Annotated in this window: 52 protein-coding genes and 2 pseudogenes (1 of these 54 running past the window's edge); 42 read left to right on the forward strand and 12 right to left on the reverse strand. The window is 42.1% G+C overall.

Going from position 1 to position 57,671, the window contains the following annotated elements; all coding sequences use genetic code 11:
• A pseudogene (locus tag HADU_RS14200) lies at positions 1 to 1,952 on the forward strand (hypothetical protein); the annotation flags it as partial.
• 87 nt (positions 1,953 to 2,039) lie between these two features.
• Here the strand turns inward: HADU_RS14200 and HADU_RS14205 are convergent.
• Together HADU_RS14205 and HADU_RS14210 are read right to left on the reverse strand one after the other, a co-directional pair.
• Positions 2,040 to 3,323, reverse strand: coding sequence for a ribonucleotide-diphosphate reductase subunit beta (locus HADU_RS14205; RefSeq protein ID WP_008307445.1), 1,284 nt, complete (start codon positions 3,321 to 3,323; stop codon positions 2,040 to 2,042).
• A 480-nt stretch (positions 3,324 to 3,803) separates the two neighbouring features.
• Positions 3,804 to 6,638, reverse strand: a complete 2,835-nt coding sequence (locus HADU_RS14210; RefSeq protein WP_008307447.1) for a ribonucleoside-diphosphate reductase subunit alpha — start codon at positions 6,636 to 6,638, stop codon at positions 3,804 to 3,806.
• Positions 6,639 to 7,193: 555 nt separating this feature from the next.
• Here HADU_RS14210 and bfmR point away from each other — a divergent pair.
• Together bfmR and bfmS are read left to right on the forward strand one after the other, a co-directional pair.
• A complete protein-coding gene (gene bfmR, locus HADU_RS14215; protein WP_004785097.1) occupies positions 7,194 to 7,910 on the forward strand; it encodes a response regulator transcription factor BfmR in 717 nt (238 codons plus the stop codon).
• Between the two features lie 41 nt (positions 7,911 to 7,951).
• On the forward strand, positions 7,952 to 9,628 hold the full coding sequence (gene bfmS / locus HADU_RS14220) for a sensor histidine kinase BfmS (RefSeq protein WP_034593072.1): 1,677 nt from the start codon (positions 7,952 to 7,954) through the stop codon (positions 9,626 to 9,628).
• A 60-nt stretch (positions 9,629 to 9,688) separates the two neighbouring features.
• On the opposite strand, the gene HADU_RS14225 is transcribed toward bfmS, so the two are convergent.
• Positions 9,689 to 10,045 (reverse strand): hypothetical protein, encoded by a 357-nt coding sequence (locus HADU_RS14225; protein ID WP_004785094.1) that lies wholly within the window; start codon positions 10,043 to 10,045, stop codon positions 9,689 to 9,691.
• 573 nt (positions 10,046 to 10,618) lie between these two features.
• Between HADU_RS14225 and ndhC the strand changes: the two genes are divergently transcribed.
• The 16 genes from ndhC to HADU_RS14305 all read left to right on the forward strand — a co-directional run bounded on the left by ndhC (position 10,619) and on the right by HADU_RS14305 (position 27,424).
• Positions 10,619 to 11,164 (forward strand): NADH-quinone oxidoreductase subunit A, encoded by a 546-nt coding sequence (gene ndhC / locus HADU_RS14230; protein WP_004785092.1) that lies wholly within the window; start codon positions 10,619 to 10,621, stop codon positions 11,162 to 11,164.
• A 6-nt stretch (positions 11,165 to 11,170) separates the two neighbouring features.
• The gene (locus HADU_RS14235) at positions 11,171 to 11,851 is read left to right on the forward strand and encodes a NuoB/complex I 20 kDa subunit family protein (RefSeq protein WP_008307457.1); all 681 of its coding nucleotides are present in this window, start codon (positions 11,171 to 11,173) and stop codon (positions 11,849 to 11,851) included.
• A gap of 90 nt (positions 11,852 to 11,941) precedes the next feature.
• A complete protein-coding gene (gene nuoC / locus HADU_RS14240; protein ID WP_008307459.1) occupies positions 11,942 to 13,729 on the forward strand; it encodes an NADH-quinone oxidoreductase subunit C/D in 1,788 nt (595 codons plus the stop codon).
• A 14-nt stretch (positions 13,730 to 13,743) separates the two neighbouring features.
• Positions 13,744 to 14,253 (forward strand): NADH-quinone oxidoreductase subunit NuoE, encoded by a 510-nt coding sequence (gene nuoE, locus HADU_RS14245; RefSeq protein WP_004785086.1) that lies wholly within the window; start codon positions 13,744 to 13,746, stop codon positions 14,251 to 14,253.
• Positions 14,250 to 15,581 (forward strand): NADH-quinone oxidoreductase subunit NuoF, encoded by a 1,332-nt coding sequence (gene nuoF, locus HADU_RS14250; protein ID WP_004785084.1) that lies wholly within the window; start codon positions 14,250 to 14,252, stop codon positions 15,579 to 15,581. Before nuoE ends, nuoF begins: the two co-directional genes overlap by 4 nt.
• An 11-nt stretch (positions 15,582 to 15,592) precedes the next feature.
• Positions 15,593 to 18,271, forward strand: a complete 2,679-nt coding sequence (gene nuoG, locus HADU_RS14255) for an NADH-quinone oxidoreductase subunit NuoG (RefSeq protein ID WP_008307461.1) — start codon at positions 15,593 to 15,595, stop codon at positions 18,269 to 18,271.
• A gap of 3 nt (positions 18,272 to 18,274) precedes the next feature.
• Complete coding sequence (gene nuoH, locus HADU_RS14260) at positions 18,275 to 19,285, forward strand: NADH-quinone oxidoreductase subunit NuoH (RefSeq protein ID WP_004785081.1); 1,011 nt, start codon at positions 18,275 to 18,277, stop codon at positions 19,283 to 19,285.
• An 18-nt stretch (positions 19,286 to 19,303) separates the two neighbouring features.
• A complete protein-coding gene (nuoI, locus tag HADU_RS14265) occupies positions 19,304 to 19,846 on the forward strand; it encodes an NADH-quinone oxidoreductase subunit NuoI (protein WP_004785079.1) in 543 nt (180 codons plus the stop codon).
• Positions 19,846 to 20,364, forward strand: coding sequence for an NADH-quinone oxidoreductase subunit J (gene nuoJ / locus HADU_RS14270; RefSeq protein ID WP_171056685.1), 519 nt, complete (start codon positions 19,846 to 19,848; stop codon positions 20,362 to 20,364). Before nuoI ends, nuoJ begins: the two co-directional genes overlap by 1 nt.
• Entirely contained in the window at positions 20,364 to 20,672 is a 309-nt protein-coding gene (nuoK, locus tag HADU_RS14275; protein WP_004280769.1) for an NADH-quinone oxidoreductase subunit NuoK, read from the forward strand. Before nuoJ ends, nuoK begins: the two co-directional genes overlap by 1 nt.
• Positions 20,669 to 22,558, forward strand: a complete 1,890-nt coding sequence (gene nuoL / locus HADU_RS14280) for an NADH-quinone oxidoreductase subunit L (RefSeq protein ID WP_008307462.1) — start codon at positions 20,669 to 20,671, stop codon at positions 22,556 to 22,558. Before nuoK ends, nuoL begins: the two co-directional genes overlap by 4 nt.
• 1 nt (position 22,559) lies before the next feature.
• The gene (gene nuoM, locus HADU_RS14285) at positions 22,560 to 24,173 is read left to right on the forward strand and encodes an NADH-quinone oxidoreductase subunit M (protein WP_008307463.1); all 1,614 of its coding nucleotides are present in this window, start codon (positions 22,560 to 22,562) and stop codon (positions 24,171 to 24,173) included.
• A gap of 3 nt (positions 24,174 to 24,176) precedes the next feature.
• Positions 24,177 to 25,721 carry an NADH-quinone oxidoreductase subunit NuoN gene (gene nuoN, locus HADU_RS14290; protein ID WP_008307464.1) on the forward strand — a complete coding sequence of 515 codons (1,545 nt, stop codon included), beginning with the start codon at positions 24,177 to 24,179 and terminating at the stop codon, positions 25,719 to 25,721.
• 123 nt (positions 25,722 to 25,844) lie between these two features.
• On the forward strand, positions 25,845 to 26,480 hold the full coding sequence (gene upp, locus HADU_RS14295; RefSeq protein WP_004785068.1) for a uracil phosphoribosyltransferase: 636 nt from the start codon (positions 25,845 to 25,847) through the stop codon (positions 26,478 to 26,480).
• An 85-nt stretch (positions 26,481 to 26,565) separates the two neighbouring features.
• Complete coding sequence (locus HADU_RS14300) at positions 26,566 to 26,859, forward strand: cold shock domain-containing protein (RefSeq protein WP_008307465.1); 294 nt, start codon at positions 26,566 to 26,568, stop codon at positions 26,857 to 26,859.
• Between the two features lie 202 nt (positions 26,860 to 27,061).
• Positions 27,062 to 27,424: a hypothetical protein gene (locus tag HADU_RS14305; protein WP_008307466.1), complete on the forward strand. Its 363-nt coding sequence runs from the start codon at positions 27,062 to 27,064 to the stop codon at positions 27,422 to 27,424.
• An 81-nt stretch (positions 27,425 to 27,505) separates the two neighbouring features.
• Here HADU_RS14305 and gigC read toward each other — a convergent pair whose 3' ends face one another.
• The gene (gene gigC, locus HADU_RS14310; RefSeq protein ID WP_008307467.1) at positions 27,506 to 28,384 is read right to left on the reverse strand and encodes a LysR family transcriptional regulator GigC; all 879 of its coding nucleotides are present in this window, start codon (positions 28,382 to 28,384) and stop codon (positions 27,506 to 27,508) included.
• A gap of 85 nt (positions 28,385 to 28,469) precedes the next feature.
• Here gigC and HADU_RS14315 point away from each other — a divergent pair, with 85 nt between their 5' ends.
• Complete coding sequence (locus HADU_RS14315; RefSeq protein WP_008307468.1) at positions 28,470 to 29,231, forward strand: ferredoxin--NADP reductase; 762 nt, start codon at positions 28,470 to 28,472, stop codon at positions 29,229 to 29,231.
• A gap of 176 nt (positions 29,232 to 29,407) precedes the next feature.
• On the opposite strand, the gene HADU_RS14320 is transcribed toward HADU_RS14315, so the two are convergent.
• Entirely contained in the window at positions 29,408 to 29,830 is a 423-nt protein-coding gene (locus HADU_RS14320) for a hypothetical protein (RefSeq protein WP_004814711.1), read from the reverse strand.
• A 150-nt stretch (positions 29,831 to 29,980) separates the two neighbouring features.
• On the opposite strand from HADU_RS14320, the gene eat reads away from it, so the two are divergent.
• The 7 genes from eat (at position 29,981) to HADU_RS15705 (ending at position 36,719) form a co-directional block, all read left to right on the forward strand.
• Positions 29,981 to 31,423 (forward strand): ethanolamine permease, encoded by a 1,443-nt coding sequence (eat, locus tag HADU_RS14325; RefSeq protein WP_008307469.1) that lies wholly within the window; start codon positions 29,981 to 29,983, stop codon positions 31,421 to 31,423.
• Positions 31,424 to 31,448: 25 nt separating this feature from the next.
• Positions 31,449 to 32,834 (forward strand): ethanolamine ammonia-lyase subunit EutB, encoded by a 1,386-nt coding sequence (locus HADU_RS14330; protein ID WP_008307470.1) that lies wholly within the window; start codon positions 31,449 to 31,451, stop codon positions 32,832 to 32,834.
• Positions 32,835 to 32,843: 9 nt separating this feature from the next.
• Positions 32,844 to 33,662 (forward strand): ethanolamine ammonia-lyase subunit EutC, encoded by an 819-nt coding sequence (eutC, locus tag HADU_RS14335; protein WP_008307472.1) that lies wholly within the window; start codon positions 32,844 to 32,846, stop codon positions 33,660 to 33,662.
• A 134-nt stretch (positions 33,663 to 33,796) separates the two neighbouring features.
• Entirely contained in the window at positions 33,797 to 34,171 is a 375-nt protein-coding gene (locus tag HADU_RS14340) for a hypothetical protein (RefSeq protein ID WP_008307474.1), read from the forward strand.
• A gap of 205 nt (positions 34,172 to 34,376) precedes the next feature.
• Entirely contained in the window at positions 34,377 to 36,206 is a 1,830-nt protein-coding gene (locus tag HADU_RS14345; protein ID WP_004891720.1) for a mechanosensitive ion channel, read from the forward strand.
• Between the two features lie 68 nt (positions 36,207 to 36,274).
• Positions 36,275 to 36,442 (forward strand): hypothetical protein, encoded by a 168-nt coding sequence (locus tag HADU_RS15700; protein ID WP_004814722.1) that lies wholly within the window; start codon positions 36,275 to 36,277, stop codon positions 36,440 to 36,442.
• A 124-nt stretch (positions 36,443 to 36,566) separates the two neighbouring features.
• Positions 36,567 to 36,719: a hypothetical protein gene (locus HADU_RS15705; RefSeq protein WP_004814723.1), complete on the forward strand. Its 153-nt coding sequence runs from the start codon at positions 36,567 to 36,569 to the stop codon at positions 36,717 to 36,719.
• A 30-nt stretch (positions 36,720 to 36,749) separates the two neighbouring features.
• Here HADU_RS15705 and HADU_RS14350 read toward each other — a convergent pair whose 3' ends face one another.
• Entirely contained in the window at positions 36,750 to 37,949 is a 1,200-nt protein-coding gene (locus HADU_RS14350; RefSeq protein WP_008307479.1) for an NAD(P)/FAD-dependent oxidoreductase, read from the reverse strand.
• A gap of 184 nt (positions 37,950 to 38,133) precedes the next feature.
• On the opposite strand from HADU_RS14350, the gene HADU_RS14355 reads away from it, so the two are divergent.
• Positions 38,134 to 38,460 carry a DUF4870 family protein gene (locus HADU_RS14355; RefSeq protein ID WP_008307481.1) on the forward strand — a complete coding sequence of 109 codons (327 nt, stop codon included), beginning with the start codon at positions 38,134 to 38,136 and terminating at the stop codon, positions 38,458 to 38,460.
• On the opposite strand, the gene HADU_RS14360 is transcribed toward HADU_RS14355, so the two are convergent.
• Positions 38,457 to 39,332, reverse strand: coding sequence for a 1-aminocyclopropane-1-carboxylate deaminase/D-cysteine desulfhydrase (locus HADU_RS14360; RefSeq protein WP_008307482.1), 876 nt, complete (start codon positions 39,330 to 39,332; stop codon positions 38,457 to 38,459). The two genes, HADU_RS14355 and HADU_RS14360, sit on opposite strands and share 4 nt — an antisense overlap.
• Positions 39,333 to 39,508: 176 nt before the next feature.
• On the opposite strand from HADU_RS14360, the gene HADU_RS14365 reads away from it, so the two are divergent.
• Together HADU_RS14365 and HADU_RS14370 are read left to right on the forward strand one after the other, a co-directional pair.
• Positions 39,509 to 39,688, forward strand: a complete 180-nt coding sequence (locus HADU_RS14365; RefSeq protein WP_034593080.1) for an NF038215 family lipoprotein — start codon at positions 39,509 to 39,511, stop codon at positions 39,686 to 39,688.
• A 111-nt stretch (positions 39,689 to 39,799) separates the two neighbouring features.
• A complete protein-coding gene (locus HADU_RS14370; protein ID WP_008307483.1) occupies positions 39,800 to 40,423 on the forward strand; it encodes a LysE family translocator in 624 nt (207 codons plus the stop codon).
• Positions 40,424 to 40,489: 66 nt separating this feature from the next.
• Here HADU_RS14370 and HADU_RS14375 read toward each other — a convergent pair whose 3' ends face one another.
• Together HADU_RS14375 and HADU_RS14380 are read right to left on the reverse strand one after the other, a co-directional pair.
• Complete coding sequence (locus HADU_RS14375) at positions 40,490 to 41,677, reverse strand: ammonium transporter (protein WP_008307484.1); 1,188 nt, start codon at positions 41,675 to 41,677, stop codon at positions 40,490 to 40,492.
• Positions 41,678 to 42,126: 449 nt separating this feature from the next.
• Positions 42,127 to 43,095, reverse strand: a complete 969-nt coding sequence (locus HADU_RS14380; RefSeq protein WP_034593082.1) for an MBL fold metallo-hydrolase — start codon at positions 43,093 to 43,095, stop codon at positions 42,127 to 42,129.
• A gap of 114 nt (positions 43,096 to 43,209) precedes the next feature.
• Here HADU_RS14380 and HADU_RS15955 point away from each other — a divergent pair, with 114 nt between their 5' ends.
• The 3 genes from HADU_RS15955 (at position 43,210) to HADU_RS15965 (ending at position 45,088) form a co-directional block, all read left to right on the forward strand.
• Positions 43,210 to 43,782, forward strand: a complete 573-nt coding sequence (locus HADU_RS15955) for a P-loop NTPase fold protein (RefSeq protein WP_008307486.1) — start codon at positions 43,210 to 43,212, stop codon at positions 43,780 to 43,782.
• 35 nt (positions 43,783 to 43,817) lie between these two features.
• Positions 43,818 to 44,093: a hypothetical protein gene (locus HADU_RS15960; protein WP_008307488.1), complete on the forward strand. Its 276-nt coding sequence runs from the start codon at positions 43,818 to 43,820 to the stop codon at positions 44,091 to 44,093.
• 104 nt (positions 44,094 to 44,197) lie between these two features.
• Entirely contained in the window at positions 44,198 to 45,088 is an 891-nt protein-coding gene (locus tag HADU_RS15965; RefSeq protein ID WP_008307490.1) for a hypothetical protein, read from the forward strand.
• A 14-nt stretch (positions 45,089 to 45,102) separates the two neighbouring features.
• Here HADU_RS15965 and HADU_RS14390 read toward each other — a convergent pair.
• The 3 genes and pseudogenes from HADU_RS14390 to metG form a co-directional block, all read right to left on the reverse strand.
• Positions 45,103 to 45,249, reverse strand: a pseudogene (locus tag HADU_RS14390) (hypothetical protein); the annotation flags it as partial.
• 295 nt (positions 45,250 to 45,544) lie between these two features.
• Positions 45,545 to 45,901, reverse strand: coding sequence for a hypothetical protein (locus HADU_RS14395; protein ID WP_004814739.1), 357 nt, complete (start codon positions 45,899 to 45,901; stop codon positions 45,545 to 45,547).
• 138 nt (positions 45,902 to 46,039) lie between these two features.
• Positions 46,040 to 48,097 carry a methionine--tRNA ligase gene (gene metG / locus HADU_RS14400; protein ID WP_008307495.1) on the reverse strand — a complete coding sequence of 686 codons (2,058 nt, stop codon included), beginning with the start codon at positions 48,095 to 48,097 and terminating at the stop codon, positions 46,040 to 46,042.
• Positions 48,098 to 48,281: 184 nt separating this feature from the next.
• On the opposite strand from metG, the gene HADU_RS14405 reads away from it, so the two are divergent.
• The 9 genes from HADU_RS14405 to HADU_RS14445 all read left to right on the forward strand — a co-directional run.
• Positions 48,282 to 49,085, forward strand: a complete 804-nt coding sequence (locus HADU_RS14405) for a hypothetical protein (protein WP_004891755.1) — start codon at positions 48,282 to 48,284, stop codon at positions 49,083 to 49,085.
• Between the two features lie 384 nt (positions 49,086 to 49,469).
• Entirely contained in the window at positions 49,470 to 50,219 is a 750-nt protein-coding gene (locus HADU_RS14410; RefSeq protein WP_004891757.1) for a hypothetical protein, read from the forward strand.
• A 280-nt stretch (positions 50,220 to 50,499) separates the two neighbouring features.
• Positions 50,500 to 51,783: an iron-sulfur cluster carrier protein ApbC gene (gene apbC, locus HADU_RS14415; protein ID WP_004891760.1), complete on the forward strand. Its 1,284-nt coding sequence runs from the start codon at positions 50,500 to 50,502 to the stop codon at positions 51,781 to 51,783.
• Between the two features lie 258 nt (positions 51,784 to 52,041).
• Positions 52,042 to 52,788: an IS5 family transposase gene (locus HADU_RS14420; RefSeq protein ID WP_026056797.1), complete on the forward strand. Its 747-nt coding sequence runs from the start codon at positions 52,042 to 52,044 to the stop codon at positions 52,786 to 52,788.
• 292 nt (positions 52,789 to 53,080) lie between these two features.
• Positions 53,081 to 53,674 carry a LysE family translocator gene (locus tag HADU_RS14425; protein WP_004814751.1) on the forward strand — a complete coding sequence of 198 codons (594 nt, stop codon included), beginning with the start codon at positions 53,081 to 53,083 and terminating at the stop codon, positions 53,672 to 53,674.
• 125 nt (positions 53,675 to 53,799) lie between these two features.
• On the forward strand, positions 53,800 to 54,369 hold the full coding sequence (gene dcd, locus HADU_RS14430; protein ID WP_004814752.1) for a dCTP deaminase: 570 nt from the start codon (positions 53,800 to 53,802) through the stop codon (positions 54,367 to 54,369).
• A 235-nt stretch (positions 54,370 to 54,604) separates the two neighbouring features.
• Positions 54,605 to 56,767, forward strand: coding sequence for a hypothetical protein (locus HADU_RS14435; RefSeq protein ID WP_005223037.1), 2,163 nt, complete (start codon positions 54,605 to 54,607; stop codon positions 56,765 to 56,767).
• A 12-nt stretch (positions 56,768 to 56,779) separates the two neighbouring features.
• Positions 56,780 to 57,505 (forward strand): hypothetical protein, encoded by a 726-nt coding sequence (locus tag HADU_RS14440; protein ID WP_005223035.1) that lies wholly within the window; start codon positions 56,780 to 56,782, stop codon positions 57,503 to 57,505.
• A 29-nt stretch (positions 57,506 to 57,534) separates the two neighbouring features.
• Positions 57,535 to 57,671, forward strand: the start of a protein-coding gene (locus HADU_RS14445; protein WP_008307503.1) for a DUF6160 family protein. 2,104 nt of this gene lie beyond the right edge of the window; 137 of the gene's 2,241 nt are visible here — the first part of the coding sequence; its start codon is at positions 57,535 to 57,537; its stop codon lies beyond the right edge, outside the window.

A 57,671-nucleotide genomic window follows, 5' to 3' on the forward strand; every position in this document is an offset into this window, starting at 1 on the left:
AACCCTTTAAATTAATTAGGTGGTTTATGTCGCACTTCAAGTTTTACTCTGCCGATGAACTATTAGTCATAAATTTTAAAGACAATGTTTTAATTAAGAAAGCATTATTAAGATCAGTATGTGAGGAATTGAAAGAATATAGGGTTTGTTATCAAGCTTATTCTAATAGGAATTTTTTAAAGTTAATTGATGATGTGGATTTTAAAAAAAAATTAATTTCAAGCTACGAAAATGAAGGGGAATTGCATGATAAATACTGGGTAGTTACTGCTTTATTAGGAAGTTGGAAGAATGATGAAGAAGTTAAAAATAAAATAAATGAATGGGTATATAGTGATAATAAAGATTTAGCAGCTCCTCTTTCTGAATATATCTCAGATTATATTGAGGATAAGGATGAAAGAAAAAGATGGTTGATTAATATTTCAAATGAAATGATTGAAAATGATTATTTACGTCCTGTATTTAGTTTAATCGATAATTTTAAAGATGAAGAAACAAAAGATATAATTATTGATTTTTTACAAAATGTAAAAATTAGGCCTGATTCAAGATCCAATTTAATAGGTTATTTAATAATTAATTTCCATGAATATCAGGAGGTATTAAATTTTTTACCAGAAATTTTTGAGAGCGCTCATTCTAATTTTGAAATAATTACTAAATGTTTAGAAGCTAATGAAATAGTTTCCAGTCAATTGTTGAAATTAGTTAATTCTTCTTATTCAGATGTTAGAGCAATTATAAACTCTATAATTTACGAGAGAGTAAATGATTTTGATTTTATTAAGGAAATTATTCCTAATCCTCTATTAGAGTATGATGGGACAATACGTACAAGAAAAATAATGGCTTATTCAAAAAGCGCAAAATTTTCTTCAATAAATAGCCAGTATTGGAAGTCTATTTGCTTAAAAGAATTAGTTTCTACAGGGCTTAATTATGAGCAAAAAGTAAGGTCGGGGATAATAGGTCTAATTGAATTGGAAGAGTTTAATGAGATAGAAAATTATTTTAAGAGTGATAAAGCAAAAGGGATGTATGCTGATAATTTCTTCATGATTGATTATTTACAAAGAGATAAGTTAGCTTCATCTATTTTTTTCAAAAATTTTGATAATTTTGATCTCCTTTTTCGAAAGGAAAAGATCAATATTAGTGAATTTATTAATCAGGGATACGAAAGTTATTTGGAAAGAACAAAAAATGGAAAGGAAATTTTGGAAGATTTTTATTTAAACTCGAATGATTTAAATCCATTAGTTAAAATACGAAAAGCAATAAAAATATATGGATTTAATAATTCTGTATTAGAATTAATTATTCAGAGTTTAACATTATCACCAGTCCATAATTTATTATCTCTCAATGAGCAAAATGAATTAGCTAAGTTATTAATTTTAAATTATAGGTGGGATGAGGTTTCTGAAATTTTCGTTAAATATTTAGGAGAACCAAATGAAATAATGTTTTCTTTCGAATCTGGTGTATTAGGCTGGTTCGCGTATGGTTGGAATGACTCACCATTTGCAAATTGGGTAAGAGCTCAATCTATAGAAAACTTAAATAAACACTCACTCACAAATAGAGCTTTTTTTGCTGACGTTCTAAATGAACCAAAATATCTCGAGGAAGTCATTTTGTATTTTGTGGATTTTACCTTTGAAGACTATAAATATTATGATTTTTTAAGAGAAATTTTTATAGAGTTAGCCAAAGGGGATCTGATGAAATCTGTTCTTAAAAAATGGATGATTTCTAAAAATTATCATTTAATTTCTTTAGCTATTGAATTATTAAAAGAAAAAGATAGATTGGATGTGGACTTAATTTATATGTTTAATGAATTCTATTCTAAACATAACTTAGAAAATTTGGATGGTATTAATTTTATGCAACCAAAACATAAGAATATGATTATGCAAATTTTTTCAAAAATTATTCCTTTTTAGAGTTTAAAAAAACCGCCAGATTTGGCGGTTTTTTTATGACAAACTATGAGTCGTAAATGACAAACAATGAGTCGCTTGACGTAAACCTTACCAGCTTAATGCACCGCCAGTTTGGTAATCTGTTACGCGCGTCTCGAAGAAATTCTTCTCTTTACGCAAGTCCATCATTTCTGACATCCACTGGAACGGGTTATTTACGCCAGCAAACTGTTCAGGCAGACCTAACTGCGCCAGACGACGGTTCGCAATGAACTTTAGGTATTCTTCCATCATGCCAGCATTCATACCTAATACACCGCGTGGCATCGTGTCACGTGCGTATTCGATTTCCAGCATGGTACCTTCAAGAATCATCTGGATGATTTCTTCCTGGAACTCAGTGGTCCATAAACCCGGGTTTTCGATCTTGATCTGGTTGATCATATCGATACCGAAGTTCAGGTGCATTGATTCATCACGCAGGATGTACTGGAATTGCTCGGCAACACCATTCATCTTGTTACGACGACCCATCGAAAGAATCTGGCTGAAACCGCAGTAGAAGAAGATCCCTTCAAGTACACAGTAGAACGCGATTAGGTTGCGAAGTAAAATCTGGTCGTTTTCAGGTGTTCCAGTTTTAAATGTTGGATCGCTTAACTGTTGCGTATATTTCAGGCCCCACGCCGCTTTACGTGCAACTGACGGTACTTCGCGGTACATGTTGAAGACTTCGCCTTCATCCATACCTAAAGATTCGATACAGTATTGGTACGCATGCGTGTGAATCGCTTCTTCAAATGCCTGACGCAGGATATATTGACGGCATTCAGGGTTGGTAATGTGACGGTAAATCGCCAGTACCAGGTTGTTTGCAACCAGTGAATCCGCAGTCGAGAAGAAACCAAGTGAACGCATCACGATGGTACGTTCATCTTCAGTCAAGCCATTTTCAGACTTCCATAGCGCGATGTCGTGGTTCATATTCACTTCTTGCGGCATCCAGTGGTTTGCACAACCGTCCAGATACTTCTGCCAAGCCCATTCGTATTTGAATGGAACAAGCTGGTTCAAGTCCGCACGACAGTTAATCATTGCCTTGTCGTCAACCTGTACACGTTGCGCACCCATTTCAAGCTCTTCCAAGCCTGGAGCAACATCAAGCTGATCTAGGGAAGCAGATGCTCTTGCCAACGAATCGGTTGGATTTGATCCTCGGTTTTGAGTGGCTCTAAGGGGTTGTGCAGCTGCCACATCCGACGATGTGTTGCTTGCATCAGGTACCACCTGTGAATTAGACGCTTTTTGCGGCTCGACGGGCGCAGGCTGCTGTGTTTGTGCAGCTGGTTTTTGCGAATCATCTTCGAAATCGTCCCAACTTAAGATAGACATATCAGTTCTCTCTTCGATGCTTATATCTTTTATTAGACATTCAGCCTCGCTGAAATGTCCTACTATACGCTCAATTTATGTAAGCAAAATTAAGTTTTGTCGATGACTGCTCTGCTTTTGTACGGAAGAGCAAAAATCCCCACTACTTATTTTGCTTGCGCGATTTATGAGTCTTTAACCAGAAATAGGCAATTGGCAAATAAAAGGTAAGTACAAAGGAAACGACCAATGCGACAAGTCCTAACAGATAATTGTGAGTCATTGGAGGCATGGTGGTTTCCTTTTATTTTACTTTAAATAAATATTTCAGTTTCTGTGTTAAAGCCATGCATAGTTTAACTAAGCATGGCTTTCTGAAAATAAATTCAGATTAGTCACTGTCAGCTTTGATAGCGGTAATTAGAGCTGTAAGCACAGCTATAAATAGTATTGCTAAAATAAGGAAGACGAAACCAATAACTAAGAAAACTGAGACATTCATTACTGACAAGCCTCACAATCAGGGTTGTCAATTGAACATGCCATTGGTACTGGTGCTGCATTTGCAAAACCTTCTTCCTCAGCAGGAACTTCAGGTTTTGCTTCAACTGCTGGAGCAGCAGCTGCAACAGGGGCTGCAGTTGCAGTCGCTTTAACAGCATTTAGTGCACCAGTATTAATCGTTGATTTCTCGGCAGACGTTGCACCCAATGCACGTAGGTAATAAGTGGTTTTAAGACCACGTAACCAGGCCATCTTGTAAGTGATGTCCAGTTTCTTACCGTTTGCACCAGCGATATAAAGGTTCAGAGACTGAGCCTGGTCAATCCATTTTTGACGACGTGAAGCAGCATCTACGATCCAGCGAGTTTCAACTTCAAACGCAGTCGCGAAGATCGCTTTTAGCTCTTCAGGAATACGGGAAATCTTCTGCACAGAACCTTCGAAATGTTTCAGGTCGTTGACCATGACTGCATCCCAAAGACCACGTTCTTTCAACGCACGTACCAGGTACGGGTTAATCACTGTGAATTCGCCAGACAGGTTCGATTTCACATACAAGTTCTGGAATGTAGGCTCGATAGACTGGGACACGCCACAGATATTTGAAATCGTTGCAGTTGGCGCAATTGCCATTACGTTCGAGTTACGCATACCGTCTTTTTGAACTTTGGCACGTAAAGTATCCCAGTCCAGACGTTGAGTGCGGTCGACTTCAAACATACGTTCTGGGCGAGTTTTCGCAACCAGGTCAAGCGAGTCAATTGGTAAAATACCTTGATCCCACAATGAACCTTTAAATGTTTCATAAGTACCACGTTCAACAGCCAAATCGCTTGAAGTTGAAATTGCGTAGTAAGAAATCACTTCCATCGATTCATCAGCAAACTCAACCGCAGCTTCAGAACCATAAGCAAGGTTCATTTCGTATAGTGCATCCTGGAAGCCCATGATACCCATACCGACTGGACGGTGTTTCAGGTTTGAATTACGTGCTTGAGGAACAGCGTAGTAGTTGATGTCAATCACGTTATCAAGCATACGAACTGCAGTTTTAACTGTACGTGCCAGTTTTTCGCGGTCTAGTACACCACCTTGAACGTGTTGAACCAGGTTGATTGAACCTAGGTTACATACTGCGATTTCTTCTTTGCTGGTGTTCAGCGTAATTTCTGTACACAAGTTAGAAGAATGGACTACACCCACGTGTTGCTGTGGTGAACGCAAGTTACATACGTCTTTGAATGTGATCCACGGGTGACCAGTTTCAAACAGCATCGAAAGCATTTTGCGCCACAAATCTTTTGCACGGATTTTCTTGTGCAACATGTTTGTTTCTTTGGCAATGCTTTCGTAGTAAGCATAACGCTCAGCGAATTCTGCACCTGTTAAGTCATGTAGATCAGGCGTTTCAGAAGGTGTGAACAGTGTCCATTCCGCATCTTCGAATACACGTTGCATGAACAGGTCAGGAACCCAGTTCGCAGTGTTCATGTCGTGGGTACGACGACGGTCATCACCAGTGTTCTTACGCAGTTCCAGGAATTCTTCGATGTCCAGGTGCCAAGTTTCAAGATATGCACATACTGCACCTTTACGCTTACCACCTTGGTTTACTGCAACAGCTGTATCGTTCGCTACTTTCAGGAACGGAACCACACCTTGTGATTTACCATTTGTACCTTTGATGTATGAGTTCAGCGCACGAACTGGTGTCCAGTCATTCCCTAAACCGCCCGCCCATTTAGACAGCATTGCGTTATCACGCATCGCGCCATAGATATCAAACAGGTCATCATCAATCGTAGTTAAGTAGCAGCTAGACAACTGTGGACGTAACGTACCTGAGTTAAACAGGGTCGGCGTCGATGCCATGTAGTCGAAACTAGATAACAGGTTATAGAACTCGATTGCACGCTCTTCACGGTTTTCTTCGTTCAGGGCCAAACCCATTGAAACACGCATAAAGAATAATTGTGGTAATTCGAAACGTACGCCATCCGAGTGGATGAAATAACGGTCAAATAATGTTTGCAGACCTAGATAAGTAAACTGGTTAGAGCGTTCTGGTTGAATCGCTGCAGCCAATTTAGTCAGGTCAAAGTTAAGAAGTTCAGGTGAAAGAAGTTCTAGCTCAATCCCTTTTTTCAGATAAGTTTCCAGCGCATCGACTTCAACGGTATCTGCAGGTAGACCCAGGAATTCCAAACCAGTTGCTACCAGGTCATTACGTAATAGACGTGCAGTCACATAGGTATAGTTTGGTTCTTGTTCGATACGGGTACGGGTCGCCATCATCATGGTTGTAGAGATGTCTGACTCTTTTACGCCGTTATACAGGTTTTTTACGGTCTCATCGACAATTGCCTGAACGTCGATTCCTTCAAGGCCTTCAGCAGCTTTAGCAACAGTTTCCGTCAGTTGGCTCAGGTCAAGCGGTTTGAGCTTGCCCGCTGCATCAGTAATTTGCAGGGTAGGGTGATGGTTAGCACCCAGCTGCTTACGAGCGTCAGAACGTTGTTCGCGATAGATGACATAGGCACGCGCAACTTTCTGTTCGCCAGTACGCATAAGCGCAAGTTCAACCTGATCCTGGATTTCTTCAATGTGAATCGTCCCACCAGAAGGCAAGCGACGTTTGAAAGTGTTCATGACCATTTCCGTCAGCTGCTCAATACGATCGTGAATACGGCTTGAGTCAGCACTTTGTTGGCCTTCAACAGCCAAAAAAGCCTTACCAATTGCGACAGAAATTTTTTCTGCATCAAAAGTGGCAACATCGCCGGTGCGTTTAATCACCTGAAGTTGACCAGGAGTTGAAGTAATTACGCTCATTTTAGCATAGCTCCATTGTCATCTATTTTTATGTTTATGGACCGTTTGAACTGGGCAATTTTTATGCCACAGTGTTTGAGGAATAAACACAATACCTAGTGGTTTAAAAATTAATTGAACACAAGATACGGGAAAATTTAGGGTAGATCAATATTGACATTTTAATAAATATTTTAGTGAAACAACCTGAGAAACTTTATTAAAAAAATCCTTTTTTTTATCATCTTGGTGCAAGCCTTATTCGGCAAGGCATAGCATAACAAAGCTGGCAAGAAGTACTTATAGATAACATTGTGGATAACTCTTTTTGAGCAAATTGAGGGGCATTTTTTATTCAGATAGACGGTTACCTAGCCTAGATTTGTTCGATGTTTTGTATAAAAAATGTCGCTAACAGAAATATCTGCAAAAAAATATTACAAAATGCTACTTTGATGTATCAGTTTGGTGAACGCTATCTTGTTTACAATGTAAACGTGTGTATATTGCTTGCTATATCCACCGTATCTATCAGATTTCAAAAGGATACGTCCATCGAATAAAGGTGCACAATATATGAGCCAAGAAGAAAAGTTACCCAAAATTCTAATCGTTGAAGATGATGAGCGTCTTGCTCGTTTAACTCAAGAATATCTTATTCGTAACGGACTTGAGGTAGGGGTAGAGCCCGACGGTAATCGTGCGATTCGCCGCATTATCGCCGAGCAGCCAGACATGGTAGTTTTAGATGTTATGTTGCCAGGTGCGGATGGATTGACCATCTGTCGTGAAGTTCGTCCACATTATCATCAACCGATTTTGATGCTGACTGCACGTACTGAAGATATGGATCAGGTCTTAGGTCTGGAAATGGGTGCAGACGACTATGTCGCTAAACCGGTTCAGCCGCGTGTCCTGCTGGCTCGTATTCGTGCTTTATTACGCCGTACCGACAAAGTGCCTGAGGATGAAGTGGCTCAGCGCATCGAATTTGATGACCTGGTCATCGACAATGGTGGTCGTTCAGTGACCTTGAATGGTGAGCTGGTTGACTTTACCAGTGCAGAATATGACCTGTTGTGGCTGCTGGCTTCAAATGCGGGTCGCATCTTGTCACGTGAAGATATCTTTGAGCGTTTACGCGGCATCGAATATGACGGCCAAGACCGTTCAATTGATGTGCGTATCTCACGCATTCGTCCAAAGATTGGTGACGATCCTGAAAATCCAAAACGTATTAAAACAGTACGTAGTAAAGGTTATCTATTCGTCAAAGAAACTAACGGTATCTAATCGGTGCCTTTAGCCGCCTGAATAAACAGGATAATTAATAGGTGTTTAAACACAGTATATTTTTGCGGATATACGCAGGCCTGGTAATGCTTGTGGTCCTGGTGGCAGTATTCAGCTATCTGCTGGTACAGATCATCAACTACCAGCGTGCGCAGGAGTATCGTGAATCCCTGACTGATGGTATGGCGTATATCATCAGTGAGGGGGTTGCGAGACAGCCTAATCTGCAGCAAAAGATGGATTGGGTTTCAGATGCGTCTGATCTGCTGGAATTACCGATCTACTATGTCGAATCCAGTAAAGTGGATATTACCCGGGCGGAAGGTCGACGTCTGGCTAACCGTAAGGCAGTCGTGCGTTGGGATGCCAAAACCGGGGTAGCTTATATTGTCATCGGGCTACGTGATGATCCAAGTCATTATCTTTATATTAAGGCGGATAATATTACTGAACGTCAGATGAAGGCTTTACCGGTCTTTATTCTGGATTATCTGGTGTACTACCCAGGTCAGGAAAAAGAATACCTGAAGCGAATTCAGGACTATTTCTCTTATCCAATCTCGATCGAAAATGTCCAGAGCCTGCCACTAGATTCCGAGCAGATTGGACGTTTGCGTCTAGATCACAGCATTATTCTATATCGTGATAGTGCCTCAATTCGCGGTACTACAATTTCGATCATTTCTCCTATTCCTAGCTCGACGTCTGAAGTGCTGGTAATGGGGCCAGTGCCATTATTTAACTGGATGCCATTCCAGTTAGCTGCCGGGATTACCTTGCTCAGTCTGTTTGTCTTGAGTCTGGGGATTTATGGTCTGCTGGTGCCAATGCAGCGTAAACTGCGTGAAGTGAGCTATGCCCTGAACAAGATGAAAACTGGCAATATGTCATTACGTCTTCCGGTAGAGGGTAGTGATGAGATGGCGACGCTGGCTTCCAGCTATAACAATATGTCGGATCATATTCAGCGTCTGATTGAAGCGCAGCGTGAATTGATGCGTGCCGTATCGCATGAGCTGCGTACACCTGTTGCTCGTATTCGTTTTGCTGTGGAAATGATGGCAGATGAAGACGACTATGATTATCGCTTGCAGCAGGTTGAGCAGATCGATAAAGATATTGAAGCCTTAAATACCTTGATCGATGAAATCATGACCTATGCCAAACTGGAACAGGGCATGCCTTCAATTGAATTTGAAGATATTGATCTGTTTGAAGTGTTGGATCAGGTGGCAGTCGAAACAGATGCTTTAAAAACTGGCAAAGAAGTCGAAGTACTGCCGATGCCAGTACCTGTGACTGTAGAAGCTGAACGACGTTACCTGCATCGTGTGGTACAAAATCTGGTGGGGAACGCAGTACGCTACTGTGAGCAAAAAATCCTGATCAGCGGCGGACTAGACGCTAAGGGCATGGCGTATATCTGTGTAGAAGATGATGGTCCGGGGATTCCGGAAGCTGACCGTGCTCGTATCTTTGAAGCTTTTGCTCGACTGGATGATAGTCGTACCCGTGCTTCAGGGGGGTATGGTTTGGGCTTGTCTATTGTCAGCCGGATTGCCTACTGGTTTGGTGGAGAGATTCAGGTCGATCAAAGTCCGACACTGGGTGGTGCACGCTTTATCATGATTTGGCCAGCCAGCCGTTACGGTAAAAAAATCGAGCAAAAACCGATCGAAAAACCGGAAAAAGCTGAAGTGTCAGATCAATCAGAATAAGAGTTTAGGTGAGAAAAAACGATACATAGGTATCGTTTTTTTATGGCTATTTAAAGGGGATTATTCATGGATGGTAGCATCCGGTTCAATCAGTGGTTTGCCTTCTTTTAGGCTGTTTAAGGCATCAGAATTGAAGTTGATCAGTAGCTTGTTGTTTTTAACATCTACCTGATAGCTTTGGATTAGCTTTTGGTCACCAGATAAGGTTTCAAGCTTGTACTCATCGGCAATATTCATAATACCGTCTAGGTTAATGCTGGAAGAGGCATAGTCTGTCTGGAAAAGTTTATGAATATCCCCTAAGTCAAAGATTGCATTGCTGGCATCCTGATGTTTTTGGATATAGCTTTCTACATGTCGCATCAATAATTGAGCAAAGAAAAAATAATCAGGTTTATGGGTGAATCGTAGAGACATGCATGGACTCCTTATTGTTACTTTATAAATGTCATAGTGTATTTAAAAATAGAAATATCATAATCTGAATCAAACTGTTGGACGTGTTGCAAAAATACACAATTGCTCTTTTAAGGCTTACCGAGAGCGGGTAGAAAAGGGGGCTTCTAATTGAATGACAACATTCATGTTAAACATCTTTTAAAAACACACTGATTTTTTCGAGGCATTATGCAAAGGTGAAATGTTTTTGATTGATTCTTTATAAGTTTCGTTTCATTGGGTGGGTAGCCAGCCACTGTAAAAGGAGTGAGGCTTAACTAAGCAGAGCTTTAAAAGCCTATCTGGTTTTAGAAAAAATAATGAAAATTTAAACTTTAATTTAAAAAAACGATCGGTTGAGATTCTCTGAGCTTAAAGCCAGAATAAAATTAGGAAAGTCTAAAAAATCATCCAAAAGACTAAGGCTTATAAACTAGCAAGTGAAATCCAAAATCAGGTACAATTGGCGGGATTAATTTTGTGTTTGGTGTATTTGAAGGCCAATACATACATTCTTTGTTAATAAATCGGCCTGCCAGGAGTTATCCCCGCATGAGTGCCATTACTCCATACGAATGGGCAATTATTGCCTTCGTGATCGGCGTTACATTTTTATGCGTCTTTATGCTCACTGTCCCATTACTCCTCGGGGGTAAATCATGGGGCCGTGCCAAGCAGGAGCAGTTTGAGTCAGGCGTAGTCAGCGCAGGTGGAGCTCGTATCCGCTTGTCTGCGAAATTCTATTTAGTTGCAATTTTCTTTGTAGTCTTCGACCTCGAAGCACTTTACCTGTATGCATGGGCATCTTCTGTTCGTGAAGTAGGTTGGATTGGTTTTGCAACTGCAGCTATCTTTATTTTGGTTTTACTTGTTGGTTTGGTTTACGAATTATCGACAGGCGCACTGAACTGGGCACCTTCAGACAGACGTAAAGCAGCAGGATACAAAGCTAAAATTGGTTCGCCAAATATGGATCTTGCAGAAATTACGCGCTTCAACTCTGTTGAAGAATTGGTTATGGATCCAACTGGTCAAATCCCAGCTCAATCATCTGGTCTTGTGAAAAAATCACAAGTTCAACCCTCTGATAAGGAGTAACTCGGGATGAAATATACATTAACCCGTGCGAATCCGAATGCTGATGAATATCCACTTCAAGAGCGTATCGTTGTAGAAGATCCGCTTCTAGAAGAAGAAGTGAATAAAAATGTGTTCATGACTCGCCTAGAGGATGTAATGCACACAGCAGTGAACTGGGGTCGTAAGAACTCAGTTTGGCCATTTAACTTTGGTACATCTTGCTGCTACGTTGAATATGCAACGACTTTGACCGGTGTGCATGACTTGTCACGTTTCGGTGCAGAAGTTATCCGTGCTTCACCGCGTCAGGCAGACTTGATGATCGTAGCAGGTACATGCTTCGTGAAAATGGCTCCGGTAATTCAACGTCTGTATGAACAGATGCTTGAACCGAAATGGGTTATTTCAATGGGTGCGTGTGCGAACTCAGGTGGTATGTACGATATTTATTCAGTCGTACAAGGTGTGGACAAGATTATTCCGGTAGATGTATACGTTCCGGGCTGCCCACCACGTCCTGAAGCATTGATCCAGGCATTAATGCTGTTACAAGACCAAATTCAATTAGAGCGTCGTCCGCTGTCTGCGGTAATCGGTGATGATCTTAAGCCAGTGTATAAGCCAAAGATGATACCGGAACGTGACCGTAAGAAAGACCAGCGTGTGGCTGTGAAGAACTTACGCTCTATGGATGAAATTAAATAATTTAAACGACCGGTTTTTTGTTGTGCACCCGCTATGGGTGTAGTTGTCGTTTAGGTTGACTGAATTTGTATTAAATAGGAAGCCAAGCCAATGGCTGAAACTGACATTGCTATGCCAGAATCAACAGCAGTTGATTCACGCCCAGCATTTGCCATCATTGAAGAGCTCAAAACCAAGTTTGGTGAGAACTTCTTTGTGCAAACGACTTTCGAGGATTTCCCGACAGTTTGGGTTGAGCGCGCACGTGTACAAGAAGTACTAATGTTCTTGCGTACCGTGCCACGTCCATACGTGATGCTATTCGACTTGTCTGCAGTAGATGAGCGTTTACGTACGCACCGTGACGGTTTGCCTGCGTCAGAATTCACAGTGTTCTATCATTTATTATCTTTAGAGCGTAACTGTGACATTCGTATTAAAGTTGCATTAAGCGACAGCGATCTGAATATTCCGACCGCAACGAATATCTGGCCAAATGCGAACTGGTATGAGCGTGAAGCTTATGACATGTTCGGCATCAATTTCGAAGGGCATCCAATGCTCCGTCGTATCTTGTTGCCAACCTACTGGGAAGGTCACCCGCTACGTAAAGAATATTCTGCACGTGCAACGGAATATACACCGTATATGCAGAACCAAGCCAAACAAGACTTCGAGCAAGAACACCTTCGCTTTGTTCCTGAAGATTGGGGCTTAAAGCGTGGTAATAAAGACGAAGACTTCATGTTCCTGAACTTGGGTCCTAACCACCCATCTGCGCATGGAGCATTCCGTGTAATTTTGCAGTTGGATGGTGAAGAAGTGAAAGACTGTGTGCCAGATATTGGCTATCACCACCGTGGTGTGGAAAAGATGGCTGAACGTCAAACTTGGCATTCATTCATTCCTTATACTGACCGTGTGGACTACTTAGGTGGTTGTGCTCAAAACATGCCGTATGTGATGGGTGTGGAACAACTGGCAGGTATTACTGTGCCAGACCGCGCACAATGTATTCGTGTCATGATGTCGGAACTGTTCCGTATCAATAACCACTTGCTGTACATCGGTACTGCGATTCAGGATGCCGGCGGTATGACCCCAGTATTCTATATGTTCGCTGACCGTCAGAAAGTGTATGACATCGTGGAAGCGATTACTGGTTACCGTATGCATCCAGCATGGTTCCGTATCGGTGGTACTGCACATGATTTGCCAAATGGTTGGGAAAAACTGGTTCGAGACTTGCTCGACTGGATGCCTAAACGTTTGAACGAATACTATACTGCAGCACTGAAAAACTCTGTATTCATGGGTCGTACCCGTAATGTGGCTCAGTACGATGCGAAATCTGCATTGGCATGGGGTGTAACAGGTACTGGTCTGCGTGCGACAGGTATCGACTTTGATGTTCGTAAATACCGTCCATACAGTGGTTATGAAAACTATGACTTCGAAGTGCCAGTTGAGTACGAAGGCGATGCATATGCTCGTGTGATTGTTCACTTCCGTGAAATCGAACAGTCACTGAAAATCATTAAGCAGTGTCTAGAGAATATGCCTTCTGGCGCGTACAAAGCGGACCATCCGCTGGCTGTTCCACCACCAAAAGACAAAACATTACAAGATATTGAAACCTTGATTACGCACTTCTTAAGCGTTTCTTGGGGCCCTGTAATGCCTGCAGGTGAATCATCTGTGATGGCAGAGGTGGTGAAAGGTGCGTCGACTTATTATCTGACTTCAGACAAGTCAACCATGAGTTACCGTACCCGTATTCGTACACCAACTTTCACGCATTTACAGCAAATGCCTTCTGTGATTAACGGCAGTCTTGTATCTGACTTAATCATTTATTTAGCGACAATCGACGTCGTAATGGCTGACGTGGATCGCTAAGGGGTAAACGCATTATGATGATTTTGACTGATAAAAAGCCACGTGTGAATGTTGAAGGGATTTTAACTTCGGAAGAAATCCACGAAATTGAACATCACATTGGGCATTACCCGTACCCACGTGCAGCGTGTCTTGATGCGCTCAAATGTGTACAACGCCGTAATGGCTGGGTAGACGATGCTCAAATGAATGCCATCGCGCAAATGCTCAGCATGAGCCTTGCCGATTTGGAAGGGGTTGCAACGTTCTATAACCGTATTTACCGTCAGCCAGTGGGTCGTCACGTAATTTTACTGTGTGACTCAATTGCGTGTTTCTTGATGGGTGCGGAGACTTTAGCAGAAGCATTCCAGCGTGAATTGGGTATCCAGTTCGGCCAAACCACAGCGGATGGCCGTTTTACCTTGCTTCCAATTTGCTGCCTAGGTAACTGTGACAAAGGTCCAACCCTCATGATTGATGAAGACACTCACGGTCTCGTGGAAGTGACATCAATTAAACAGTTATTGGAGAAGTATGTATGAATACCGAACCAAAACCAATTTATGGCGACGGTAACCCGGAAACGCATCCACTGACTTGGCGTCTGAGCAAACAAGCAAATGTCCGTCACGTTGATGATTACGAAGCGCTTGAAGGCTATGCAGGCTTTAAAAAAGCCCTGTCTATGACACCGAAAGAAGTGCTGGAAGTTGTAAAAGCAGCAACCGTAAAAGGTCGTGGTGGTGCAGGCTTCCCGGCAGGGATCAAATGGTCGCTGATGGCGCCAAATGACAATTCAGGTCCACGTTACCTGATTTGTAATGCCGATGAGATGGAACCAGGTACCTTCAAAGACCGTCTGTTGATGGAAGATCTTCCTCACCAGCTGATCGAAGGTATGCTGATTGCAGCTTATACCCTTGAAGCAACTCAAGGTTATATCTTCATCCGTGGTGAATACATCGAAGCGGCGAAATACCTGAACGAAGCGCTTGAACAGGTTCGTGCCAAAGGTTATCTGGGTGACAACATCCTGGATTCTGGCTGGAGCTTCGAGTTACACGTGCATACCGGTGCGGGTCGTTATATCTGTGGTGAAGAAACTGCATTGATTAACTCGCTTGAAGGTCGCCGTGCAAACCCGCGTACCAAACCACCATTCCCGCAGGTTGCAGGTGCTTGGGGTCGTCCTACAATTGTGAACAACGTAGAGACCTACAACAACTTGCCAGCCATCATGTTGCGTGGCCCAGAATGGTACATCGGTCTGTCTGCAGGCAAATCGAAAGATCCTGGCACAAAAATTTATGGTGCTTCAGGTAAGGTGAAATTCCCAGGTCTATGGGAACTACCATTCGGTACCACTGCACGTGAAGTGATTGAAGAACATGCCGGTGGTATGCGTGACGGCCTGAAGCTGAAAGCATGGTTACCCGGTGGTGCATCAACTGACTTCCTGGCTGCCGAGCATATCGATCTTCCGATGGATGCGGAAAGCATCATGAAAGCAGGTTCACGTTTAGGTACCTGTCTATTGATGGTGGTTGATGAAACTCAATGTATGGTTTCAGCGACTCGTAACCTCGAAGAATTCTTTGCGCGTGAATCATGTGGCTGGTGTACACCTTGCCGTGATGGCTTACCTTGGGCGGTGAAAGCGCTTAAAGCACTTGAAGATGGTACTGGCAAGAAAGAAGATATCGATCACTTACAAGAACTGACTCGTAAGCTTTGGATTGGTAAAACTTTCTGTGCTCACGCACCAGGTGCTATGGAACCGTTAATGGGCGCACTCAAACATTTCCGTGGCGAATTTGAAGCGAAAGTCGTAAATGCTGCCGCTCAAACCCGCAACGTAGAACAAGCTTAAGGAATTCGACTATGGCTACAATTCATGTCGATGGAAAATCGTATGAAGTCAACGGCTCGGAAAACTTGCTGCAAGCATGTTTGAGTCTTGGCATCGACATCCCATACTTTTGTTGGCATCCATCCTTAGGTTCTGTCGGTTCTTGCCGTCAATGTGCTGTGACTCAATACGCGAATCCAGAAGATACGCGTGGTCGTTTGGTCATGTCATGTATGACACCGGCTGCTGACAATACCTACATCTCGATTGAAGACAAAGAAGCAAAAGATTTCCGTGCTTCCGTTGTTGAATTCTTGATGACCAATCACCCGCACGACTGTCCAGTCTGTGAAGAGGGTGGCCACTGTCACCTGCAAGATATGACCGTGATGACACAACATGACCGTCGTCGTTACCGGTTCACCAAGCGTACGCATTACAACCAAGAACTTGGTTCGTTCATTGCGCACGAGATGAACCGTTGTATCGCATGTTACCGTTGTGTTCGTTATTACAAAGACTATGCGGGCGGTACGGATTTCGGCGTATATGCAAACGCTTCTCGCGTTTATTTCGGTCGTCCGGAATCAGGTACTTTGGAATCTGAATTCTCAGGTAACCTGACTGAAGTTTGTCCGACTGGTGTATTCACCGATAAGACTCACTCAGAACGCTATAACCGTAAATGGGACATGCAGTACGCACCAAGCGTATGTCATGGCTGTTCTTCAGGTTGTAACATCTCTCCGGGTGAGCGTTATGGCGAGCTTCGCCGTGTTGAAAACCGTTTCAATGGTGAAGTTAACCAATACTTCCTGTGCGATAAAGGTCGTTTCGGTACCGGTTATGTAAACCGTAAAGACCGTCCTCGTCAGCCACAGTTCCGTACTGGTACGAATGTAGAAACAGTTTCTGTTGATACCGCACTGGATACCGTAATTGCGAAAATCCAGGGCAAAAAAGTTCTGGGGATCGGTTCACCACGTGCATCACTTGAAGCTAACTTCGCACTACGTGAGTTAGTTGGTCAAGACAACTACTCAACTGGTATGGCTCAAAAAGAGCAAAATCTGGTTGAGCTGGCTGCATCGATCATGCAAACCGAGGGTGTTTATAACCCGAACATGCGTGAAATCGAAAGCTATGATGCGGTACTGATTCTAGGTGAAGACCTGACTCAAACTGCGCCACGTATGGCTTTATCTGTTCGCCAAGCTGCGAAAAATAAAGGCAAGGAAATGGCTGCAGAGCGCCGTACCCAAGAATGGCTGGCTGAACCTGTACAACGTATTGCCCAAGATGCGAAATCTCCGATTTACATTCTGGCTGCAACACAAACACGTTTGTCTGACGTTGCAGAAGGTGAAGTAGTTGCTTCTCCAAATGACATCGCACGTTTAGGCTTCGCGATTGCTGCGGGCGTGAAAGGTGAAATCATCACTGGTCTTGATGACGATGCGAAAGCATTTGCACAAACCATTGCAGATACGTTGAAAGCTGCGAAGAAACCACTGATTATCTCTGGTACAAGTCTACAAGACGCAACCATCATGGAAGCTGCTGCACAAGTCGCACAAAACCTGGGTAATGCGGGCTTGACCTTGACTGTTCCTGAAGTGAACTCAATGGGGCTGGCAATCTTCGGTGGTCAAAGCCTTGAACAAGCATTTGCACAAGACTATGACACTGTCCTAATTGTAGAAAACGATCTATACCGTCGTTTACCAGCAGCTCAGGTTGATGCTGCGCTTGCAGGTAAACAAGTGATCGTATTGGATCACTCTGAAACTGCGACTGTGAAGAAAGCCAACATCGTATTGTCTGCTGCTTCATTTGCTGAAGGTGATGGTACTGTCGTTTCTCAAGAAGGCCGTGCACAACGTTTCTATCAAGTGTATGACCCTAACTACTACAATCCGGAACTTGCGATCAAAGAATCTTGGCGCTGGTTACACGCACTGGAAACAGGCGTACAAGGCAAAGCGATTTCCTGGACTGTACTGGATGATGTGATCGAGTCAGTAGCAAGTAACGTTCCTGCACTTGAAGGTATTCTGGATGTAGCACCAGATGCAGGCTTCCGTGTCCATGGTCTGAAAGTGGCACGTGAACCACGTCGTTATTCAGGTCGTACTTCGATGCGTGCGCCATTGTCTGTACATGAGCCGAAACAGCCTACTGATAAAGACACTGCATTAACATTCTCTATGGAAGGTTATGTCGGTGATGAGACTCCATCTTCACTGGTACCATTTGCTTGGGCTGCAGGCTGGAACTCACCACAAGCCTGGAACAAATACCAGGATGAAGTGGGCGGTCATTTAAAAGGAGGTGATTCAGGCGTTCGTTTATTCGACCGTTTACCAAAACGTCCAGCGCGTAGCTTCGTTGCACCAGCACCTGTGCTTGTAAATGCTGAAAGCTTCCGTCTGGTACCAATGCATCACATCTTTGCATCTGGCGAGTTCACCATTAAAACTCCGGCAATGGAATCACGTATTCCTGACGCAGTATTTGCAGTGGGCGAACAGGATGCTACACGCTTGAACCTGCAAGACGGTCAGAAGATCACTGTGAAAGCAGGCGAGACTTCAATTGTTCTTCCTGTACAAGTGATTGAATACTTACCAACAGGTTATATTGGCTACCCAATTGGTCTTGCACCAACGGTATCTCTTGCAGAGCCTGTTTCAGTCGCGGTAGGAGCGTAATTCATGGAACAAGAATTAATCCGTCAAACGCCGTTGTGGGCTGAAAACTGGCCAATCGCCTATTCAGTACTTCAAGCGATCGTGATCTTACTGGTTGTAGTACTGATCGCTGCGTTGATGTCTTTTATTGAACGTCGTTTACTCGGCTTGTGGCAAGACCGTTACGGTCCGAACCGTGTAGGTCCGGGCGGTATGTTCCAGATTGTTGCCGACATGCTGAAAATCATGTTCAAGGAAGACTGGACACCAAAATTTGCTGATAAATTGACTTTCCGTATGGCTCCAGCAGTTGCGATGGCAACTGCGGTGCTGTCGTTCATGGTTATTCCTGTATCACCTTACTTAGGTGTTGCAGACATGAGTATCGGTCTGTTGTTCTTCATGGCAATGGCAGGTATTGCGGTATATGCAGTACTGTTTGGTGGTTGGTCTTCTAACAACAAATACGCATTGCTTGGTGGTCTACGTTCAGCAGCACAAACCATTTCTTATGAAGTGTTCTTGGGTATTTCCCTGATGGGTGTAGTGGCAATTGCCGGTTCATTCAACATGCGTGAGATCGTAGAAGCACAGAAAGATGTATGGTTTATTATTCCTCAGTTCTTAGGCTTCCTGATCTTCGTGGTTGCAGGTGTTGCGGTAACTCACCGTCACCCATTTGACCAACCAGAAGCGGAACAGGAACTGGCGGAAGGTTACCACGTAGAATATGGCGGTATGAAATGGGGGATGTTCTTCGTTGCGGAATACGTAAACGTAGTACTGATCTCTGCATTGATCGTAACCCTGTTCTTCGGTGGCTGGTTAGCACCATTTGGTCTTGATTTCCTTCCACCAGCATTCTGGTTCATTATTAAAACAGCATTCTTCGTAATGATGTTTGTATTGGCGCGTGGTTCTTTAATGCGTCCACGTTATGACCAGGTGATGAACTTTGGTTGGAAAATTTGCTTGCCATTGGCGTTGGTTAACCTTTTGGTGACTGGTGCTGTGATTCTGTTGAATCAGGCCTAAGACAGCAGGGAGAACAAAATGTTTAAATTTCTAGCTGGATTCGGGTCAATCGTTCGTACGTTGTTCATGGTATTTACCCATGCAACGCGCAAACGTGACACCATTTTATATCCGGAAGTGCCAGCCGAAGAAATCGTGCCACCACGTTTCCGTGGTCGTATCGTATTAACGCGTGACCCAGATGGCGAAGAGCGTTGTGTGGCATGTAACCTGTGTGCGGTTGCATGTCCGGTAGGCTGTATTTCACTACAAAAAGCAGAACGTGAAGATGGTCGTTGGTATCCGGAATTTTTCCGTATCAACTTCTCTCGCTGTATTTTCTGCGGTATGTGTGAAGAAGCATGTCCTACGACTGCGATTCAGATGACACCAGATTTCGAATTGGGCGAATATGTTCGTCAAGACTTAGTCTACGAAAAAGAACACTTACTGATTTCTGGTCCTGGTAAATATCCTGACTATAACTTCTACCGTGTAACCGGTATGGCAGTTGCTGGTAAGGACAAAGGTCAGGCACAGCGTGAAAGTGCGCCTGTTGATGTACGGAGTCTATTACCATGATGTGGCCATTTTATTTAATGGCCCTTGTGGCCATCGTCTCTACGGTTCGTGTGGTAACTAACACGAACCCGGTACATGCTTTATTAAGCCTGATCGTTTCACTCCTTGCTGTAGCAGGGCTGTTCCTGATCGTGGGTGCACCATTTGCGGGTGCGCTTGAAGTCATCGTTTATGCTGGCGCGATCATGGTGTTATTCGTGTTCGTGGTAATGATGCTGAACCTGGGCGAACAGACTGTTGCTCAGGAACGCAAATGGTTGACTTCATCAGCGTGGGCTTATCCGGCATTGATGAGCTTCCTGATTGGTCTGATCTTGGTTTGGGTACTTAAATCAGATTACGTGCAGCCTTCAATGGTGATGGGCACAGAAATGGTCGGTCCTAAAGCGGTAGGTCAATCACTCTTTACGCAATACTTATTGTTGGTAGAAGTTGCCGCGATGTTATTGCTTGCATCACTTGTTGCAGCATTCCATTTGGGTAAACGTGAACCAGGTGCAGAAGAGGAACAACAATAATGGGCAACATCCCTTTAGAGCATGGTTTGATCGTTGCATCCATTCTTTTTGCACTGGGTTTTTACGGTGTAATGGTGCGACGCAACCTGCTATTCATTTTAATGAGCCTTGAAATCATGATGAATGCTGCTGCTTTGGCATTCGTCCTGGCGGGCAGTGCATGGGCACAGCCTGATGGTCAAATCATGTTTATCCTGATTCTGACCCTTGCTGCGGCAGAGGCGTGTATCGGTCTTGCGATCGTCCTTCAGTTCTATCATCGCTTCCATCATCTGGATGTGGATGCTGCTAGTGAGATGCGCGGATGAGTTATTTATATCTAACAATTTTATTCCCGCTCATTGGCTTCGTCCTTTTAGCGGCAGGGCGTCATAAGCTTCCTGAAACAGTTGCAGCCATTATTGGTGTAGGGGCTGTGGGGTTATCGGCATTGTTCGCACTCATTGCGGGTATGGACTTTGTCAACAATGGTTCTACCGCAGTAGTACAACCTCTTTGGACCTGGTTCAATGTCGGTGGTTTTGCACCGGGCATCAGCCTGCACCTGGACGGTTTGTCTCTGTTGATGCTGGGCATGGTGACAGGCGTTGGTTTCCTGATCCATATCTTTGCATCATGGTACATGCGTGGTGAACAAGACTTCGCACGTTTCTTCTCTTACTTCAACCTGTTCGTTGCAAGCATGTTATTGCTGGTACTGGGTGACAACTTGGCGTTGTTATTCCTGGGTTGGGAAGGTGTAGGTCTGTGTTCTTATCTGCTGATTGGTTATTACTACCAAAACCCTGCAAACGGTGTGGCAGCGATCAAGGCATTTACCGTTACCCGTATTGGTGACGTATTCCTGCTGATTGCCATGTTCTTGCTGTTCCAGCAATTCGGTACGCTAAATACTCAGTACATCGTAGAAAATGCTGCGGCTGTGATGACTCAAAGCTCATCATTGACCATCTGGACTGCGTTAATGCTGTTCTTGGGTGCTGCTGGTAAATCTGCACAGATTCCACTGCAAACCTGGTTGGCAGATGCGATGGCAGGTCCGACTCCTGTTTCTGCATTGATCCACGCTGCAACAATGGTAACAGCAGGTGTTTACCTGTGCTGCCGTCTGTTCACAGTATTTGAACTTGCACCTGAAGTGATGATGTTCATCTCAATTACTGGTGCGGTGACATTGCTGGTGGCTGGTTTTGCTGCATTGGTACAAACAGACATCAAACGTATCCTTGCTTACTCAACCATGAGTCAGTTGGGCTATATGTTTATGGCTGTAGGTGCTGAAGCATACCAGGCGGGTCTGTTCCATATGCTGACTCACGCATTCTTCAAGGCATTATTATTCTTGTCTTCTGGTGCAGTGATTCTGGCTTACCACCACGAACAAAATATCTTCAAGATGGGCGGTCTGTTCTACAAGAACAAATTCCTGTTTGCATGTTTCGCCATTGGTGGCGGTGCATTGGCTGCAATTCCATTCATCACTGTGGGCTTCTTCTCAAAAGATGCAATCCTGGGTGCGGTTTGGGTACAAGGCCAATCAATCGCAGTTTACAGCACACTTTACTGGGTGGGTGTAATCGGTGCGTTCCTGACTTCGATCTATACATTCCGTCTGATCTGGGTGGTATTCTTCGGTAAAGAAAACACACCTTACCATGCAATCAAGGGTGTAACTTACTGGGGTCCATTGGCAATTCTTACAGTACTTTCAACTTTCGTGGGTGCAGCATTAAAAGCGCCTGTGGAAAGTATTTTGAATGCGGCTAAACTTCCTGCATTTGAAATTCCGGAAGCACTTGAACATGGCATGCATACTGCAGAATACACAGCAGTAGGTATTGCACTGGTAGGTCTTGCAATTGGCGTGGTGCTGTTTGCTTTTGCTTACAACGCTGTGAAATCTTTTGCGAAAACTTCTCTGGGTGCGGGCCTTGCCAACATCTGCCGTAATGCACTTGGTTTTGACAAGCTGTATGACATCGTTTTTGTGAAGCCTTATTTGTTCTTCGCGAAACTGTTCGGCCGTGATCCGATTGATGGCTTCTGGCTAGTGCTGCCTGCACTGGTTAAAGGTGGTCATAGCTTTACCAGTTCACGTCAAACAGGTTCACTGCGTGAATATGCATCTAGTATGGGGCTCGGTGTCGTTGTCCTACTGATGATCTTGCTCGTGATTCAGGTAGTGGGGAAATAAAATGGAAGCTCCAAACAATATTATTTTGCCGGCTCTGATCCTCATTCCGTTCATTGCAGGTTTTATTTGCTGGTTGGTCGATAAACTCGACCAACACCTTCCGCGTTATATCGCGCTGATTGGTATGTTAGTGACGCTGGTTTTAACCATCGTCCTTTGGCAGTCGGGTACTTATAACTATGAACTTGGCGGTGCGGCTCCTACGTGGGCAGCCGAGTTCAAATTGCCTTGGATTCAAACCCTGGGCATTAACATTCACCTTGCGGTGGATGGTTTATCTTTACTGATGGTTGGCTTGACTGCACTCCTTGGTGTGCTGGCAGTAGGCTGTTCATGGGGTGAGATTCAGAAAAACGTGGGTTTCTTCCACTTGAACCTTTTATGGTCTCTGGGTGGTGTAATCGGTGTATTCCTGGCGATTGACCTGTTCCTGTTCTTCTTCTTCTGGGAGATGATGCTGGTGCCGATCTACTTCCTGATCGCACTTTGGGGTCATAAAGGGGCAGAAGGCAAGTCACGTGTATATGCTGCAACCAAGTTCTTCATTTACACACAGGTAGCTGGTTTAATCATGCTGATTGGTATCCTTGGTCTGGTGACTGTAGGCTACACCATGACTGGTCAAATCCGTTTCGACTACAACTACCTGATGGGTGTAGCGAACATGCTGGATACACAAGCACCAGCAGTTGCTTATGCATTCATGATCTGTCTATTTATCGGTTTTGCAGTAAAACTTCCAGTTTTCCCATTACACGGCTGGTTACCAGATGCGCATGCACAAGCACCAACAGCGGGTTCTGTTGACCTTGCAGGTATCTTGATTAAGACAGCTGCTTATGGTCTGATCCGTTTCGTGATTCCATTCTTCCCGGCGGCTTCTGCACAGTTTGCAGACATCGCGATCATTTTCGGTTTAATCGGTATCTTCTACGGTGCTTGGTGTGCTTTCCAGCAAACCGATATGAAACGTTTATTGGCGTATACGTCTATTTCACACATGGGCTTCGTTTTACTTGCAATTTATGCAGGTAACATCCTGACCTTCCAAGGTCTGATGATCATGATGCTGGCTCACGGTCTGTCATCTGCGGCGCTGTTCATTATGTGTGGTCAGGTGTACGAACGTGTTCATACACGTGATATGCGTTTGATGGGTGGTATTCGTGGTCAGTTCCCATACCTTGCATTCTTCCTGATGTTCTTCATCGCGGCGCTTGTCGGTATTCCAGGTCTAGGTAACTTCATTGGTGAGTTCCTGATCCTGATGGGTTCATTCGGTAAATTCCCTGCATTCACAATCCTCGCTGCAATCAGCCTGGTATTTGCGGGTCTGTACGGTTTGATTCTGATCCATAAAGCGTTGTTTGGTGTTCCAAACGAAGAGCAAAAACAGCACTACACAAATCCGTTAAAAGATTTAAATGCACGTGAAGTGGTAATTTTGCTGATCTGTGCATTTGGTCTAGCATGGCTTGGTCTATACCCACAAAGCTTCCTTGACGTTTCTAACTCAAGCATGGCGTGGTTAGCGAATAGCTACATTCCTGTGTCTGAAGCAGCTGATGCTGTGCAGCAAGCTGCCGTTTCAGCTGAAAATGTGGAGATCCAATAAGCCATGAACTTCACAATGTCTTTTTCTGAGCTTATGCCTCTAGCACCTGTGATGATCGTGTCATTGACTGCGATCGTCGTGATGTTGCTTACTGCAATTAAGCGTAACCATAACTTAGTTGCGACTACGACAGTCATCGGTCTAAACCTGGCGGCGTTGTACATTCTGTTCGTTCTGTTAGCGGGTCAATTTGCACCTGCCAATGTAATGAATCTGTTCCTCGTAGATCCGTTTACGATGCTGTATCAGTTTGTGATTATTGTGGCTGCACTGGCGTGCAGTACCTTGTCACATGCTTATATTGAAACCTATAAAGATAACCGTGAAGAACTATACATCCTGATGCTGACCTCCGTTGCCGGTGCGATGCTGATGGTGGCAAGTTCTCACTATGCATCTTTCTTCATTAGCCTTGAGCTCATGTCGATCCCTGTATATGGCTTATTGGCGTATACACATCAGCGTTCTCAATCGCTTGAAGCAGGTGTGAAATATCTGGTGCTTTCAGCAACTGCATCTGCAATGTTGTTGATGGGTATGGCATATGTTTATGCATATACAGGTTCTCTAAGCTTTGTCGCTGAACCAGGCAAACTGTTAACTGCATTCAGTCAACCTGCTGTAGTAATTGGTCTGGCACTGATCGTATTCGCTGTGGGCTTTAAACTGTCACTGGCTCCATTCCACAAATGGACACCAGACGTATACGCAGGTGCTCCAGCACCAGTTGCAACTTTCCTTGCAACTGTGTCTAAAGTGGCAATGCTGGGTCTGTTTGTGCGTTATGTATTGTCTTCAGGTTTAATCTTGGCAGACAGCTTCGTCACCATCATTACGATCCTTGCAGTGCTTTCGATTCTTGCTGGTAACTTGCTGGCAGTGAAACAGGTGAACCTGAAACGTATCCTTGCATATTCTTCAATTGCTCACTTCGGTTATGTACTGGTTGCCATCGTTTCTGCACGTAACTCTGACTTCCTGCAAATCCAGGGCTTCGCGACTTTTGAAAGTGTAAACGTCTATATCATCACGTATGTATTGACTACGATTGGTGCTTTCGGTGTGGTAACGCTGATGTCTAGTCCGTATAACAATACAGATGAAGCAGGTAGCCTGGCGGAGTACCGCGGTCTGTTCTGGCGCCGTCCAGTATTAACTGCTGTATTAACTGTGATGATGCTGTCTCTAGCAGGTATTCCATTAACAGCGGGCTTCATCGGTAAGTTCCTAGTTGTGAAAACTGCAGTTGCAGGCGAGTCTTGGTTCCTTGCTGCGATGGTTATCCTAGGTTCAGGTATTGGTCTGTACTACTACCTGCGTGTGATGGTTGTCATGTATATGACTCCACCAGAAACACCACGTCTTGACGCTGTAAATCACTGGGGTCAGAAAGTCGGCGGTATCATGGTATTGCTTGTCGCATTACTGGTACTGGTGATCGGTGTTTATCCAGATCCAATCATTGCGCTGTCTCGCTATGCGTTCTTCGCAATGTCGCCTGAATTACAACAGTTTATTTTCACTTTGGTTCAAAGTGGTTTTAACTAATTCAGCGCAAGTTTGAAGTTATTACAAAAAAGCCTCCACGATTGGGGGCTTTTTTAGTTAAACAAATCCGGAAAAGTCTTTATAATAGCGGAAATTTATCTTTAACCTTCTAGGTGTTCTCCCGTGGCAATCCATGAAATCCGTCATCCTTTAATTCGACATAAACTCGGTTTACTGCGTCGTGCAGACATCAGTACAAAGAACTTCCGTGAGCTGGCTCAGGAAGTGACTATGCTTTTGACTTATGAAGCGACCAAGGATCTTCCTGTCGTTGAACATGAGATTGACGGCTGGAACGGACCAGTGACTGTAGACCGCATTGCAGGCAAGAAAATTACTGTGGTGCCGATTCTGCGCGCGGGTATTGGTATGCTGGATGGTTTCCTGAATCTGATTCCAAGTGCCAAAGTCTCTGTACTGGGTCTGGAACGTGATGAAGAAACCCTACAGGCACGTACTTACTATAAAAAACTGGTTCCAGACGTACAAAACCGTCTTGCGATGATCATTGATCCAATGCTGGCGACTGGTTCTTCTCTGGTTGCTGCGATTGACGTATTGAAAGCCAGCGGCTGTAAAGATATTCGTGTGATGGTATTGGTCGCAGCACCTGAAGGCATTAAACGTGTTGAAGAAGCTCATCCAGATGTGGTGATTTTCACTGCGGCGATTGATCATGGCTTGAATGAAAATGGTTACATCGTTCCAGGTTTGGGCGATGCGGGTGACAAGATTTTTGGTTCAGTTCAAAAAGACTAATATTTTTGAAAATGAACAGAAAAGGGGCTTTTACAGCCTCTTTTTTATATACTGAATACTGACAGATACAGAGTAGGGGACGTTTATGACTTCCGAGCAATACCAAGGAAAAGTAAAACAGTACAATCCAGAAAAAGGATTTGGTTTTATTTCTTCACCTGAAGGTGAGGTATTTTTTCATATCTCGGATTTCCCCGCCGATTCAGGTGAACCGAAGCGCAATGACCGGGTAAAATTCAATGTGGTTCAAAATGGTGATAAGTACAAAGCTATTAAAATTGAACGCGTAGCTGATAAGTCCAAGAAAGCGAAAAAAGCCCAGGCTGTCGCGGTAAATACTTCAATTACCACTGAATTATTGTCTAGCTTAAAACGTTAAATTTTTACTTTCCATTTAAACTGAAAAGGGGCTTTAGAGCCTCTTTTTATTTGATTTTTATTTAATGTAATTTTATAACGGTTTTTTTAACTTAAATGCTATGCGATGTTGCTAAAACAATAAAATACCTACTAAAGCTCACAATATATCTTATGGCCTTCCACTTAAAATACGCATCTATGATGATTCAGGGACATATATCATGTTTACAGATGGAAGAGTTAAAACCTATGACTCCCTAAGCGGGACCGGAAGCATTGAACTGGCAAACACGGCACAGGAGTTAGGTTTCCAGTTACAGCAATTACCTTCACCTGAAATAATGCCTCAAGTTGGGGAACGGCTTAAATTCAGAATCATTGAAGAACAAAATAAGATTCAACTGGACAATATGGTGCGTCTAGATATTAAACCCCAACAGGAATTTGTTCCTGAAGTAGTCGTACTACCATCTCTAGCACCTGCCGTGGTGGCTGTTCCAGTACGTAACAGTATTTTCTTTAGTCCTACACTCTGGCTGGCTTTTGTATCAGCGCTTGGCTTCATGATATTTGGAGAAATTTAGCTCAGTCTTCAGTTTTTAATAAGATATTTGTCCCATTCTTAAAAAAGCGCCTTGTGGCGCTTTTTTAATTTGAACAGAAATTTAGGCTTCACAGAATTTCATAAAAGCTTTTAAACCTGGACCTTGATACTTCTGACGGTGTACCAGCATAAATAATGGACGGGTCAGAGACCAGAAAGGTGTATCAAGAATCACCAACTGACTTTTTTCACGTAAAGGTTCAATTGCCAGTTTAGAAATACAGGACATACCTATGCCACCTGCCACTATCTTCAGAATTGCCTCGTTATGACCGAGTGTCAAACGGATATTAGCATCTGGAACATCTTGCAGAATGGCATTGTCAAAGACTTCGCGCGTACCTGAACCTTCTTCACGAAGAATCCATTCTACAGATTTAAAGTCTTCAGCAGTCAGTGGACGGTTTAACTGAGCAAGTGGATGATCCGGAGCACAGCACACAGCGAGTTCATCATCACGCCAATGGATGCATTGCAGCTGTGGCAAGTGGCAGGAACCTTCAATCAGCGCAAGATCCAGCTGGAACTGGTTGACGGCTTCAATCATCTGGCGAGTATTACCCACCTGAAGTTGCAAGTGTGCCTGTGGCTGGATTTTTAAAAAATCCGCCATCAGGTCTGGCATCAGATAGTCGGAAATGGTCAGGGTCGCACCGAGACGCAGGTCAATGCTTTGCAGTTCACCTTTAGCAGCTTGTTCAAAAGCTTCACAGCGACCAAGAATTTCAAGTGCTTGCGGGAGAAGAAAACGACCTAAATCATTCAGCTGTAAACGCTTGCCTAGACGGTCGAATAAAGGTGCGCCAAGACCATCTTCTAAATCTGCTAAAGCCATACTCGCCGCACTTTGGGTGAGTTTGACTGCATCACTGGCTTTGGTGACGGTACCTTCTTGAGCAACTGCTACAAAAACAGCCAACTGGCGTAGAGTCATGCGCATGAATAGAGCCTTAACATTTAAAAAATATTAATAAATTATGCTGTCATGCTACCATGAGCATAGTCTTTGATGCCACGTTTGAATCATGTCTATTGAAAAATTTAGCTTAGAAAAGGTTTTATCTGTACACCGTTGGACCGATACGCTGTTTAGTTTCACCATGGCCAGACCTGCACACTTCAAGTTTACTGCAGGGCAGTTTGCGCGTATTGGCTTGAAGATAGGAGATGAACTCGTTGTCCGGGCATATTCAGTGGTGTCTTCACCTTTCGATGAAACCCTGGAATTTTTCTCAATCGTGGTGCCTGAAGGTAAATTTACTTCAAATTTACAACATCTTAAAGTGGGTGATGAACTTTACCTGGAAAAGATTCCTTATGGCTATCTGACCTTGGCACGTTACCAGCTGCCATTACCACAAGATTTATGGTTACTGGGAACAGGTACAGGTTTGGCGCCATTTTTATCCATGCTGCAAGACTTTGAAACCTGGAATAACTATAAGCAAATTAATCTGGTCTATAGCGTGCGTACGCAAGCTGAACTGGCTTATGTAGAGCGTATTCAGGAAATTGCAGAAAGCTTTGGTGAAGGACATAGCGGTTTTAAATTTATTCCAATTATTACCCGTGATCCTGAAGCAGCATTGCATGACCGTTTACCGGTTCTGATTGCAAATGGTGAACTGGAAAAAGCCGCAGCTATGCAGCTTAATCCTGAAACCAGCCATGTCATGCTCTGCGGTAACCCGGATATGGTTGAAGATACCAAAGAAGCATTAAAAGCACGTGGCTTGACCATGAACCGTCGTGGTGAAGGAAATATTGCAGTCGAGAATTATTGGTAAGCATTATTCTCCCTCGTTCTTCGGGGTGAACAGCATCGCTGCGCAAGGGAAGGGATTAAGTTAAAAAATATTTCCTGAAATCAGAATCCCCTAAATCCCCCTTTAGTAAAGGGAGACTTTTATTTTCTTTAAACACAAAAAAACCTCCATGTCGGAGGTTTTTTACTTTGTATCTCTTAATGGACAAACATATCCATAAAGTCCCGGATTTCCTGGATCGCTGTCTCTACATCAGAGGTCAGCCACGTCGGTTCAAAGAAACCGGCATAATGTTCGATGCGTTCCGCAGGCACGACCAGACGTACCGGACATTCTTCTTCCAGTAAGCGCCATGGAATGATGGGTACGTCATTGTCGAGCCAGGCTGCGACATTACGCACATCAATGATCATTGCATTCACGCAGTCCGGGAATGGCATCACCGACATTTCTTCGGTACGACGACGGAAATATTCCAAATCCTGCCAGCGCAGCAAAAAGCTTGGCTTGCTGAATTCAATAATTCCAATCAGATGCTGATCGCGGGTGTGGTGTAACGCACATTGATGTGTGACGTCAGTGTCAAGATCAAGCGATACACTTTGTTGACGATACGCCATAAAAATCGAGTGTATAAATAGGAGGTGGATGATTATAGCGCATTTCGTACTGATAGGGCAGCGATTCAGTTTGCTTTCCCTAGACAATGGATGAACTGGTACGGCTTATGCATATCCTCAGGGAACAAAGATAAAAACAAAGAGGTTGCTATGTCAGAGTCAAAAAGTGTCATCGATACCGGCGTCACCGAAACAACAGTACAAGAAGATTATTTTGCCCTGCGACAGCTGAAAAAAGGTGCTGTAGGCTGGCTGCTCCTCGTGGGTTTAGGGGTGGCTTATGTGATTTCCGGTGACTTTGCTGGTTGGAATTTTGGTCTGGCTCAGGCGGGTTGGGGTGGGATGTTTATTGCTACTATTGTGGTGGCATTGATGTATCTGTGCATGTGTCTGGCCATGTCGGAAATGTCGACCATGCTGCCGACTGCTGGTGGGGGTTATAGTTTTGCCCGGACTGCTTTTGGTCCCTTTGGTGGCTATCTGACAGGTAGCGCGATCCTGATTGAATATGCGATTGCACCGGCAGCCATTGCCTGTTTCATTGGTGCCTATTGCGAAGCTTTATTTGGCATTGGTGGCTGGATTATTTATCTGGTCAGCTATCTGATCTTTATGGGCTTGCATCTGAAAGGTGCTGGTGAAGCACTTAAAATCATGTTCGTGATTACCGCAATTGCTGCGGTAGCTTTGATGGTATTCATCTTCGGCATGTTGCCGCATTTTAATAGTGCAAACCTGTTTGATATTGCGGTCAGTACTGAAGCGGCGGGTGCCAGCACTTTCCTGCCATTGGGTTATCTCGGTATCTGGGCGGCCGTGCCTTATGCAATCTGGTTCTTCCTTGCTGTTGAAGGCGTACCATTAGCGGCAGAAGAAGCCAAAGATCCGGCAAAATCCTTACCGCGAGGTCTGATTGGTTCCATGCTGATTCTGGCATTCTTTGCGTTAAGTATTCTGTTACTCGGTCCTGGTGCAGCCGGTGCAGATGCCCTTAAAGATTCTGGTGCGCCACTAGTCGATGCCTTGGTTGCAGTCTATGGGTCTAATACCTGGATGGCCAGTTTTGTGAATTTTGTCGGGCTGGCGGGTCTGATCGCGAGTTTTTTCTCGATTATTTATGCCTATTCCCGTCAGATTTTTGCACTGTCACGTGCCGGTTATTTACCGAAAAAATTGTCTTTGACCAACAGCAATCATGCGCCTTATCTGGCGATCATTATTCCGGGGATTATTGGCTTTCTGCTGTCACTTTCAGGTGAAGGTGATCTGCTGATCCTTATGGCCGTTTTTGGCGCGACGATTTCCTATCTCTTGATGATGATGTCTTATATCAAACTCAAAGTATCTCGACCAAATCTGGCACGTCCTTATCAAGCGCCGGGCGGTATTGTCACGGCATCGATTGCTTTAGTGCTTGCAGCCATTGCAGTGGTCGCTGGCTTCCTGGTCGATCCAAAAGTCTGGTTAATGGCAGCTGCGATTTATGTCGTACTGATTCTCTACTTCCTGTTGTATAGCCGTCATCATCTGGTGGCAGGCACACCGGAAGAAGAATTTGCCCGTATTGAGGCAGCAGAAAAGGAATTGAAATAAATCATCTTGAAGGGAGAACATGCTTATGCTGTATCAGATCAATGTGGCCAGTCAGCACTATATTTTTGAAGACTTAAAAACGCTGATGGCCAAGGCTAGCCCTGAACGGTCTGGCGATCAGCTGGCAGGGATTGCTGCCCATGATGCAACTGAGCGGGTTGCTGCACAAATGTGTCTGGCAGAAGTACCATTACAGCAGTTTTTGAATGAAGTTTTAATACCTTATGAACAGGATGAAGTGACCCGACTGATTCTGGATGAACATGATGCCGCTGCCTTCTATCCGATCTCGCATTTTACTCTGGGGGATTTTCGTAACTGGCTGTTGAGTACAGATGCCACCACTGAAAAAATTACGGCCTTAAAAATGGGGCTGATCCCAGAAATGGTGGCAGCGGTCAGTAAAATCATGCGCAACCAGGATCTGATTCTGGTGGCAAAAAAATGCCGGGTGGTGACCCGATTTAGAAACACCATCGGACTGGAAGGACATCTTTCCACCCGCTTGCAGCCGAATCATCCCACCGATGATCTGATGGGAATTTCAGCATCGATCCTGGATGGGCTGATGTATGGCAGTGGTGATGCGGTGATCGGAATCAACCCGGCGACAGATAATCTGCAAAATCTCTCCGAGTTATTAAAATTATTGGATCACATTATTCATGAATATCAGATTCCGACCCAGTCCTGTGTGCTGACCCATATCACTTCAGGGATTCAGTTGGCGAATAAAAATATCCCGATTGACCTGATGTTCCAGTCCATCGCGGGAACTGAAAAAGCCAATACCGGCTTCGGCATTAATCTGGAACTTTTACAGGAAGGTTATGAAGCGACTTTAAGCCTGAAACGTGGCACAGTGGGTCAGAACGTGATGTATTTTGAAACCGGACAGGGCAGTGCTTTGTCCAGTAATGGTCATCATGGGGTCGATCAGCAAACTCTGGAAGCACGTGCCTACGCCGTGGCACGTAAATTTAACCCTTTATTGGTCAATACCGTGGTCGGCTTTATCGGCCCGGAATATCTGTATAACGGTAAGCAGATTATCCGGGCAGGACTGGAGGATCATTTCTGTGGCAAGCTGCTCGGCGTGCCGATGGGTTGTGATATTTGCTATACCAACCATGCCGATGCAGATCAGGATGACATGGATATCTTGCTGACTCTACTCGCCAATGCCGGACTGAATTTTATCATGGGGATTCCGGGTTCAGATGATGTGATGCTGAACTATCAAACTACCTCTTTCCATGATGCTTTATATATTCGTCAGTTATTAGGCTTAAAACCGGCGCCTGAATTTGACCACTGGCTGCAACAGCAGGGTATTCTTTCTCAGCAAGCCCATCAGTTGCAGTGGCCGACTGAATTACCCAAACAGTTTTCCCGTTTGATGCTGTCTTAAGGAGTGATGATGAAACTGGTTCCTGATGTGCAATTTCAGTCACAGCTGCAAGACAATCCCTGGCAACAGCTCAAAGCCTATACCGATGCGCGTATAGCCTTAGGCCGGGCAGGTGGCAGTTTACCAACCCGACCAAGTCTGGAGTTTCAGCTGGCACATGCTCAAGCCAAAGATGCTGTGCTTAAATCACTTGCTGCTGATCAACTTAAAGAAAGTCTAAGCAGGACTGGTCTAACGATTTTAGACATTGAAAGCCAGGCAGTGGAAAAGGACCTTTATTTAAAACGCCCGGATTTGGGTCGTATCCTGTCTGATGAGTCTAAAACGATGTTACAGCAATACCGGAATGAACATCAGGACACTTGGGATGTGGTGATTGTCGCGGGAGATGGGCTATCTGCACGTGCTATTGAAGAAAATACACCACACTTTATTCCTGCTTTGGTAGAAGCTTGCAAAGTGCAAGGCTGGAGGGTCGCACCTCTAATTATTGCCCGTGGTAGCCGTGTCGCACTGGGAGATGAGGTTGCAGAAATTTTAAAAGCCAAAATGCTGGTGATGCTCATTGGTGAACGCCCAGGGTTGAGTTCTCCGGATAGTATGGGAATTTATTATACTTATAATGCTTTTAAAGGCTGCCATGATGCACTCAGAAACTGTATCTCCAATGTTCGTCCGGCAGGTCTGTCCTATCCGCTGGCGATCCAACGCTTAATCGCACTCATGCAAAAATCCTGTGCATTGCAGCTTTCGGGCGTACAGCTAAAAGATGAACATGAAACATTGGTTGAAGTTCGGCATGAGCCAGGCAAAGGATTATTTAAATAACCAATAGTGTAGAAACTTCTACGCTGTTACAGACTTACACGCCGTCACCATCTCACTTATTTTTGTCACACAAGTTAAAAAATCAACTTGTTATGATGAAATCCACACATGAATAAAAAACAGTGAGGATGGTTATGGCTAATGATTTCAACAAAACACCACCTTCAGGCTATGATGAAGATACACGGCAGAAGAAAAGAATTCCTGTCTATATTTTAATTTTAGTAGGTGTCTTCCTGCTGGCATTGCTACTTTATATGTTTGCCGATATTAAGCCTTCACCAGAAGAAGCACCTCCGGGTCATCCAAATCCGCAAGCTCAACCAGCAACCATGAACAATACGACCCCAGCTCAGTCAGAGGAAGGGCGTAGTCAGGATCTGAATCAGCCTGCGAACTTAAGTGGTGTTACTGGTACGACTGAAGCCACCGCAGAAGATACAGCGGGAGGTATGAATGTTGGTATAGCAACCGACTCAGAAGGATCTAGTCGAGGTGCTGGTCAGTAAGCACCCTCTTAAAAAGCCCTGGTTAAGAATCAGGGCTTTTTTGCAATCTAATGTGCGGATTTGTTGTAGTTGTGCATTTCTCAATTGAATAAAAAAAAGCTCCAATTCTAATGTGAATAATGCATGACAGACGGCTTTACAACTTTCCAAAAAAGAAGTCTGTAAATACTTATAAATAAAGTAAAACCATAGAGGGCATGACAACATGAATGAATATATGAGAGGCCCAGGCGGTTATGATGCCATGTACTATTGGGAACAGTTTCATCCCATATTAAGTGCAGTGGCGATCCTGCTGATAGGCTGGGTTATTGCATTACTGGTCTCTGCAGGCGTAAAAAAAATCCTGCAAAAGCTTGGAACCAATGAGCGGCTAAACCATGCGACTGGCCATCGTTCTAATATTGAAAATATCATCACAAGAATTGTCTTCTGGTTAATCCTGATTATGGCAGTTATTGGTGCACTGAATGTACTGAATCTGACCAATGTCAGTGGACCGTTCAGTAACATGATTCAGCGCTTCCTGCTGTTTATCCCTCAATTGCTTGCTGCGATTGCTGTCGGATTCATTGGCTGGATTGTTGCCAATCTGGTCAAGGTGGGACTACAGAAGCTGCTTGACCGCACTCAACTGGATGAAAAACTCAGTTCAGAAGTTGGTGTAAAGCCACTGAGTGAGAATATCAGTGAAATTATTTACTGGCTGATTCTGTTGTTATTCCTGCCTATCGTACTCTCGATTCTGGGTTTAAGCGGTCTGCTGTATCCAGTTCAGAACATGGTCAATGATGTGGTTGGTTATCTGCCTAATATCTTTATTGCCGGTGTGATTGTTTTTGTCGGCTATATTCTGGCGAAAATCATCCGTGGCATTGTAGAAGGTTTATTGCGTAGTCTGAATGTACAGCAACAGGCAGAAAAAGTTGGCATCTTCAAGAACTCTAATGTTCCTCAAGTAATTGGTTCCTTCATCTTTGCTGTGATTATTATTACAGCGCTGATCATCGCTTTTGAAGCTCTCGGTATTGAGGCGATTTCACAACCTGCAACCGCGATGTTGTATGAGGTAATGAATGCCATTCCAAATATTATTGCCGCAGCCCTGATTCTGATTCTGGCTTATGTCGTATCGAAACTGGTCGCGAAGCTGGTTACTGAAGTTCTGGCAGGTACGGGTGTAGATGAAGTTCCGGCCAAGCTAGACTTACAACGTTTCCTAGGTACCACTAAAATTTCGCATGTCGTGGGCGTCCTGATCATTCTGTTCACTATGCTGTTTGCTGTGTCTGAAGCGGCGAACCGTCTTGGCTTTGAACAGGTAAGTAGCCTGATTGCGATGTTCATTTACTTCGGTGCGAACATCCTGCTCGGCGCAGTGATTCTGGTGGTTGGCTTCTGGCTGGCAAATGTGGTTGCGAATGTAGTGCAGCGCGGTGAATATAACAGTTCACGCTGGTTAGCCAATCTGGTTCGTGTCCTGATTATGGGTCTGGTAGTTGCAATGGGCTTACGCGCAATGGGCATTGCCGATTCGATTGTAAACCTTGCATTCGGTCTGACTCTGGGCGCAGTAGCAGTGGCTTTTGCTCTGGCATTCGGTCTTGGTGGTCGTCAGCCGGCAGAACGTGTTCTGACGGATTTGATTGATAAAGCCAAACGTGAAGGCAAAGAACCAAATCCCTTGAAAAAAGATACTGATATCATGACTTCAGCTTTTGGTTCAGGTAGTGCGACTTCTGCGACTGAACCAGCTACTACAACAGGAGCGAGTATCGTGCCTACTCCAGGTCAGAATGATGACAATGCGCCAATGCGTACGGACTTATCGAATAGTACCCCTGCATCACTTACTACTGCACCGCAGGATGATGAAGCATCGGGTATTGATCAGGTTACTCCAGATATAGATCAGGCTGTACCGGACTCACTCGACGTCGATCCAACTCATCCACCAGCTAATAATCCATTTGGCTCTACAGGTGAAGACGAACCGAATGTCGATAGTCGTCCAAAGAAAGATGACCTGAATTAACCTGTTCCAATCAAATAAAATCGGCCACGCTTAAGTGGTCGATTTTGTTCAGTCATGAGGAAAAATGAATGAATGCAAAAAAACCGAATAAAGTTCTAGCACCTTTAGTGATTGCAGGAATTACGATTGGCTTTTTTACTGCTGCCTATAGATTTATCTTTGTTAAGAGCAAAGCAGATAAGCGCTCTGAACAAGCGCTGGAAAAGAATATACCGGATACAGACGAATTTAACTGAAAAATCCTGTTAATTCGTTGAAATAGAATTGTCATGTTGAAAATATAGAATATTCAAATGAATACTAAATTAATTTTGGTATTCTTATTGCATTAATAATATAAAGACAAAGGAGATCAACAATATGTGGAAATTAAAACAGTCTAAATTTATTAGCTCTACTGCAAATGCAGCACCATATTATCTGCAAGAAGCCGGCCGAAAAATGCAGCTGACGATTGACCGTCTTGAAAATACGGCCAATCTTAAGCTGTTTAAAACAGACTATCTGGAGTGAACTTGAGACTGACTTTAGAGTATTTATAAATTAAACATATTCTGATGCGGCATGCGCCGATGACCATGCCCATTGGAAATTAAATCCACCCAGATGTCCGGTAACATCCAGAATTTCACCGACAAAGAACAAACCTTTTTGTTTCTTGCTTTCCATGGTCTTGGAAGAAACTTCAGTCGTATCTACACCCCCTAGCGTTACTTCGGCAGTACGATAGCCTTCGGTGCCTGATGGTTTCACTTCAAAGCTGTGCAAACGTTTGGCGATCTGTTCTAGTTTATCATCACTGATATTGCCAATCGAGGTTTCTGCAACCTCAGTCCAGATCAGATTCTGTAATTCCAATACCACACTTTTGGGTAAGTGCTCGGTGAGTAGGGTCCGTAACAAGACTTTTGGCTGGCTTTGTTTTCTGGATTTAAAGAAGTCAAACAGATCCACACTTGGCAGGAAATCGACCTTAAAGCTTTGACCAACATCCCAGTAGTTAGACAATTGCAACGAGCTTGGACCACTTAGGCCACGATGGGTAAACAGCAGGGCTTCAGTAAAGCTGTTCAGCTCATTGGATAAAGTTGCTTCTACCGCATTACCACTTAAGCGCGTCGTAACTTCTTTAAAATTATCCGAGAAGGTGAAGGGTACCAAACCGGCACGGGTCGGATAGATATAGTGACCAAATTGCTTGGCAATCTCATAGCCAATACCAGAACCACCCAGGGTCGGAATTGACAGGCCACCGGAAGCCACCACGACAGATTCAACTTCAAAATATCCCAAAGACGTTGCAACCTGGAAACCTTGATCGTCAACCGCGTTGACTGCTTTGACTTCACAACTGGTTTTAATATCGACCAGACCGGTCTTATCACATTCAGACAGCAGCATTGCCAGAATTTCTTTGGCGCCATTTAAAGTGAAAAGCTGCCCATGCTTACGCTCTTCATATTCAATACCGTACTCGCATACCATACCAATGAAATCCCAGTTGGTATAACGAGTCAGAGCTGAAATAACAAAATGTGGGTTATGCGAGATAAAATTTTCCGGCTCGACGTACAGGTTGGTGAAGTTACATTTCCCACCACCAGACATCAGGATCTTTTTACCGACCTTATTGGCCTTTTCAACCACGACAACACGACGACCACGTTGCGCAGCCATATATGCTGTCATTAAACCTGACGCACCTGCACCTATGACTAGAACATCGTATTGCTTGGAAGACATGACACACTCAAGGGAGAAGAAAAGGAAAGCATTATAGACAATTTTATTTCAGCTTTCTCTATTCATCCTGAAGCAAATCGAATTACAGATATTCATCAGACATTCATCACAACTGATTTGAAATACTGAAAAGCTGCTTCTATAGTTTTATACATGAGGATAGAAAGCCTAGGGAGAAAGACTGATGGCGAATATCGAACAATTAAAACAATATAATCTGATCACTTATATTCTGTATATTCTGGGCTTCTTTGTCGGCCTGACGCCGATTGTTGCCATTATTATGAACTATCTGAAACGCAATGAAATGCGCGGCACATGGCTGGAAAGTCATAGCGACTGGCAGATTCGAACCTTCTGGATCAGTTTAATCGGTTATCTGATCGGTGGCTTATTAACCACGATTCTGATTGGATTCGGGATTCTGTTTGTAGTGTTTATCTGGCACATTTACCGTCTAGCCAAAGGTTTGATGGCTTTAAATAATAATGAGCCGATTAATCCGGTTTAATTTGTATACAGCTCAGGGATTTTGCCTTGCAGGCCTCCAGTATGAATGACCAATAGCTTTGATCCAGCAGGGAAATAACCCTTTGCAATCAGCTCAGTCAGACCCATCAGCATTTTCCCGGTATAAATCTGTTCTAGAGGAATACCGTATTCAGCTTCAAAGTTCTGAATAAACTGAATCAGTTCAGCTGTAGTTTTGGCATAACCACCACAGCAATAGTCATCCATAATCTGCCAGTTTTTCTTGTGGGTCAGTTTGGCGACATCTTCTGTTAAGAATGTCCCTTTCAGTGCAGAAAAACCTAAAACGTGTTGATGATTTTGACTGGCTTCAATTAGTCCTGTAATTGTACCGCCTGTACCCACTGCAGAACAGATCACATCAAACTGGCGATCTTCAGGTTTTAAAATTTCCTGACAGCCTTGAATAGCAAGCGTATTGGTCCCCCCTTCAGGAATCACGTAATGATCTGGAAACTGCTGCTGTAATTCTGCCAAAAAATCGGGTTGCTGTTTACGTCGATAATCCTCACGGCTGACAAAATGCAACTGCATGCCAAAGTCTTGCGCGGTCTTTAAGGTAGGATTTAAGGGTTTTTCTTTAAGTTCTTCACCACGAATAATGCCGATACTTTCAAAACCAAACTGATGTGCCGCAAATGCCGTCGCTGCAATATGATTTGAATAAGCACCGCCAAAAGTCAGCAACTTTTTAAACCCTTGTTGTTGCGCTTGCAGAAAATTATATTTCAGCTTAAAAAACTTGTTGCCCGAAATCCGTGGATGCACCAGATCCAACCGACGTATGGTTAGTTGCATACCGTGTACATTCAGGGTTTGGTCTATGAATTGCTGGGCAATCGAATCAAACATGGCAATCTTAAAAGTGAGAACGGCAACAGTATAACCAATTTGAGCGTACCCGAAAGTGACTTTATTCCTATTCTAACTGCACTCTTGAATGATGCAGCTTGTCACAAAATAATTGAATAAAAAACAGACATAAAATGCTAATCTAAAGTTAAGGGAATCTGTCAGGAGGGTAGCAAATGAAACATCTATCCTATGCTGTGCTTGCGTTACTTCTGTCCAGTCTGACTGGCTGTGATAATGACAAAATGAATAAACCGAAGACTGAAGTCAGAACCATGATCATAGGCGGAATGCCGGTACATGATCACGACTATCATTTGTCTAAACCGCAATTTATCGCCCAAGAGCTTCAGTAAACTTAAACTGAATATTTATGAGATAAAGTTAAGATTTTGCACTATAAAAATGCAGCATTCGTGCTGCATTTTGCTTAGAATAGCGCAATCAAGATTTAACCGGGTTGTGTTGTGGAATCATTCTGGATTTTGGGCTCAATTGCCTTTGCATTAATGTTAGGCGCAATGAGCCCTGGGCCGACATCGATTTATGTGGCAAAAAATTCAATTGCTATTTCGCGCAAGCATGGCCTGTTTACGGCATTAGGAACCGGTACAGGTGCCGCTGTTTTTGGTCTACTCGCAGTTCTAGGCTTACAGGCATTTTTACTGGCTGTGCCGTCTGCCTATCTGGCTTTAAAAATCTGTGGTGGGATCTATTTGCTCTGGCTGGCATTTAAAATTATCAAACATGCCAAAGAGCCGATTAGTGCCGATGAAAACAGCAATACCCAGATGTCACTGCGTCGTGCTTATACCACAGGCTTGATCACTCAATTATCTAACCCTAAAATTGCCATTGTATTAGCCAGTATTTTTACTGCACTTTTGCCTAAAGAAATTCCAACCTATTTCTATGTCGTGCTTCCGGTCCTATGTTTCTTTATTGATGCAGGATGGTGTTCTTTGGTGGCAGTTGCCTTGTCTGCAGAAAAGCCTCGTCGTGTGTATTTAAAATTCAAAGCAGGCTTTGATCGTGCTACAGGTGCAGTCATGACCGTGCTTGGATTAAAGCTGATCTTTGGTATGAAGTAATTATTTCTATAAGCTCCGCTATAGATAAAAAAGCCCCTGTGAAATAGGGGATTTTTTACGAGAGCATTAAAAAATATTTTCTTCAGAATTCGCAGAAATACGGTGAATGGACAGGTCTGCACCTATAAATTCTTCTTCCCGGGTGAGACGAATACCAATCCATACTTTGAGCAGGCCATAGACCAGGAAGCCACCTGCCAAAGCCACAATAATAGCGAGAACTGTACCAACTAGCTGTGAAATTAAAGAAACACCACCCATGCCTCCCAGCCATTGCTGACCGAAGATACCCACAGCAAGACCCCCAAAAGCTCCGCATACACCATGCAAAGGCCAGACGCCAAGCACATCATCCACTTTGAGTTTATTTTGAGTATACGTAAAAAGTTTTACAAAAATCACGCCTGCGCTCATGCCGATAAAAAGTGCACCCAATGGATGTACCACATCTGAGCCTGCACAGATCGCTACCAAGCCGGCTAATGGTCCATTATGCAGAAAGCCCGGGTCATCTTTACCTGCCACTTTGGCTGCAATTGTTCCACCGACCATTGCCATTAAAGAATTGATGGCGACCAGTCCAGAAATAGCATCGAGGCGCTGGGCACTCATGACATTAAAACCAAACCAGCCGACAATTAAAATCCATGAACCTAAAGCCAGAAATGGAATTGATGAAGGCGGATGTGCTGTAATCCGGCCATCATTTTTATAGCGGCCATGACGTGCACCAAGCAGAATTACCGCAGCCAGTGCGATCCAGCCACCCATGGCATGCACCACCACTGAACCAGCGAAATCATGAAAGCTGGAACCAAATGCCTGAGCTAACCAGTCCTGGAAACCAAAGTTACCATTCCAGATCATACCTTCAAAAAATGGGTAGATCAGGGCAACTAGAAATAAAGTTGCTAAAGCCTGCGAGCGCATTTTGGCCCGTTCAGCAATACCACCAGAGATAATCGCTGGAATGGCTGCAGCAAAGGTAAGCAGGAAGAAACAGCGCATCAGGTTATAGCCATGATCAGCTGCTAAGGTATTGGCATCATGGAAAAAATGCTGTCCATAGGCAATATAGTAACCCACTAAAAAGTATGCGATTGCAGAGATGGCAAAGTCAGTTAGAATTTTACTTAAGGCATTGACCTGATTCTTATGTCGAACTGTTCCAAGTTCCAGAAAAGCAAATCCTGCATGCATGGCAAGTACTAGAACTGCACCGAGAAGGAGAAATAATAAGTCTATATTTTGCATGGTGCGTTCCAATTTAGTGCGTAGAATCACAAAAGAAACCCAGTATATAGAGGCAAACTGATTCTAAAAGAGGCACTAGCAAGGGAAATTTTGATGAAGAATTTATTGAAATTAATAAGACTCGATATAAGGCATAATGTGATTTGTCTGCACCAAACTAAGACACTACAAGAGACGATAAATTTAAAATTTATACCTGATTTTTAAATATTTAGATTTATCGGACTCAATTGAATGCTAAAAATGAGTGCTAAAGGTGCACAATGAATGTGAAGCAATTTTTAAGAAAAAATTTAAAAAGTTAAGTGAAGTAGCGGATTTTAATTCTCAATCTAAACGTGATTTTTGAGTCTGAGATCTTTAATACTTGTTGGTTAGGTGTTTATAAAATAAATGAAACCCTAAAAGCTTAGGGTTTCATAGCTGAATATTGCAATCACAGTATTCAATTAATCTTTAAAGTGTACCGGTATCCACTGATAGCTTTGACCATCTTTTGAATAGATATGCCCAATCCCGGGGAAAGGTAAATGTGGTGCAGCAATCAACTGACCCGCTTTGGCATATTCAGCAAAATGTTTAAGACGGGTTTCGACTGCTGCCTTAGGGTCTATATCAAAATCTACCGCTGTTTTTGGTGCATCAAACTGCAAGGTATGTGAATGCACGATGTCACCAATAAATACCACTTCTTGAGCATCGGTTTTCAGTTTAAAGCTGTAATGCCCTGGGGTATGACCGAAAGATGGCTTAAATTGAATATCACCCAAAGCGAAAGCTTTATCTGAAAAGACTTTAATTTTTTTGGCTTTTTCATAGGGTGCAAGTGCGGCTTTAATTTTCTCAACTGTGCCTAAAAATTTCTCTTGGTTTTCTTTGGGTAGTTTCTTGATGGTGTTTGGACTGAGCCAGTAGTCATATTCGGTTTTGGAAATATGCAGTGTGGCATTTGGGTAATTTGCTACACTGTTATTTGAGATGCCACAGACATGGTCAGGGTGTAAATGGGTCAGGAAAATGCTATTGACCTGTCCAGGCTGATACCCTGAAGCTTTTAGGTTGTTATAGATTGAACCTAAGTGTGTGCCAAAGCAGCTTGCAGCACCGCTGTCGACCATGAGTAGCTGGTTGCCTGTATTGATTAAAAAAGCATTGACTGAGGTTTGTATGCCTTTGTCGTTGATGGCAGCGTATTTTTTGAGAATGCCCGTTTTTTCGCTGTCACTTAAGCCTTTAAATAGCGCAGGGTTTAAGTAGTTTGTGCCATCGAGCAGGGCGGTGATTTGAGTGTTGCCGATTTGGTGATGGTAGTAGCCAGCCACTTGTTTTTGCGTTGGAATAGCGGTTTCAGCCGCTTGAATGGGGAGGGTTGTGGTGCTTAGAATGAATGCAAGGAATAGGGGGTTAAATGTTTTCATAGGGTTCTTATAGCTTTTAAAGAGATAAATCATTTTTAGCATGTTGAGAAATATTTTTCATTGGGTTTTAATTTTAGTAATTCATTCTAATTAAAAAAGAGTTAATCAAAGTTCATGCATAGCTATATTTCAGAGCCTAATAAACATATCGAAGACTACCTGGACTATTATTTCGATGGAAACAAGAATTTTGAATATGCTGTGTTATTGAACGGAGCGTGGGGAAGTGGAAAAACATGGTTTGTAAAACAATACCTAGGGAAAAAAGAAGATCAAGGTAAAAAAATTTGCTATGTAAGTTTAAATGGTATTTCAAAAACTTCTTTGATTGATGAAGCTATTTTTAAAAGTATTCATCCAATTCTTGGTAGTAAAGGTGCAAAATTAGCAAGTCAAATTTTAAAAGGGACATTGAAAGCAACAATTAAAGTTGATTTAGATGATGATAGTAAATCAGATGGAAGTATCGCAGGTGGTATTCCCAAAATTGAGTTACCAGATTATCTAAAAATTAATGATAACTTCATATTGGTTTTTGACGATTTAGAGCGATGTGAATTAAAGAAAGAAGAAGTCTTAGGCTACATTAATTACTTTGTAGAACAAGACAAAATTAAAATCCTTATAGTATCGAATGAAGAAGAAATTAAAGATAATGAGGAATACATTAGGAAAAAGAAAAACTAATAGGAGCAACTTTTAGCTACATCGAAGACCAAAATATGGCAATTCAGAGTATTCTAGGTGAAATTTCAGATGAAAATTTACAAGATCTTCTTAATTCAGAATTTGAACTAATTAGACAAACATTCAATCAGGTGGGCTATAAGAATTTAAGATCATTTAAGCAGGCTATTTTTGACTTTGAAAGGTTTTATAAAAAAGACTATTTTGACTTAAAAGGTTCTTTTGACTCGGAAATTTTTAAAAAAGTTTTAAAGGCTTTTTTAATTCTTTCATTAGAAATAAAAAAGGGATTTTTGAAAAACAAATATTAGAATTCAAAAAAGATGAAAAAATAGAGGAAGAAAAAAAGATAGATACTACATCTAAGATATTAAAATCATTTCGTGGTATTACAAGCCTTGATTCTGAAAAATTTATGAATAAATATAATTGTTCACTAAATGATTTTATATTTTCACCAAAACTTTGGAATGAGATTTTAAATCTAAATATTTTAGATGGAAAAAATATAAACAGTGAGTTATATGAGACTCATTTTAGGCTTAAAGAAGAACAGCCTACATGGTTTAAGTTAATGGATTTTTGGGATTTACCTGAATTAGAATTTGAACGATTAATTAAACAGGCTAAATCCGAAATTGAAAGTAATGGTTTACAGCATACCTCTGATGTATTGCATACAATAAGTATGCTAATTTATTTAAAGAAAAATAATTTAATTTTTTTCTCTGTAGAAGATCTACTACCTATTGCTAAAAAACATTGGAAAAGTCTATTTAGTATTAATGAAAGAATGAGAGAGATAAAGGATTTTAGTTTCACTGAACATTCTGGCTCTTATGGCTTTTATGCTAAAGGTATATTGGAATTTGATAAATTTATTAAAGAAGTGATGGCTTCATATGAAGAGAAATATAGTGAGCAAGATATTGAAAGAGTAAAAAATTTATTAGATCTAATGGATACAGATGGTTGGTTATTTGCTCAACGTATTAGCCTTACCAATAGCGAAGAAAATTATTATTACGATTATCCAATTTTAAAAGAAATTGATCCAATAGTCTTTGCAAAAAAACTTTGTGATACAAATAGTAATCATTCTAATAGTATTCTTCATGGACTTTGGAATCGATATTCAATTAAAGGTTCATTTGATATGTATGCTAAAGAAAATAAGTGGTTTGCTAATGTAGAAAATAGTATTAAATCAGATATTTTACCTTCAGCACATAAGATATTAAAAGCAAAAATCAATTTAAGAATTTTGCCTAAAATTTCAGAAATTAAAAAAGAGTCTAATAAATAATAAAAATAAGGCCATTAAGACACTTTATCACCCGGTTTAGAACCAGATTCAGGTGAAATTACCCAAACACCGTCGCCATTATCCGCAGCGAGTACCATACTGTTTGAAATACCAAAACGCATCTTATGTGGTCCAAGGTTATCAACTATTAACATTAACTTAACATTGAATAGTTGAAATTTATAACAGACTAATATTTAAAGTATTTTGAGGCAACATGGATGTCGCCGTTCACTTATGGTACAGGGACGTATCATTAAGTGAACAAAAGATTTTTGTTACTTTTGATCTTTCAAAAGTAAAGCAATTCCTACGCAAAGAAAATATTTTTTATAAATTTAGAATGCGGCAATGATGCAATATGACCTCTCCCTAACCCTCTCCTTTAAAAAAGGAGAGGGAACTTACAGGCATAAAAAAGCCCCTACAACGTAGAGGCTTTTTTACAACTAAAAATTATTTTTTACATTCTGGCTGTGAACGATCAATCACCTGCGTACCTTCAACACGGTAACCGATCTGCCCTACAATAAATGCTTGATTCAGTTGAGTAATAACAACATCAGATAAAGCCACAGCACAACGATCTTTCTCAATTGCACGATCTACCGCTGTTTTGAAGTTAGGAATACCTAATGGGAATAAAACTACCGGAACCTTATCTTCACCTGTGACACGTTGACCTTTCACAAATTGGTTTGAGTTCAAGTTATAGTTCTTTGTAGAAGCTACGGTCATATCTGCCATACGAACTGAACAGCCTGTAAATGCAATTGTTGACATCGCTAGAACTGAAACTAGTAATTTTTTCATGTTTACCCCGAATAGTTATAAAAAATAAAAAGCGCTTTGATTTTATCGATATATTTTTTTAAAACAAGGAAATAAATTATATAAATGGTATAGAAAAGCCCCTACATTAGTAGAGGCTTCTTATTTAAGATCTAAATCTTAAGACACTTTATCACCCGGCTTCGCACCAGATTCAGGTGAAATCACCCAAACACCTTCGCCATTACCCGCAGCTAACACCATACCGTTAGAAATACCAAAACGCATCTTACGTGGTGCAAGGTTGGCCACCATCACCACCAATTTGCCTTTTAAATCTTCAGGCTGATAGAACTCACGGATACCGCTAAACACGTTACGTGGCTCAGCTTCGCCGACATTTAGAGTCAATTGAAGCAGCTTATCAGAACCTTCAACCGTTGCAGCGTCTAATACTTCCGCTACACGAAGGTCAACTTTCATAAAATCATCAATATTAATGATTTCCGCTTCACCGACTTTAGGCTCAGCTTTCTTCTCTTTGGCTTTCTCTTTTTTCTTTTCAGCTTTTGGTGCTTCGGCAGGTGCAGCTAAAGAATCTTTAGATGCATCCACCATAGCAGCCACAGCTTTTGGATCAACACGTTGCATTAACGGTTGGAACAATGCAATTTCGTGCGCTACTAATACTTGCTTACGAGATTCAAAGTTAAAGCTGTCTAATTGTAAGAACGCTTGAACTTGTTCAGCCAATGTTGGCAATACAGGCGCAAGGTAAACCGCCAATTGACGGAACAGGTTAATACCCACAGAACACACGTCATGAACTTGTTGTTCTTCGCCTTCAATTTTCGCTAAAGCCCAAGGCTTTTTCTCATCAATATATTGGTTGGCTTTGTCAGCTAACGCCATAATTTCACGAATCGCAGTCGAGAATTCACGTGCTTCATAAGCGGCAGCGATTGAATCACCTGCATCAATAAAGCTTTGCACCAATTCAGGCTCTGCGCATGTTGCAGAAAGTTTGTTGTCAAACTTCGTATTGATGAATTTCGCACAACGACTTGCGATGTTCACCACTTTGCCAACTAAATCTGAATTCACTTTTTGAACGAAATCATCAAGGTTTAAGTCAGAATCTTCAACTTTATCAGAAAGTTTAGACGCGAAGTAGTAACGTAAATATTCAGGGTTTAAATGCTCTAAATAGGTTTCCGCTTTAATAAACGTACCACGAGATTTAGACATTTTCTGACCGTTTACAGTCAAGAAGCCATTAACAAATAAGCTTGTAGGCGTGCGGTAGTTTGCACCTTCAAGCATGGCAGGCCAGAACAACGCGTGGAAATAAACAATGTCTTTACCAATGAAGTGATACACCTCATTTTGAGAATCTTTTTTCCAGTAATCGTCAAAGCTTAAGTCAGGACGTTTGGTCTTGATGTAATTTTCAAAGCTCGACATATAGCCGATAGGCGCATCTACCCAAACATAGAAATATTTGTTTGGTGCATCTGGAATTTCAAAGCCAAAGTAAGGTGCATCACGAGAAATATCCCAATCCGACAAACCTGCTTCAAACCATTCATCTAACTTGTTGGCAATTGACACAGGTAAACGACCTTGGTCACGTGTCCATTTTTGTAGGTATTCACCAAAGTTAGGCAGTTTAAAGAAGTAGTGATCTGACGATTTCTCGACAGGTGTCGCACCGCTTAAGGTCGATTTTGGATTGAGCAGTTCAGTCGCGTTATAAGTTGTACCGCACACTTCGCATGAGTCGCCGTATTGATCTTCCGCTTTACATTTTGGACAGGTGCCTTTAATGAAACGATCCGACAAGAACATGCCTTTTTCAGGGTCAAACAATTGAGTCACAGGACGAACTGCAATGTTGCCTGCTTCACGGTTTTTGATATAAATCTCAGATGCACGAGCCTGGTTTTCGGCACTGTTGGTTGAATCGTAGTGGTCAAAGTCCACTTTAAAACCAGCAAAGTCACGTTCGTGTTCTTTTTGTACATTGGCAATTTGCTGTTCAGGGGTAATGCCATTGGCTTCAGCACGCAGCATAATCGCCGTACCATGCGCATCATCCGCACATACATAAGTCACGTTATGACCCATTGCACGCATCGCACGTACCCAAATATCAGCTTGGATATAACCGAGTAGGTGACCCATATGGATCGGACCATTGGCGTATGGAAGGGCGTTAGTGACTAAGATATTACGCACGGATCTGACTCTCTCATTCGTATTTTATGCAATGGGCGGTAATTTTACATGAGATAGACATGACTTGCATAAGGCTTTTGGTGAATTCTTTTTCAATAACAAAGTTGCACATCGATGAAATGCTACTTTATGGCAGGATTATCAGGGATAATAGCCTATCCGCCATTTGCTTGAGTGCTTGACCATGTATGACGATTACAATGATTTTGAAGATGATCAACCAGTCAGACGGATTAAATCGAATATCAAACAACAGACTTTAGGCAAACGTATCCTTGAAGATGCTCAAAGCTATTTAGATCAGATCTCACAAGGCGAACATACATTTTTAATCAATATCTTACGTGAACTCGCACAGCAGGATGAGTATTTTAATGTGTGGGCAGATCAGCTCGATCAACCTGTCGGTTCAAAAGTGGCCAATGATGCCTTAAACCTGATGCATTTTTGGCAACAGATTCATGCCTATGAAGATGTTAAAGCCTTTAACCTACTCGATGTCATCAATAGTGAAGACTTCCAAAAAGACGTACTGACTGCTTTTGATGCGATGCAAATAGATGAAGCCCATAAAGCCTTACGCCGTCCTGTGATTGTTGAAGCCTTTAAAATGTATAAATTGGGCTGTTATGCAGGTTGTGTACCTTTGCTCTATGCACAGCTTGAAGGTTTACTCACCGACGTCTTAATCCAACAAGGTTTTTTAAAGCAAAACGGCACCAAGTTTGTCGATGTCTATAAAATCGTTCCCGGTTTAAAGGGCAATGAAATTAAGAGTCTATGGCATAAATCTAAAATCGCTGCAGAACTGAATCCATACTTTGCAGAACTGGCTGCTTATAAAATGGATTCTAGTTCGAACGTCACTTCAACACGCCACAACATTTTGCATGGTACAGATGTGTCACATTTCACTCAAGCGCGCAGTTTTATCCTGTTCATCTGGTTGTTCTCGGTAGTAAGTTTTATGAGTACCGTGCGTGCTTAAACTAAGGTCGTTTGATACCTTTAGTTTTATTCATTCTATAAACGTTTAATGTAGATCGATCATAAGCATCCTTTAGCTTGAAAAATCAGGCTATAACAGCATTTGAATAGGTAAGCTAAAGGAAATGCAATGTCATGATGACAGTAAAATACTAATCGATGGTGCAAGAAATAAAATAAATAGAATCTTTAAAATACAGAACACAATCTCGTCCAGTTGGTGGTGATAAAAATTTAAGATCGTAAGGTTTGTGCTATCTGATGCAATGATCAGCAACAACATGTACAGGCTTTGTTGCAGTTTGCTTAATTCATCCGATTCATTCTCTGCTTTATGCTAAATAATTGTCTGATAACTTATATGACTTACCTAAGGAGGGTACTCATGACTCAGAATAACCAGACTAGTACTTCTAAGCAGAACCAAGATAAACAGCAACATGCACGTGAAATGCATGATCAAATTGAGAAAGAGCAGAAGCAAAACGAGATCGACAAGCAGCACAAACAGGAACATCAGGAAGTACTAGAGGCTCAGAAGAACGGGTCGGATGATAAATCTGAAAAGCAGAGCGCTAATCACTCAGATAGTGAGCAGTCAGATAAAAAAAATGAAACGACCAAGATGGATGACTTAAAGGCCAAGGCGATTGCTATTGGTGAAGAGCTATTACAGAAAGGCGAAAAGATTCTGAATGAGCTAAAAAATGGCAAGTCTGAAGCCAAGCAGAATGATGATACAGATGATTCCAAACAGGCTGCGCATAAAGATGGAAAATCAGACCAGCAACATGGCAATGGTCAAGATCAGCAGGATCGTATGACTCATCTTAAAGATGAAGCCTTACATAAGTTTGATGATACCAAACAGAAGATTACTGAATTGGTGAATGAAGCTTCTGTCAAACTGGCTGAGCTGAAACAGATGGCCACCGATACGATGACTAAAATGAAAGAGAATTCATCTAAAGATCAAGACGCTAAAGATGACACCTCTAAGGAGAATACGTCTGATAAAAAAGAGGCTGCCAAAGATAAGGATTCAGAATCTGATGCAGACCAGTCTAAACAGGATCAAGGCAAAAACACCAAGGACCAGCAAGATAAGTCCGAACACAATAAAAATCATAAATAAGCTTTGATCGCACTGCCACTTCAACCATAACAAGGTTGAGGTGGCTGAATCTAATCAGACTCTTATTGTAAAAATAATTATTCGCATACTAAAAACTACCTTATTTCTTATTCTCTTTCACTTTCCATTATTTCTATTCGCCACAAATTAATAAAACCAAGTAAAATGGTTGGAAATTGAAAATATCTCCCTCATCTTAATGGGCAGAATGCTTAACCTTAAGTGAAAAGCCCGTTAAACTAAGCTATTTAGATATCGATCTACATTTTTGGAGTAACCTATGTCGTGGCTTTCTTCGCTTAAATCGGTTTTTTCGCCTTCCAAGGAGGTGAACGAAGAAGCTGTGCAGAATGTACTGCAAAATTATATCTTGCCAAATTCTAACAATGCCTTGAAAGATCGGATTACTCAGGTCAATGTACAAGGTGAGATCTTACAGATCACGATTAATACCTATCCTGAAGAAAAAGAGCAGCTACAGCAGATTCATGATGAACTGGCTGACGCATTGGAAAAATGTGGCATCAAAGAACTCAATATGCATGTGATCCAGCAAAAAACGGGGCATAAAAAAGAGGGCGGGTGCGGGCATCATCATGCTGAAGGTGAAAGCTGCTCTAGCCAGCCAAAAACTCCAGTAGCACCAAAATCGAGTTTACCACCCGTGGTGGATGCATCTGCAAGTACTGATGCTGTAAAGCAGGCGAATGAAAATTATCAACCTCAACAAGAAGAAGCGCCTATTCAAAAAGCTGCCCCGCAACAGCGTGATGTGCCGAAGCATCCACGTATTCAAAATGTGATTCTGGTGTCTTCTGGTAAAGGTGGTGTGGGTAAATCAACCACAACAGTGAACCTGGCCTTGGCTTTACAAAAACTGGGTCTAAAAGTCGGTGTACTGGATGCGGATATTTATGGTCCAAGTATTCCAACAATGCTCGGTAATGCGGGTAAAACTCCGATGATTGAAGCTGAAAACTTTGTACCATTAGATGCCTATGGCTTGGCGGTGCTGTCAATTGGTCATTTAACCGGTGATCACAATACACCAGTGGCATGGCGTGGTCCAAAGGCAACGGGTGCATTAATGCAATTGTTTAATCAGACACTTTGGCCAGATCTGGATGTCCTGATGATTGATATGCCGCCAGGTACAGGGGATATCCAGTTGACTCTAGCGCAGCGTATCCCAGTCACTGGCGCAGTGATTGTGACAACGCCACAAAATGTGGCATTACTGGACGCTACCAAAGGAATTGAACTGTTTAACCGTGTACAGATTCCAGTCATGGGTGTGATTGAAAATATGTCGACTCATATCTGTTCAAATTGCGGCTATGAAGAACAGATTTTTGGTACTGGTGGTGGCGATAAATTGTCAGAACAGTACAATATTCCACTACTTGGCCGTCTGCCTTTAAATGCTGTAATCCGTGAAAATGCCGATGCCGGAACGCCGTCAGTGATTGCTGGAGATGAGGCTGCTGATAGCTATATGGCGATTGCCGAAAAGATTGCAGCCAAACTGCCAAAGGCTCAAAAAGATCAGTCCCGTATTTTTTAATAGAGATCATTGATTAAAACCTCAGTCCAGGCTGGGGTTTTTATTTTAAAGCTGACAGTAAAATGAAAGTATTTCCTAGCAAGTAGGCCCAATAAAAGCAAGAAAATAAATTAAGACAATAAGTAGAAATAAGCTGAGTGACTTTGAAAGATTTGAAGATGAAAAAATCAGAAATGTATTAGGGTCTGTTGACATTTGTTGATTAAAAAAATAGCGAGATAGTAAAATTAAATCGCCAAACCCAATTTTACACTCGCTATGCCTCGAACAATGCTAAATGATCAACACTGGTCCAAGTTACTTGCTATTTTCCGTCACTTTAATATTTATCTCAAATTAAATTTACGGAATTTTATTGAAGCGATTTTATTTCGAATTAGAACAGGCTGTCCTTGGCGTGATTTACCTCAAGAGTTTGGTAAATCAAATTCTATTTTTAAGAAATATAATCGATGGTCTAAAAATAGTAAGTTTATGAATATTTTTAAATTATTCAGCCAGCATGCTGATAAAGAGTGGATTTTTATCGATGGGAGCCATGTACGAGCGCATCAACATTCAGCTGGTATTAAGAATCAAAGTATTTCCAAAAGTATTGGTGGTAATAGTTCAAAAATACATTTAGCAATCGATTCAAATGGTAATCCTATTGAATTTATTATTTCAGATGGAACTTCACATGATATTAAGGTTGCACCTGATCTTGTATCAAAATTAGATTTAACAGAGTCAGAAATGCTATGTGCAGATAAAGGCTATGATTCAGAAAGTTTCAGAAAGAAAATTAGAGAAAGTAATACGAAAGCAAACATTCCTCGAAGATCAAATGCCAAATCTAGCAATGATGATATGGACTGGTATATGTATAAAATCAGACATTTAGTTGAAAATGCATTTTGTAGATTAAAACAATTTAGAGGAATTGCCACAAGATACGATAAGCTAAAACGTAACTATCAAAGCGCTGTTGCTTTAGCTTGTATATTTATATGGTTGCCTCTTTAGCTCAATTTATCGGCTGTAAATGTCAACACACCCTATTAGATGAATCATTTTAAAGATATAAAAATTTAATTTTTGAGTTAGTGTTTTCAGTAGAATTTTCTCATGAATAAGTCGGAGTCAACTAAAATGACTCTATCGTATATCACTTAATTTTAGCATTATTTTTATATAAGTTTTTGAATTTAAATTATAATTTAAATCATTCCAAAAAATTATAATTCTTCTTACAAATAAGATTTTGCAGGTAAAAATATTCTGATCTATGCTGCAAGCATTACAGCGAGGTCAACCCATGATTTCTTGGTTATTTATTGGTTTAGTAGTCACAATTTTATTGACTCCAGGCCCAACCAATACCTTATTGGCATCTTCCGGGATCCATGCAGGTTTTAGGAAATCATTTTATCTTATTCCTGCTGAAGCGTTAGGCTATCTGCTTGCGATCAGTTTTTGGGGAATCCTGATTGGCAAGATTTCAACCCATCTGCCAGCTTTACCGAATATCCTGAAATTATTTAGCGCCTGTTATATTCTCTATTTGGCAATCAGATTATGGCGTACAGCAGAAGTTGCTGACAGTTTAAGTCAATTCACCATTCGTGCCAGAGAGTTATTTTTAGCAACTTTACTGAACCCTAAGGCCTTATTGTTTGCATCGGCAATTTTCCCCGTAATTGCATGGCAGAACAGTTATTACTATGTCGTACATATGCTGATGTTTATAGGACTATTAATTCCAATTGCAGTTTTATGGACATTCTTCGGTACTTTACTGGGTCGTAATAATAATCGCTGGCTCAACCAAAAAAATATGCAAAAGACCGCATCATTGGTACTGATGAGCTTTTCTGTACCGCTGAGTTATTCAGCGATTATGAGTCTGTAACTTCACTCAAAAAATCTTATTAAAATTTCAAAGTAGCATCAAGAAAGAACACTTATTTTCATTGAGGTGAATTTCAGTTAAAGTACGTCGCAATAACTGAATTTAAGATTTTTGGATTAGTACCAATGGCAATTAAGTCTGATCGCTGGATTCGCGAAATGAGCGAAAAGCATGGCATGATCGAACCCTATGCAGAGAACCAGGTTCGTTTTGATGAGAATGGTGAAAAACTCATTTCTTATGGTGTATCAAGCTATGGTTATGATGTTCGTTGTGCACGTGAATTCAAGGTATTTACCAATGTGCATTCTGCAATTGTAGATCCGAAACACTTCGATGAAAAAAGCTTTATCGACATCGAATCTGATGTATGTATCATCCCGCCTAACTCATTTGCGCTTGCACGTACTGTAGAATATTTCCGTATTCCACGTAATGTACTGACTGTTTGTCTAGGTAAATCTACCTATGCGCGTTGCGGTATTATTGTGAATGTGACTCCACTTGAACCAGAGTGGGAAGGTCATGTCACCCTTGAGTTCTCCAATACGACGAACCTTCCTGCACGTATCTATGCGGGTGAAGGGGTAGCACAGATGCTGTTCTTTGAATCTGATGAAGTTTGTGAAACTTCATACAAAGACCGCGGCGGTAAGTATCAGGGCCAGACTGGTGTGACTTTGCCAAAAGCATAATTAGTTTAAAGTATTGAATAAACGGGGCTTAAGGTCCCGTTTATTTTTTTGAGTTTTCATTCATCGGAAACTTGGCTATTCAGCACTTTGCTTTTTGCATCTGAATGGAAAATAAGCATAATGGATGCAGAAATCTAATTAAAAGATGCACGATGCATCATTCAAAAATAGAAATTGCAGCTGGGAAGCTGAAAGATAAAGATGCGGAGCATCTGATAATAAAAGGACAGTGAAGATGATTTTGAACGGTAAACATTCCATCTTTAAAAAATCGTGTTTAGCAAGCATGGTGAGTTTGTTATGCATGCCTTCTACCTATGCTTTGCAGCAGTTATCGGATGAATCTTTAGCAGATACGACAGGGGAAGGGATTGCACTTACTCTAAATGATTTCAAAATGGTATTTCAGGCACCGAATGATGTATCGGCAGGCTCTAGTTATACCCGTGACATTGATAATCCTGGTCAAGCAGATACAGGTTTCATTCGCATTATTCCTACAGGGGAAAACTATACCCAGTTAGGACAACGTGCCTATGATCGTGTGTATGCGGATACATACAATAAAAGTGTATTACAGGGGAAAGCAGATCAAAATTATAGTATGCTGTATAAAAATACTTATGACACCACTTATAACTCACAATATTCTACATTATTAACTAGTTATAGCGCTAATATCGAGACTGATGCTGAAGCAAAAAGAGAAACCTTTTTGTTAGATACGCGTGAAGCATTGTTCAAGACTCCTATTATTCAACAATATTACACACAACGTCTTGCAGATTATAGGAATGGAACATGGGGATGGGATGGTATTTATAAAGATGGCCCAGGATTAGCAACAGATGGCACCACAAAACATTCTCTATCATCCGTAAGTCTTGATCCTACAGGTATTTTAGGTTATGAAAAAAAAGCCAAAGAGTATGCCCTTGGTAATACTTATGAAATGATTAATTTACTTTATGGTCCAGGTGCATTGACTGCTAATAGTGATCTTACCAATTCGACATTTTATAAAAGTCTAACTAACTTCGTCAGATCCGATCAAATTACTGTAACAGTTAATAGTCTGATTTCTAATGAAATTACTCGAGAGCGTCTTGCTGCAGAGTTACGTGCAAAATATAATGCCACTCAGCTCGCTGAAGATGCTGCAGACGCAGCAACGCAACAAATCTTGGCATTAATTATTGCGGCTGCTGAAGCCAGCGCATTACAGGCGGCAGCAAATTCCCCGGTCAAATCCTTAAAGACCAAGGCAGATGTTTTTATATACGGTCTGGCATTATCTAAAAGTGATGGCTCATTAAGCACACGTTATAGCAATGAAGGGTTTAACTGGGGTTCAGCTGAAAACCCTTGGTTATTCCGTGCAGGTACAGAGCGAGTTAAACAGTTTAAAAATGCAGATAAAAACATCGGTTATCTAGCACTAGAAGCACCATTGGCATTAATCCCTCAATATGCGACTGCAGATGACAACAATATAAAACTAGGTTTCTGGACGGATATCTTTTCTAGAAGTCTGGATTCAAGTAACCAGATTGATCCAGCAACAGGTGCGCCGACTTCAGGTTTAGAGTTAGATCAACGGCTACGTATGCAAGTGGTGGCCAATGGCTTAAGTCTAAATGGTTCGCAAGTCCGTTTATTCCAAACAGCTGAATCAAATGATGCAAACTATAATAAGACTTTAGGCTTAGCCGCATTATTACGTTTGAATACCAATGATAATCCAGCGACATTGAGTAAACTTGATTCAAATCTGGATGCACGTGGTATTCGTATTAGCTCAGCAGTTGAAAACGAAGATAATACGGTCGTTACACCTGCTATGGTGCGAGGTACACCAGCCCCAATTTTTGAAGAACAGGAAGGCTTGTATTTATATAGTCCTAATATCAATCTTGTCCTCGGTAATATGTATCAGCCTTTTATAGTGGGTTCAGAAGGTAATAATATTATTTTGGAGGTTACCCGTATTCCAGATATTCCAGAAATTTACAATAAAATCTACCAGAATTATAAGAGTAGTAATTTTAAACCGGGTGATACTGCCTATAACACACAATATGGTCTGACTGAATACTTAGGAACCAGCAGCCTAGAAGGGTCTACCTGTAATGTGTATACCTGTGGCACAGCAATTAAAGCCAATGATCGGGATACGGTCACAAAATATCAAGGGCGGAATGCAACTCACAGTAGTATTTCAATTGGTACTGTAGATCATCTGCCAGGCAACCTTTTAGATGCAAATAAAGGCGACAATGCGACGGGAATTATGTTCAAGAGCACCGCAGAAAATGGAACCGAGTTTAAAAACTTTGGTTCAGTGGCAATTGATGGGGTGCTGATCCAACATCTAAAAATTAAAACGACAGGACTATAAAGGGAGTTAGCCATGTTAAAGAAAATGACCTTAGCGACCTTGATGTGTGTATCGTTATCTAGCTATGCCAATTTAGTGAATTTAAATCAACAAGAAATGAAAGAGGTAGTTGGACAAGGGGGGGCAGACCTAAGTTGGACCTTTTCTTTAAATCATCGATATGCTACTAACCCAAATCTTAAAAATATTCATGGAATTGAAAACGGCATTGCAACTGTATATTACGATTTTGATGCAAATTCATGTGGTACAGATAATCTGTTCTGTCGTTTGGCTATTTCACCTAATAATCATGTGGATGAGGATGGCAATAAGAAATGGCTGGTTTTTAAAGATATTCAGGGTACCTTGCAAATTGACCGTTTTTCTATAGATGGGGCTACTATCATTAATTATCGGAATATTCCCCAAGCTGCGATGCAAGTCACTTTTTATGATGAAAGTCCGCTTAAAATACGTAATCTTGGGTTTAGTACCTTAGCGGTTGAAACAGGGACTACAGACGAGGCAGATAATAAAGAAGAAGGTTATTTAAATGTCGATAAATATGACACATACGTAGAAAAAATTACCGATATTAACGGAAACATTACAACTGCAGAAAAAGCAGTTCCTCAATTTGATCTTGGACAAGAAAAAGGTTTTATGGGGCTCAATGTGCATGGCAATATGCATATGTCTGGAAAATTGAAAATCTTTAGCTATAACTGCTCAGGTGGGGCACAAAGCCGTTGCTAAAATCTTAAGTGAAGGATAAGGATATCAATATGAAAACAAAAAAAATGCAATTAAAACTCCTCACTGTATGTGTATTTTTGGCACAACAAACCTATGCTTTAGAGGCTATCCAAGATCAGGACTTAGGACAAGTTACAGGTCAAGACGGGCTTAGCCTTACCCACGA

Origin of the sequence: Acinetobacter sp. HA, from assembly GCF_000264725.1 — a bacterium.
Lineage (GTDB): Bacteria > Pseudomonadota > Gammaproteobacteria > Pseudomonadales > Moraxellaceae > Acinetobacter > Acinetobacter schindleri.

Bases quoted from the DNA above. Each gene is read 5' to 3' on its own strand.
- nuoL (WP_008307462.1), top strand. From the start codon at position 20,669: ATGAGTTATTTATATCTAACAATTTTATTCCCGCTCATTGGCTTCGTC.
- HADU_RS14355 (WP_008307481.1), top strand. From the start codon at position 38,134: ATGGCGAATATCGAACAATTAAAACAATATAATCTGATCACTTATATT.
- ndhC (WP_004785092.1), top strand. From the start codon at position 10,619: ATGAGTGCCATTACTCCATACGAATGGGCAATTATTGCCTTCGTGATC.
- HADU_RS14320 (WP_004814711.1), bottom strand. From the start codon at position 29,830: ATGGCGTATCGTCAACAAAGTGTATCGCTTGATCTTGACACTGACGTC.
- nuoK (WP_004280769.1), top strand. From the start codon at position 20,364: ATGGGCAACATCCCTTTAGAGCATGGTTTGATCGTTGCATCCATTCTT.
- HADU_RS14315 (WP_008307468.1), top strand. From the start codon at position 28,470: ATGTCTATTGAAAAATTTAGCTTAGAAAAGGTTTTATCTGTACACCGT.
- HADU_RS15700 (WP_004814722.1), top strand. From the start codon at position 36,275: ATGAATGCAAAAAAACCGAATAAAGTTCTAGCACCTTTAGTGATTGCA.
- nuoE (WP_004785086.1), top strand. From the start codon at position 13,744: ATGATGATTTTGACTGATAAAAAGCCACGTGTGAATGTTGAAGGGATT.
- HADU_RS14425 (WP_004814751.1), top strand. From the start codon at position 53,081: ATGATTTCTTGGTTATTTATTGGTTTAGTAGTCACAATTTTATTGACT.
- HADU_RS14440 (WP_005223035.1), top strand. From the start codon at position 56,780: ATGTTAAAGAAAATGACCTTAGCGACCTTGATGTGTGTATCGTTATCT.
- HADU_RS15965 (WP_008307490.1), top strand. From the start codon at position 44,198: ATGAATAAATATAATTGTTCACTAAATGATTTTATATTTTCACCAAAA.
- nuoF (WP_004785084.1), top strand. From the start codon at position 14,250: ATGAATACCGAACCAAAACCAATTTATGGCGACGGTAACCCGGAAACG.
- HADU_RS14340 (WP_008307474.1), top strand. From the start codon at position 33,797: ATGGCTAATGATTTCAACAAAACACCACCTTCAGGCTATGATGAAGAT.
- HADU_RS14420 (WP_026056797.1), top strand. From the start codon at position 52,042: ATGCCTCGAACAATGCTAAATGATCAACACTGGTCCAAGTTACTTGCT.
- HADU_RS14435 (WP_005223037.1), top strand. From the start codon at position 54,605: ATGATTTTGAACGGTAAACATTCCATCTTTAAAAAATCGTGTTTAGCA.
- HADU_RS14350 (WP_008307479.1), bottom strand. From the start codon at position 37,949: ATGTCTTCCAAGCAATACGATGTTCTAGTCATAGGTGCAGGTGCGTCA.
- nuoC (WP_008307459.1), top strand. From the start codon at position 11,942: ATGGCTGAAACTGACATTGCTATGCCAGAATCAACAGCAGTTGATTCA.
- HADU_RS14225 (WP_004785094.1), bottom strand. From the start codon at position 10,045: ATGTCTCTACGATTCACCCATAAACCTGATTATTTTTTCTTTGCTCAA.
- nuoN (WP_008307464.1), top strand. From the start codon at position 24,177: ATGAACTTCACAATGTCTTTTTCTGAGCTTATGCCTCTAGCACCTGTG.
- HADU_RS15955 (WP_008307486.1), top strand. From the start codon at position 43,210: ATGCATAGCTATATTTCAGAGCCTAATAAACATATCGAAGACTACCTG.
- HADU_RS14210 (WP_008307447.1), bottom strand. From the start codon at position 6,638: ATGAGCGTAATTACTTCAACTCCTGGTCAACTTCAGGTGATTAAACGC.
- HADU_RS14380 (WP_034593082.1), bottom strand. From the start codon at position 43,095: ATGAAAACATTTAACCCCCTATTCCTTGCATTCATTCTAAGCACCACA.
- HADU_RS14305 (WP_008307466.1), top strand. From the start codon at position 27,062: ATGTTTACAGATGGAAGAGTTAAAACCTATGACTCCCTAAGCGGGACC.
- HADU_RS14330 (WP_008307470.1), top strand. From the start codon at position 31,449: ATGCTGTATCAGATCAATGTGGCCAGTCAGCACTATATTTTTGAAGAC.
- apbC (WP_004891760.1), top strand. From the start codon at position 50,500: ATGTCGTGGCTTTCTTCGCTTAAATCGGTTTTTTCGCCTTCCAAGGAG.
- bfmR (WP_004785097.1), top strand. From the start codon at position 7,194: ATGAGCCAAGAAGAAAAGTTACCCAAAATTCTAATCGTTGAAGATGAT.
- nuoH (WP_004785081.1), top strand. From the start codon at position 18,275: ATGGAACAAGAATTAATCCGTCAAACGCCGTTGTGGGCTGAAAACTGG.
- HADU_RS14365 (WP_034593080.1), top strand. From the start codon at position 39,509: ATGAAACATCTATCCTATGCTGTGCTTGCGTTACTTCTGTCCAGTCTG.
- HADU_RS14410 (WP_004891757.1), top strand. From the start codon at position 49,470: ATGACTCAGAATAACCAGACTAGTACTTCTAAGCAGAACCAAGATAAA.
- HADU_RS15960 (WP_008307488.1), top strand. From the start codon at position 43,818: ATGGCAATTCAGAGTATTCTAGGTGAAATTTCAGATGAAAATTTACAA.
- eat (WP_008307469.1), top strand. From the start codon at position 29,981: ATGTCAGAGTCAAAAAGTGTCATCGATACCGGCGTCACCGAAACAACA.
- nuoJ (WP_171056685.1), top strand. From the start codon at position 19,846: ATGTGGCCATTTTATTTAATGGCCCTTGTGGCCATCGTCTCTACGGTT.
- gigC (WP_008307467.1), bottom strand. From the start codon at position 28,384: ATGCGCATGACTCTACGCCAGTTGGCTGTTTTTGTAGCAGTTGCTCAA.
- dcd (WP_004814752.1), top strand. From the start codon at position 53,800: ATGGCAATTAAGTCTGATCGCTGGATTCGCGAAATGAGCGAAAAGCAT.
- HADU_RS14235 (WP_008307457.1), top strand. From the start codon at position 11,171: ATGAAATATACATTAACCCGTGCGAATCCGAATGCTGATGAATATCCA.
- HADU_RS14300 (WP_008307465.1), top strand. From the start codon at position 26,566: ATGACTTCCGAGCAATACCAAGGAAAAGTAAAACAGTACAATCCAGAA.
- HADU_RS15705 (WP_004814723.1), top strand. From the start codon at position 36,567: ATGTGGAAATTAAAACAGTCTAAATTTATTAGCTCTACTGCAAATGCA.
- nuoM (WP_008307463.1), top strand. From the start codon at position 22,560: ATGGAAGCTCCAAACAATATTATTTTGCCGGCTCTGATCCTCATTCCG.
- HADU_RS14360 (WP_008307482.1), bottom strand. From the start codon at position 39,332: ATGTTTGATTCGATTGCCCAGCAATTCATAGACCAAACCCTGAATGTA.
- HADU_RS14375 (WP_008307484.1), bottom strand. From the start codon at position 41,677: ATGCAAAATATAGACTTATTATTTCTCCTTCTCGGTGCAGTTCTAGTA.
- nuoI (WP_004785079.1), top strand. From the start codon at position 19,304: ATGTTTAAATTTCTAGCTGGATTCGGGTCAATCGTTCGTACGTTGTTC.
- HADU_RS14405 (WP_004891755.1), top strand. From the start codon at position 48,282: ATGTATGACGATTACAATGATTTTGAAGATGATCAACCAGTCAGACGG.
- HADU_RS14205 (WP_008307445.1), bottom strand. From the start codon at position 3,323: ATGTCTATCTTAAGTTGGGACGATTTCGAAGATGATTCGCAAAAACCA.
- nuoG (WP_008307461.1), top strand. From the start codon at position 15,593: ATGGCTACAATTCATGTCGATGGAAAATCGTATGAAGTCAACGGCTCG.
- HADU_RS14395 (WP_004814739.1), bottom strand. From the start codon at position 45,901: ATGAAAAAATTACTAGTTTCAGTTCTAGCGATGTCAACAATTGCATTT.
- eutC (WP_008307472.1), top strand. From the start codon at position 32,844: ATGAAACTGGTTCCTGATGTGCAATTTCAGTCACAGCTGCAAGACAAT.
- HADU_RS14345 (WP_004891720.1), top strand. From the start codon at position 34,377: ATGAATGAATATATGAGAGGCCCAGGCGGTTATGATGCCATGTACTAT.